Source organism: Alteribacillus sp. JSM 102045, from assembly GCF_041949975.1.
Classification (GTDB): domain Bacteria; phylum Bacillota; class Bacilli; order Bacillales; family Marinococcaceae; genus Alteribacillus.
The window spans coordinates 57672-115342 of sequence record NZ_JBHFQG010000006.1 but is presented as its reverse complement, the minus strand read 5'-3'; the positions used below and the strand labels follow the sequence as shown (position 1 = coordinate 115342).

Below are 57671 nucleotides of genomic sequence, written 5' to 3'. Positions count from 1 at the left end.
TCAAAAAATAGTATAGCTGATAGCGAGCAGCACAAAGTGAAACCCGGTGATACACTTAGGAAGTAGCAAAAGAAAATGGCACCTCTTTGAAAAGCTTAATGCAAACGAAACAAGCTTAAAAATACTGTCATTCAACCAGGCCAATTGTTAATTCTTCCTTAAAACATTTCTGTAATATAATTATGATAAAATGAATAAAGCTTAAAAAAAAGGAAGATTGAAAATGATGGATCCTCAGTTGAAGAATTCTATTCATCTTGATACCTCATTTTTACTTTGGCTTAATAAACAGAGTGGAGGACATCAAGAAGAATGGATACTTGACGGCTTTTTATTTGTGTTAAAAAAATTATCTCTGCATGAGCAAATCAGGCTGGATAGGGACAGACATCTTCACCAGCGTTTTTGGAAAGGAATGGAGCAAGTTTTTCAAAGACATTTATTAACAAAAAGTAAGAAACCTAAAGATGTGTTTTTTTATCAATTTATTGAGACGATTGCTGAGGAAGAGGGGTGGATAAAAAAAGGTCGGTATTACGCTTCCATCACACAGAGTGGACGGGAGTTTTTACATTTATCAAGAAGAGCCCAATGGAATCATATTCTAGGATACATATGGCCTGAAAAGTAATAAAAATCCCGTGCTTCAAAGTGAGGCACGGGATTCATATATTCTTACATTATAACAACCCTCTATATATTTAAAGGCTGTCAGTCGAAGAAAGTTTAAACTTCAATTTTATCTGCAAGTTTAATTTCTTCTATGGAAGTTAAATCAGCAAGTACTTCTTTATTGGCTTCTTTATCGACAGCAAGCATCATGATGGCGTCTCCGCCTTCTTCTTTCCGTCCCACTTGCATTGTCGCAATATTTACTTGGTGTTTTCCTAGTAATTGCCCCATTTTACCAATAACCCCTGGTTTATCTGTATGTTGAATATAGATTAAGTGACCGGTTGGATAAAAGTCGACATTAAAATCATTGATCCGGACAATTCTTGGACCGTATTCTTTTACATAAGTTCCGTGAATAGTGAACGTCCGGTCTTCACCTTTAACTGCAGCTTGAACTAAATTAGAATACCCAAGAGCATTAGTCTGATGTTTTTCTCCATACGTAATACCTCGTTCTTTTGCAATAAGAGAAGCATTTACATCATTTACAGGAGCATCAATACGGCTCTGTAAAAAGCCGGCAATCAAAGAGCGGGTAAGTACGGAAGTTTCTAATTCTGTTACTTCTCCGCTGTAATGCACATCAATATCCTGTACTGGTCCTTTCATGCTTTGTGATAAAATATGGCCCATCTTTTTAGAAAGTTCATAATAAGGCTGAAGTGTTTCAAACTTTTCTTTTGACATAGCAGGAAGATTGATCGAATTCAGCGCAGGCAGACCGTTTAAAAATTGCAGAACTTCCTCTGAAACTTGAGCAGCAACATTTAACTGAGCTTCTTTAGTAGATGCAGCAATATGAGGAGTGGAAATAACCTGGTTAAAGTTCAATAATTCATTGTTTTGTGCCGGTTCTTCTTCAAACACATCGAGTGCTGCTCCTGCTACATGCCCATTTTCAAGATAGTGTTTTAAAGCATCTTCATCAATAATTCCGCCGCGGGCACAATTGATAAGAAAAACACCTTTTTTGGTTTTGTTAATGTTCTCCATCCCAAGTAAACCTTTCGTATCTTTGGTCAATGGGGTATGGACCGTAATAATATCAGCTTCAGAAAGTAAATCATCGAGTTCTGCCAAGCGGACACCAGATTTTTCTGCTCGTTCTTTTGTAAGAAATGGATCAAACACAACTGTTGTCATGTCAAATCCCCGAGCTCGTTTTGCCAGTTCAGATCCAATACGGCCAAATCCTACGATACCAAGAGTTTTGCCGCGAAGTTCTGTTCCTTGAAAAGCTTTTCTGTTCCATTCTCCGCTTTTAATAGAGGCATTTGCCTGGGGCACTTTTCTTGCTAGTGAAATAATCATAGCAAATGTATGCTCTGCTGTGGAAATAGTATTACCGTCTGGAGCATTTATCACAACAATTCCACGTTTCGTAGCAGCGTCAATGTCAATATTGTCTACGCCTACTCCAGCGCGCGCAATAATTTTTAAATGGTCCATTTTGTCCATTAGTTCTGCAGTTACGGTCGTTCCGCTTCTTACGAGGAGTGCGTCATACTGGTCAAGATCACTTGTTTCATTAACATTTTGCTGTACACACTCCATATTATCATTGTTTAATAGCGGTGCAAGACCTTCTTCGCTCATGGCATCAGATACAAGAACCCGGTAAGTCCCATTTATGATTTTCTCCTCTGTTTTCTCGGCTACTGGCTGTTGAATCATCTAACTCTCCACTCCTTTTTTTATCTAATATCTAAACCGGTATAACCTGGAGTCTCCCTGGGTTAATGATAGAGAGTTCATGGTGTCCGGCTTATTTATAATGATACGAAATCTCTGTAATGTAAAAAAACTTCCACCCACACGAATAAATTCGTGAGGGGCGGAAGTTTCCGCGGTACCACCCTCATTTTTTCAGAATTTCACATTCTGGCTCAGGGAGCGCCTGCTCCAAGATAACGGGTTATCCGTCCGCCTCTACTTACAATTTGTTCAAAGCGTCAGCTCGGAAGTGCTATCAGAAATGGTTCATACCGGTTCCCAGCTGTCCCGGCTCTCTGAAATGAATATCATTTCCTCATTCTTCCTCATTGCATTTAATATAGATTTGTGCAGCCTTGAAAGAAAAATGTCTATCATTGTTTGCAATTTATCATAAGTTTATTAAATTGTCAATTCTATATAAGGCAGAAGAGCATATTCTTGGAGTGAGAATAAAAAGGAGGGTTTTAATGATATCTTATAAAATAAAAAAAGGGGACACATTAGCAAAAGTAGCTTTTTATAATAAAGTGAGAATAGAAGATCTGCTTTTTTTTAATAAAGAAATTTTTTCCCGAATCGATTATCTTACCCCAGGAAATTACCTTCAAATCCCAGATCCCGGCCTGGCCTCTAATACTATTAAAAATACTGCTTGCTTTCATGAATATGGGTGGCGGGAACTTGAACAGGACAGAGAATATTTTAATGGGAAAATATCATCAGAAAAAATCGGTACTTCTAGAATGGGCAAACCAGTATGGCTATTTAAGACTGGACATGGTCCAAAGAAACTATTTTTTTCGGGCACATGGCATGGAAATGAATGGCTGAACACTTGGCTATTAATGCAGTTCTTGAAAGTTTTACAAAACAAAATAAATCTAAAAGAAAAGTGGAATGGAATAGATATAGATAGCTTACTAGGAGAAGCAACAATTTATGTTGTTGCGTTAGTTAATCCTGATGGAGCTGAATTAGTCCAAGAAGGACTTTTCGAAGACCATTATAATTATAAAGAAATAAAAGAAATTAATGATGGGTTTACTGATTTTCGACATTGGTCGGCTAATGCTGCCGGCGTTGATCTGAATCATCAATGGCCTGCAGGCTGGAAAGAAGAAGCACTTACTAGTCCGGCGTCTCCTTTTCCACGACATTATGGCGGCGAAGCTCCACTGACTGAACCGGAGACAAGAGCTGTCTACCAACTAACAATGAAAGAAGAGTTTTCTTATGTGCTTACTTTTCACTCACAAGGAGAGGAAATATATTGGGGCTATAGAGATAAAGAACCGCCTGTCAGCAGTGAGCTCGCGAACCGACTGGCAAGAGCAAGCTCTTTTAAATCCGTGCGGACAGCCGATAGTAAAGCGGGTTATAAAGACTGGTTTATAAATGAGTTTAAGCGTCCAGGCTTTACCATTGAGACAGGAGCAGGGCAAAATCCGCTTCCCTTTGAATCTTCTGTTCGAATTTGGATAACTTCCGTTCCTCTTATTTTAGAAAGTCTTACCTTTCCGAAATTTTCATAAAAAATGGACCCTGAAGACAGGTCCATTTTTGTTTATTACTTTTTATAACGCTCAAGGCAAGCATCAGTAAGCTCAGCTGCAGCTTGGGCATCTTCCCAGCTTCCGATTTCTGTCTTTTTATTTTCCAAATCTTTATATGTTTTAAAGAAATGAGCAATTTCATCCAGCTTGTGTGAAGGAACATCATTAATAGAATGAACATCTTTAAATCTTGGATCTTCTGTAGGAACAGCAAGCAGTTTCTGATCTTCTTCTCCGTCATCTATCATATTAAGATAACCAATAACCCGAGCATCAATGACGCATCCAGGAAAAGTTGGATTGGTAACGAGAACTAAAATATCTAATGGGTCCCCGTCAAGCGCAAGCGTTTCATCAATATAACCGTATTCTGCGGGATAAAACATAGAGGAAAAAAGGACACGGTCTAATTTGTAAACCCCTTTTTCTTTATCAAACTCGTACTTATTCTGACTGCCGGTCGGAATTTCAATTACAGCTTCTACTACTTTGTTGTCTGCAGCCATACCATTCGCCTCCTTTATTATGTATAACAATACCACTAAAAATTATAGCAGGAATCAACAAATAATAAAATCAATCGTTAGAAAAAAGTATGGAGAAATAAGAAAACACCGGGTAACGTTCCGGTGTTTTCATTCTATTCAAATTTTAACGGGTCACCTTCAAACGGTTCATCCGCAATTTTAATAGAATCGGTAGGACAGCCTTCGAAACCGTCCATCATATCCTCTTCAAGTTCTTCGGGTACTTCAACGGTTCCTGTGTTATCATCTATAATTACTTCCGCTAGTCCTTCATCATCGTAATCATAAATGTCGGGTGCAGCAGCCCCACAAGCTCCGCAGGCGATGCATGTATCTTTATCTACGATAGTATATTTTGGCATGATCTAATACCTCCTGAAGAATCATTTAATATCCATAAAAGCGATGAAGCCTGTATTAAAAATGGATTATCAATGTCTATTTCATATTGTATGCTTTCATGATAAACTTTTCAACAGAAAATGAGTAAATTCGCTGCTGATTCTTATATGAAAACGCTGTTATCTCAAGGGTTTCACTTATCCCTTTTTAAAACTGGAGGCTGGAATGAATGGATAACCTCTCTTTCCGCCAATATCTTTTTCTTTATCTGCTAGGCCGGTTTAATGGTGATCGTTCATCAAAATCAATTTTTCATCTTTTAAACGGCAAACGGTCTTCCCAAACCATACAAGACAGTAAATGGTATGGTGTATCTGAGTTTTTTTCTATGCTTCCTAAATGGACAATGACTGATTTTGATGTAGAAACGAGAAAAATGGAAAATCAACTTTTTATCGTAAATAGTGAAAATAAAGCTAAGCTGACTGAGCAAGGTAAATTATTTACAGAAAGTTTTTTTAGCCGATATAGCTGGCCGTCGATATTCAATGGCTGGAAATATGGACAAGCAGCCCCGGTTTTTTGGAAAAGAATCGCATTAACCATCCAGAGTTTATCGTTTTCCTTATCAGATAACCGAAAGTTTTTACCGGTATTTGATGATATTAAAACCCAGCGCTGGTTAAAACAAAGATGGCCAAGAATGAGAGCTGAAAAAGAGGAGCTTGCTTATTATATATATAAGGATTTGTATGGTCTTTTAAACCATCTTCCTGAAAAGGATGCTTCCGTGTTTGCAGGAAAGCTTTCAGGCCATCAGTACACAGGACAGACTCTAACACAGCTTGCTGCTGCTATGAACGAAGATATCGATGAAACGTACTTCCGTTTTCAATCAACTCTACATTATTTATTAGCACATGCCCCACAGACTACTTATTTAAAAGAGGTGGCAGAGGGACTTCTTCATGAGCAAGTGTTGACGTCAACAACAAAGAAAACGAAGCGGTACTTACATCAGGGCTTAACAATTGATGAAATAGCAGAAATTAGGGGGTTAAAAAAAAGCACTATTGAAGATCACATAGTAGAACTTGTCTCAGAAGGTGCTGAATTTTCTGTTGAAAAGTATGTATCCAAGCCTTTACAAAAAAGAATTTTGACAACTGTTCAAAACTCAGGGACTTACCGTTTAAAAGTTATAAAAGAAACATTAGCAAATGAAGGAATGATAGTTGACTATTTTTCCATTCGACTTACTTTAGCTTTTTTTGGAGGAGGAAATGAAAACGCTGGATAATTATTTGTACCATTATTTTGGTTATGACTCATTTAAAGACAAGCAAAAGGAAATTATCAAGGCAGTAATGGAGAAAAGAGATGTTTTTGCTATGTTAGCTACCGGAACAGGTAAGTCCCTGTGTTATCAACTTCCAGCTCTTGTAAGTGATGCGTTGACGATTGTAATTTCTCCTTTAATCGCATTGATGCAAAATCAAGTTCAAGAGTTAAAACAAAAAGGCATTAAAAGAACAGCATCCTACAACAGTTTTTTAACCTATGATGAAAAAAGATATATTTTAAAAAACTTATCATTTTATAAAATTCTTTACATATCACCGGAGAGTATTCAGCTGCAGGAAGTATTGCAGTATCTTTGTAAACAAAAGATTTCGCTGTTAGCGGTAGATGAAGCTCACTGTATATCTCAATGGGGCCATGAATTTAGAACAGATTATATGAAGTTAAACAGCATACGATATGCGCTTGGAAACCCGCCTTGCCTGGCCTTAACTGCAACAGCTGCACCAGAAGTACAAAGAGATATTCTACAGCAATTACAGTTACAAGACCCTGTCATATTTAATGATTCAATAGACCGTAAAAATATTACAATGAGTGTTGTATCAGCTAGCAGTGAAGAGGAAAAGAAAAAAATATTGCTTGATTATTTGAAAAGACTTCCTATTCCAGGAATGGTATATGTCTCCAGCAGAAAAAAAGCTGAAGATTTGTCTATAAAGTTAAAAGAGGAAACGGCTCTTTCAGCTTTTTCATACCATGGGGGAATGACTCAAGAAGATAGAAATTTAATTCAGCAGCAGTTTTTATCGGGAGAGACCGATGTTATTTGCTGTACGAATGCGTTTGGGATGGGAATTAATAAGCCGGATATACGTTTTATTATTCACTACGATTATCCTAAAGACATAGAATCTTATGTACAGGAAATAGGAAGAGCAGGAAGAGATGGAGAGCAAAGTACTGCTATTCTTATAAGATCAAATAGAGATCAAATTTTTCCGCGCCGACTGATAGATAATGAGTTTCCTGATGACCATCACATCACCGCGGTCAGTAAGGAAATAGAGGGCATGTTGTCAGGGGAAATTATTGAGAAGACATTAGTGGACATGTTTGGAATTGAAGAAATTCATGCACGCTTTTTCAGTCATTATTGGAAAGAATGGCAGAAACAAGTTTCTAAAAATAAATCGAGTGATTTTAAAGAGTATATAGAAAGCATTTTTTATCAAAGAAAAAGATGGAAATATAAGAAACTTAACCAAATAGAAGAGTGGATGTGGGATGATAAGAAATGCAGAAGAACAAGACTGATAAAATATTTTGGGGAATATCAGACAAGTGCTCCAGAACAGTGCTGCGATATATGCGGTTTAACGCAGCCATTAATTAAAGAAAAACACCATAAGGAAGAAGAAGTGAAAAAAAATATAACATGGAAAGGTCGCCTGGCTGCTTTGCTTCACCAACACAGCTAAATATTTTTAAGCCGAAAAAGTGGTGATGTGTTAAAATGAAAGAAAAGATAAGCCTCTTAAAGTCGAAAAGGGTGATTCATAATGAACTCCAACCGACAAGGTGACCAGGCAGAAAATCTTCGCAGACGTGCTCAAAGAAAAAAATTAAATAGAAACAGTTCAATAGATGTCACTTCTCTGCCCCCACGAAAAGAAGTACATAAAAAGAAAGTTCGGATGAATTTTCCTATGGCACGTCTTCTGCTCCTATTATTTATTTTCATCGTATTAATTGCTGCGGCAGTATTTTTTTTGATTGGTTAATTACGGACTTTATTTCCTTTTATGAAGATACCTGGATAAGGTCCCGCTGGCCTATGAAAATAAAACGGGATCTTTCAAAACACTTGCCAGCTACGCAAATCAGCTGTTCAGAATATCGTTCTATCTGGCCAAATGCCATAGTTGTTTCTGTGCGTGTGCAATACACTTCAATAGGGATACCTAATCTGTAATTATAGTCGACATCATGGTCTGTTATAAGCGAGCGGCACTTCAGTTTGTTTAATAACATTGGTTCCGCCTCCTGTTTAAAAGGTACTCTTATTAGTATAACGAAATTTATTTGAATTATCAAATAATTATAACGGGAAGAGTCCTCTAAAAAGAGGAAATTAATTTTTACAGCCCCATTCTTATCACCAACTGTAAACCGTCCCCGGTAGAGAACTTTTCGAGCTGTATTGATTTTCTTCTGTTAAAGGCGAAGACAGCAGCAGCCCAATAAAACAAATAACAACTCCTATTCCCATAAGTATAAATGGAAGAGCTAAACTCTTTTTTTTAAGTAATAAGAAAAGCAACAGAAAAAATCCTCCGCCAAATAAAGCTGTTCCTATTAAAAATATGGTTAAATCCATCTTTTGCGTCTCTCCCTTTGGAACATTATCTCTTTAAGTATAAAATAGATCGGAAACGATTTTCCACATTTGACAGAATGTTTCTAAGAACGTTCTTATTCAATAAAAATTATTATGTAACAGAATTGATTAACACAGGAACTTTCAAAGAATTAATATAAAAAACCAGAAAAAATGGGCGGTAATGTTCTAAAACAAATTGACATTTTGTTAACTGTTATAATACAATGTAGAAAAGGTCGAAAGGGGAAAGTACAATGAAAAAAATTACTGAATTTTTTAGAAACCTGCCGCCAAAACATTGTTCGGATTGTGGAGAAGTGATGGAAGAACAGCATGAATCGTATATGAACCAATGTGATAAATGTTTAAGAAATACTGATATATAAAATTATCCTAAGGTTTAAAGAACGGGCTGCCGTTCTTTTTTTTTGGAAAATTATTTAAATTTCAGGTGCCTTCCGCTGGTATTCTACCTGCTGTATAATATGGTGGAGCGTGGAAAAAGGTTGGAAAGGTCGATTGTAAATGAGATTAAAAAGGGTGATTGTTTATCTTTTATTCTTTTGGATTATTTTTATGGGAATAGAAGCGAAAAGAAACAGGTTAAGGAATGAAGAGCTTTATTTGAAAAAATTACCAAAAAGCTTCTGTAATAAATGCATTTATTTTATATCTGATATTCATTTCCGCTGCATTCCTGACAAACTAGTAAAGAAAGTAAAAAATAAAGCCGAACTGGTTATTATTGGTGGAGACATTATGGAGGCAGGGGTTCCTTTAGCCAGAGTGCGGGATAACATTAGAAAACTTAAGGAAATTGGCACAGTAATATTTGTATGGGGAAACAATGATGCAGAAGTGCGAGAAGATTTACTGGTTTTACTTGAGGAAGAAGAGGTTATTATTTTAGAAAACAGTATTTTCCAATGGCGTCTTAACAATGAAGTTTTAAATATAGCAGGCTTGATGGACAGGCATCAAGTATTAAATGAAACAGAATTTAAAGAGAAAAGACAAAAAAGCATACCAATATTAACCATACATGACCCAGCCGTGTTAGATCAGTTAACTGCACCGTTTGTTTTTGAGGCTGCATTAAGCGGCCACACACATGGAGGGCAGATACGTTTAGGTCTATTGGGAATTCGGGAAAAAGGCGGTTGGAAGACACGTCGGGGAATACAGCTGCTTATAAGTAATGGTTATGGCACTACAACCTTACCGCTGAGATGGGGGGCCCCCGCCGAATCACATCTTATCACTCTTAAACGAAGAGCCTAATTATGTCTTCACCCCTCCGTGCCGCAATGAATATAGTATAGCAGGTTAACAACAGCATAGGCACGACAACGGCAGAATCAGGAGGACTTGAAATGGAGATATACACCTGGCCGGGAGACCGTTTAAAAGTTCATCTCACAAGACAAGAGCTTTTAGATAACGGAATTGATCCACATAATGGATGTATAAATAATGAACGTGCAGAATTATTTTTCACCTCGCTTCTAAAAATGATATCCGACCATTTTAACGTTCAGCAAAATGCACAGCTGGATGCGGAAATTAATGAAGCGGAAAAAGATACCATCCATCTAGTTATAAGTTTTTTTGATGAAGAGGGGGATAAAATCAGTTTGTTAAGCGCAGAGAAAAAGCCCAAAAATACTTTGTTATTTCGTTTTAACCGTAAAGATGACTTGCTTGCTTTAGCAGAACGAGCAGCACATCACAAAATAAAAGGCGGCATGTTAATAGAATGGAATCCATATTACTATCTTTATTTTACTTTTCATAAAGCAAAGGTGCCTGCACTTCTCTCACCACTTCTCGAAGAATACGGAGAAAAAGCATATGTAGACCCGGTTATAACAAGAAAAAAAGGGAAAATATTAAAAACGAAATCTGCTCTTCAATCCTTAGCATCGAGGCAAATATAAACTTTTCTTTTTACAAGGTTGTAGTGGAAATAAAAACATTTATTCTTTATAGTAGTAATTGATTAGGCAGTGTATAGATTAGTCAACAAGCAAATGCTTCAGGGGTGAAAAGTATGGAGGAACATGAAAAACACAATCAAGAAAATGCAATGGATGAGCAGCTTGAAAACATGAATGTTCTTGATTCTACTCAGACAGTAATTAAAAATGCTTTAGATAAATTAGGCTATCCAGAAGAAGTTTTTGAACTTATGAAAGAGCCCATGCGCTTATTAACCGTTCGCATACCTGTAAAAATGGATGATGGTACAACAAAAGTTTTTACAGGTTACAGAGCGCAGCACAATGATGCAGTTGGCCCTACAAAAGGCGGCGTCCGTTTTCACCCTGATGTGACAGAACAGGAAGTGAAAGCTTTATCGATTTGGATGTCCTTAAAGGCCGGGATTGTGGATCTTCCTTACGGAGGTGGAAAAGGCGGAATAATATGTGACCCAAGAAAAATGTCATTTCATGAATTAGAAAGACTTAGCCGCGGGTATGTTCGTGCTATTAGTCAGATTGTAGGCCCAACCAAAGATATTCCTGCGCCTGATGTTTTTACTAATTCTCAAATCATGGCTTGGATGCTTGACGAATACAGCAGAATTCGTGAATTTGACTCGCCTGGCTTTATAACCGGCAAACCAATTGTGCTTGGAGGTTCCCATGGAAGAGAATCTGCAACAGCAAAAGGTGTTACAATTTGCATTAGAGAAGCTGCGAAGAAAAAGGGGTTAAATTTGCAGGAAGCCAGGATTGTTATTCAAGGTTTTGGAAATGCGGGCAGTTTTCTTGCGAAGTTCATGCATGACGCTGGCGCCAAAGTTGTTGGAATAGCAGATGCACACGGAGCTTTATATGATCCTGATGGTCTTGATATTGATTATTTACTTGATCGTAGAGATTCTTTTGGAACGGTAACAAACCTTTTTAAGGATCGTCTTTCCAATCAGGAGCTTCTGGAAGTTGATTGTGATATTTTGGTGCCTGCTGCCATTGAAAATCAAATTACCGAGAAGAATGCCCACCATATCAAAGCTGGGATTGTGGTAGAAGCAGCAAATGGTCCGACAACTTTAAAAGCAACAAAAATATTATCTGAAAGAGGTATCTTGTTAGTACCAGATGTGCTTGCCAGCTCAGGAGGCGTAACAGTTTCCTATTTTGAATGGGTGCAGAATAATCAAGGGTATTATTGGACGGAAGAGGAAGTAGAGACAAAACTTGAACAAGTAATGGTTCATGCCTTTGAAAACATATATAAATTAGCTTATGGAAGAAAAGTCGATATGCGATTAGCAGCTTATATGATTGGTGTCCGTAAAATGGCAGAAGCTTCCCGTTTTCGCGGATGGATATAATACCAAGCTATTTGTTAACATATCTTTCAGACTCGCCATTTTCGGCGGGTTTTCTTTCATTAAAAAGAAAAAGTTTGAAGGAGCGACCTGATATGCCAGAAGAAGAAATTGTCATAATTGGAGCCGGGCCTTGCGGATTAGCCGCCGGTCTTGCATTGCAAAATAAAGGATACAATCCTCTTATCATTGAAAAGGAGAATGTTGTCCATTCTATATATTGGTATCCTTCTCATCAGACCTTTTTCAGCTCCAGTGACAAGCTGGAAATAGGGAACATTCCTTTTTCGTCTATTGAAAGAAAACCAAAACGACATGAAGCACTTGTTTACTACCGGCAAGTAGCAGAAAGAAGCCAATTGAGGATTAATTCTTATGAAAAAGTGAAAAATGTGCTTAAGAATACAGACGGTTTTAGAGTGAAAACTGTAACGAAAAACGGCCAAGAACATATGTATAAAAGCCAATATGTCATTGTGGCGACTGGCTACTATGATAGTCCTAACATTATGGGGGTGGAAGGAGAAGAATTGCCTCATGTTTTTCATTATTTTAAAGAGGCCCATCCCTATTTTCAAAAAAAAGTAACGGTTATCGGGGGAAAAAACTCAGCAGTAGATGCGGCACTCGCTTTGGAGCAAGCAGGTGCAGAGGTGACTGTATTATATCGGGGGAAAGAACTTACGGAAGCCGTTAAGCCATGGATTCTCCCGGATTTCTATTCTCTTGTCAGACGAAATAAAATTACTATGGTTTATGAAGCTGATATAAAAAGAATAACCCCCGATTATGTTTTCTACGATAAAAAAGGAAAAGAATACACCCTTGAGACCGAATTTGTATTTGCAATGACAGGTTATCATCCCGATCATTCATTTCTTCATCAAATGGGAGTCAGGACTGATTCCGAAACAGGACGTCCGGTTTTTAATGAAAACACGATGGAATCCAATATAAAAGGGCTTTATATTGCAGGAGTATTAGCCGCTGGAAACAATGCAAATGAAATATTCATTGAGAACGGCCGGTTTCATGGCAAACTTATTGCAGAATCAATTGTTAAAGACAATAAATAATGGAAATATAAATTGAAGATGCTGATTAATTAAAAGAGGTGAGTGTATGAAAAAAGTTGTCTTAATTGCAACAGGCGGCACTATTGCAAGTAAAACAAAAGAAGATTCAGGATTATTAGCTGCTGGAGAGCTGACGGGAGAAGAACTGACTTCTATGTTTGATCTGCCTACTCACGTAAACCTGGTAATCGACTCATTTACTCAAAAACCGAGTATCCATTTAACTTTTCAAGATTGGGTTCAATTAAACCAAAGAATCCAAGAATATCTCAATGATAGTACAGTGGACGGAATTGTTGTTACTCATGGAACTGATACTTTAGAAGAAACTGCATATTTTCTTGATTTAACAGTGAATAGCACTAAACCAATTATCATTACAGGATCTCAGAGAGCACCAGAGGCTTTAGGCAGTGATGCTTATATAAATATTCGCTATGCTATTTTGACAGCCTGTGAAAAAAATTTAAGTGACTTTGGCACGGTAGTGGTTTTTAATGAAAGAATTTTCTCGGCAAGGTATGTGAAAAAAGAACATGCTTCGAATATACAAGGGTTTAATTCATTTGGTTTCGGATATTTAGGTATTATTGATAACGATGAAGTTATTCTATACCAAAAACCTATCAAAAGAGAATATTTAGAATTAGGAGACCAAATACCGAGAGTAGACATTATAAAAACTTATTTAAACGCGGATGGCGTTCATATTGATGCCTCGGTTAACAGCGGAGCAGCAGGAATAGTATTAGAAGGAGTTGGAAGAGGACAGGTTACTCCTGAGATGGTGAGCAGTATAAAAAATGCAATGGATAAAAATGTTAGAGTTGTCCTAACGACTAGTGCTGAAGAAGGACATGTGTACACAACATATGATTATCATGGGAGTGCCTATGAATTATCCACAATAGGGGTGGAACTAGGGGAAGATCTAGATTCTAAAAAAGCAAGAATAAAATTAGCAGTTGCTTTGTCAACAAATAAAACGTAGGCGAAATTTTACCTTGAGCCCTTATTTTCATCATTAATATAGCGTGTTACGATAAGAAAATAAGAGGGGACGGGATAAAAGTGATTGCGCTCATCATCGCAGCCCTGGCACCTGCCATCTCACTGTTAAGTTATTTTTATTTAAGAAATGAATATGAATCCAATACTGTATTACAAGTAGCTAGAACTTTTGTTATTGGCGCATTGCTTGTGTTCCCTATTATGGTTTTGCAATATGCTTTAGAAGCAGAAGGTATTTTTCAATCTGACTGGTTATATTCCTTTGTTGGAGCCGCAGGTTTAGAAGAATTTTTTAAATGGTTTTTATTATATTTTACTATCTATAAATTTGTTGCTTTTCAAACACGCTATGATGGTATCGTTTACGGTGCAGCTCTTTCTCTAGGTTTTGCTTCTGCAGAGAATGTAATGTATTTAATGGCTGCTGGCATTGATTACGCGATAGGCCGAGCGTTCCTTCCTGTTTCGAGCCATGCTTTATTTGGAGTGGTAATGGGGTATTATATAGGATGTGCCCAAATTGCTGTACAAGAAAGAAAAACATTGTGGACTATGATGGCTCTGGCTGTCCCGCTTATTTTACATGGAATTTATGATCTGATATTATTGACCATCCATGAAAATGTACTAGTTATCATCGTTCCGTTTATGTTTTTCTTATGGTGGTTCGCCTTATCAAGAACAAAAAAAGCGAATGAAAAAATGGCATAAGAAAGGATGGGAGTTATGGCTGTTCAAACTCGTTATCGTGTGATTGTCCGCTGTCCAAAATGCGGTGAAAAATATATTCTTCGCGGAAGAAATAACGAAAAAGGAGAGCTTGAAACAGGATTTAAACGCTGTGTATGCGGTAATGAAACGAATCTTCACATCGATGCCACCCCGGAATAATTTGTTATTGCAATTATGCGGTTTATCGTGTACGGTTTTACTAACAACAAAATCAATTTGATATTCTTATCAAGAGAGATGGAGGGACTGGCCCTGCGAAATCTCAGCAACCAGCCACGATGTGGTCAGGTGCTAAATCCGGCAGACGATATATAAATAAATCGTCTGATAGATAAGATGAAGCGTACATGTCTTTATAAAGCAGGCCTTCTTCTTATCAAGAAGAAGGCTTTCTTAATAGGGCATAAAGAATTCAAAAGCAAAATTACATAAAAATGAGGTGCAGACGAATGAGCAGGAATCATCATATAGAAACAAACCTGGTGCAAATAGGTAATAAACAAGATGAAAAAACAGGAGCGGTCAGTGCTCCCGTATATTTTTCAACTGCTTACCGTCATTCTGGAATTGGACAGTCGACCGGGTATGACTACTCCCGAACAGGAAATCCCACAAGAGAAATACTCGAAAATGCGATTGCTACACTTGAAAACGGAAAAAAGGGATTTGCATTAAGTTCTGGTATGGCAGCTATACAAACGTTATTTGCTATTTTTGATAAAGGAGATGAAATACTGGCCTCCCAAGATTTGTATGGAGGAACATACAGGCTTTTTGAAGAAGGATGGAAAAACTGGGGAGTAAGTGTTCAATACGGCGACCCGCGTAAATTGGAAGGTTTTAAAGAACTGGTAAATGAAAAAACACGAGCTCTGTTTATAGAAACACCTACTAATCCATTAATGCAAGAGGCAGACATTGAAGCCCTTGCTGCATTAGCTAAAGAACAAGATTTACTCCTTATCGTGGATAACACGTTTTATACTCCCGTACTGCAGCAGCCTCTGAACATGGGAGCAGATATTGTGATTCACAGTGCTTCTAAGTATTTAGGAGGCCACAATGATGTAATTGCTGGACTGATTGTTGCTAATGATGAAAAAATTTGTGAACGCATTGGAGCTTTTCACAACGGGATGGGCACTATTTTATCCCCAATGGATTCTTGGCTGCTTATGAGAGGGATGAAGACCTTATCCGTTCGCATGGAAAAACATACAAAAAATGCTCAGGAAGTTACAGCATTTCTAAATAACCACGAAAAAATAACAGATGTAATGTATCCAGGTAAAGGCGGTATGTTGTCATTTCGCTTACAAAGTGAAGAATGGGTGAATACTCTTCTTCAGGAACTGCAATTAATAACATTTGCTGAGAGTCTTGGGGGAGTGGAAAGTTTTATGACATATCCTGCAACACAGACACATGCGGATGTGCCGGAAGAAGTAAGGCTGGCTATCGGCGTATGCAATCGACTGCTCCGCTTCTCGGTTGGTATAGAAAACTCAGAAGATTTAATAGCAGATTTAAATCAAGCTTTAACTAAATTATAAGGAGCTGTTTTAAAAGACAGAAAGGATGACATAGTAGTGAATTTTCTTGAAAGATTACAGCAGGACATGCTTGTCGGTGACGGGGCTATGGGGACTTATTTATACGATAAAGGATTTACGGGCTCGTTTGAAATGTTAAACCTGAGTGAACCAGATACGATAAAAGCAGTTCATAAAGAATATGTGAGAGCAGGCGCTAATATTATACAATCTAATACATATGCGGCAAATAAGATAAAATTGCAGAAATATCAACTGGAAAAAGAAACAGCAGAAATTAACAGGGCAGGCGTCCGGCTTGCAAAAGAAAGTGCTGGTTGGGATACCTTTGTCTTTGGAACGATTGGAGGTATTAAAGGGGTTCAACAGCTTGACGTCAGCAGTGAAGAAATTGAGGAGGCCTTTAAAGAACAGGCAGAGGCTTTACTTTCAGAAAACCCAGACGGTTTAATGCTCGAAACGTTTTATGACTTATCAGAAATAATCAACACCTTAAAATTAATAAGAAAGATGACGGATCTGCCTGTTGTTGCCCAGGTTGCATTAGGAGAAGTCGGTGTGATGCATGGAGGTACACCGGTCAGTGAAGTTTTTCAAAAGCTTAAAGCTGCTGGTGCGGACGTTGTAGGGTTAAATTGCAGAATGGGCCCTTATCACATTTTACGCTCCCTTGAGACAGTCCCTTTAATGAAAGATGTATATCTTTCAGCCTATCCAAATGCTAGTTTACCTGATTTAGATGACGGCAGGTTTGTTTATCAGTCGAATCCCGATTATTTTTATGAAAGAGCTCAAGATCTTAAACAGCAGGGAGTAAGTTTGATCGGCGGGTGCTGTGGAACTACGCCTGAACATATTGCAGAAGTAGCTCGAGCTGTAAAGGGGACAGTACCTGTAAAAGAAAAAGCAATAGTTGAAATAACGGAGCATGATCAGCCAGTGTCATCTGAAGTACCTTCAAATATTGTCCGGCTAAACGAAAAGTATCAAAAGCCATCTGTTATTGTAGAGTTAGATACTCCTAAAAAATTAGCAACGGAAAAATTTATAAAGGGAGCAGAAAAATTATATCAAGCTGGTGCAGATGCTGTGACGATGGCTGATAATTCCCTTGCTTCTCCTCGTATCGATAACTTAGCGATGGGAGCTATGGTAAAAAATAAAACAAGTGCCAGACCTCTTCTGCACGTTGCCTGCCGAGACAGAAACCTGATCGGTCTTCAATCTCATTTGCTTGGTATACATGCCCTTGGCATTCATGATGTATTAGCGGTCACCGGGGACCCGACAAAAGTGGGAGACTTTCCTGGGGCAACTTCTGTATATGATGTTAACTCATTCGATTTAATTTCATTAATGAAAGAAATGAATGAAGGGCGTTCTTTTTCAGGTAAATCATTAGGCGAAAAAACTTCTTTTACAGTAGCAGCTGCTTTTAACCCAAATGTCAGAAATCTAGAGCGTGCTGTCAAACGGCTGGAAAAGAAAATCGATGCTGGTGCAGATTATTTTATGAGTCAACCGGTTTATGGAATAGAGCAATTTAAAGAGATTTATGAAGCAACAAAGCATTTGCCGGTTCCAATATATATAGGTATTATGCCGCTTGTTAGCAGCAGAAATGCGGAATTTCTTCATAACGAAGTCCCTGGAATTAAATTAACAGATGAGACAAGACAGAAAATGGCAGCTTGCGGAGAAGATAGAGAAAAAGCTCAGCAGGAAGGAATAGCCATTGCAAAAACTCTTATAGACAAGGCATTAAATTATTTCCATGGAGTCTATTTAATTACGCCGTTTTTGCGGTACGATATAACTGCAGAATTAACAGCTTATATACGTGAATCTGCATTGCAGCGTTAAGAGAGCAGCATATGAAGGAGTGGGACGATGACGACAACGGTTCAATTTAAAGATAGATTAAAACAATCGATATTATTATTAGACGGTGCAATGGGTACGATGCTTCAAAACGCCGATCTGAAACCGGAGGACTTTGGAGGCGAGCATTACGATGGTTGTAATGAATATCTTAATGTAACCTCCCCTCATGTAATTGATCAAATACATCGAGAGTATTTAGAAGCCGGTGCTGATATTATAGAGACAAATACATTTGGAGCTACAAGCATTGTGCTCGCTGATTATGATTTGGAAGATAGAGCCGAAGAACTTAACATTGCTGCTGCCAAACTTGCAAGAGAAGCAGCTGATGACTATTCAACCCCTGAATTTCCAAGATATGTAGCCGGTGCGATGGGTCCAACTACGAAATCTCTCTCAGTTACGGGAGGAACGACATTCGAAGAATTAGCAGAAGCTTACGAAGAACAGGCTAAAGGATTAATAAATGGTGGAATTGATGTATTTTTGTTAGAAACAAGTCAAGATATGAGAAATGTGAAAGCCGCTTATATTGGTATAAAACGAGCGGAAGCAAGGACGAATACAGAATTACCGCTTATTGTATCAGGCACTATAGAACCGATGGGGACCACTCTTGCAGGACAGAATATTGAATCCTTTTATATTTCTTTAGAACATATGAAACCTACGGTTGTAGGTTTAAATTGTGCCACAGGCCCGGAATTTATGAGGGACCATCTGCGTTCCCTTTCGGATTTGGCTACTACTTATGTTCATTGTTATCCAAACGCAGGACTGCCTGACGAAGAGGGCCATTATCATGAATCGCCGGAGTCCCTTGCCTCTAAACTTAAAACATTTGGCGAAAAAGGGTGGCTTAATATTGTAGGAGGCTGCTGCGGAACCACACCTGAACATATTAAAGTAATGAGAGAAACATTGAAAGATTATGCCCCCAGGCTGCCTGTAGAATCTCATCCGCACAGCGTATCTGGTATTGAGCCGCTAATCTATGAAGAAGATATGAGGCCGCTATTTGTTGGAGAACGGACCAATGTTATTGGGTCAAGAAAATTCAAAAGACTTATTAATGAAGATAAGTTTGAAGAAGCATCTGAAATTGCTAGAGCACAGGTGAAAAGAGGGGCTCATGTTATTGATGTATGTCTCGCTGATCCCGACCGCGAAGAATTAGAAGACATGGAAAAATTCCTAAGTTATGTAATAAATAAAGTAAAAGTTCCATTAATGATTGATTCTACGGATGCAGAAGTAATTGAAAAAGCATTAACTTATTCTCAAGGAAAATCAATTATTAATTCGATTAACTTAGAAGACGGAGAAGAACGATTTAATGATATTATTCCAATTGTTAAACGTTTTGGAGCAACTGTGGTAGTTGGTACTATCGATGAAGAAGGAATGGCTGTTACTGCGGAAAGAAAGCTCGAAATTGCTAAGCGCTCACATGATCTGCTTGTTCATAAGCATGGGTTAAATCCAAAAGACATTATTTTTGATCCGCTTGTTTTTCCGGTAGGAACTGGGGATGAACAATATATTGGTTCGGCTGAAGCAACCGTAGAAGGAATTCGTCTAATTAAAGAAGAACTTCCCGACTGTTTAACAATTTTAGGTATCAGTAACGTATCATTTGGGCTTCCACCTGTTGGAAGAGAGGTTTTAAATGCAGCGTTTATGTATTACTGTACTAATGCCGGTTTGGATTATGCTATTGTTAATACCGAAAAATTAGAACGGTTTGCAAGTATTCCTGATAATGAAAAGGAAATGGCAAGAAAATTGTTGTTTGAAACCTCTGATGAAACCTTGGCAGAATTTACAGCTCATTACCGAGGAAAAAAAGCAGAGAAAAAGAAAGTGGAAAAAAATCTTTCTTTAGAAGAGAGATTGGCTGAATATATAATCGAAGGAACAAAAGAAGGCTTGTTTGAAGATTTGAACGAAGCACTTAAAAAATTTGAAGATGCACTTGATATTATTAATGGACCGTTAATGAACGGAATGGACAAAGTTGGTAAATTATTTAATAACAATGAGCTTATCGTAGCGGAAGTGCTTCAGAGTGCAGAAGCCATGAAGGCAGCTGTTGCTCACCTTGAACCATACATGGAAAAGAAAGAAGATGATGATTCGGGGAAAGGAAAGATACTGCTTGCTACGGTTAAAGGTGATGTTCATGACATTGGGAAAAATTTAGTTGACATTATATTATCGAATAATGGCTTTAAAATCGTTAATTTAGGAATTAAAGTCACTTCCAATGAACTAATTGAAGCGATTGGTAAAGAAAAACCTGATGCGGTAGGTTTAAGCGGTCTGCTTGTTAAATCAGCACAGCAAATGGTGCTAACAGCGCAAGATTTAAAAAATCAGGAAATATCTATCCCTGTCCTTGTAGGTGGAGCTGCGCTTACTCGTAAATTTACAGAAGAAAAAATAAGCGCAGAATATGATGGGATGGTCTTGTATGCAAAAGACGCCATGAACGGCTTAGATATAGCAAATAAACTAGCTGTACCAGATGAACGTACAAAGTTGCAGCAAGAATTGATAGAGAAATGTAAAAAACGATTAGATCAAGGACAAAAGAAGGAAGTTGTAAATACTGTATCTGAGGAAACTCCAGCACGGTCCGCGGTGTCTACAGAAGTACCTGTGCATATTCCGCCAGATTTAAAAGAACACCTGTTGAAAAATTTTAGTATTGCTCATTTAGAGCCATATGTAAATTTGCAAATGCTTATGGGGAAACATTTAGGACTTCAGGGAAAGGTTAGCAGGCTTTTAAATGAAAAAAATGAAAAAGCTGTAGCTTTAAAAGAAAAAGTAGACCATCTGATGGACAGGGCCAAAAAAGAAAATTTGCTGAAAGCTCACGGAATGTATAGATTTTATCCGGCCCAGTCAGATGGGAACGAAATATTTATCTACAATCATCCAGAAGAAAAGAAAATTCTTGAACGTTTTTCTTTTCCAAGACAGCCTCGTGCTCCTCATTTATGCCTTGCTGACTTTATTCGTCCAGTTAATAGCGGTGAAATGGATTATGTCGGCTTCTTGACTGTTACTGCTGGAGAAGGAGTAAGAGAAATGTCTGCGGCAGCCAAAGAAAATGGAGATTACCTATTCAGTCATTTAGTTCAGGCTGCTGCATTAGAACTGGCTGAAGGTTTTGCAGAGAGAATTCATCAGATGATGAGAGACCAATGGGGTATACCAGATTCTCCTGAGATGACAATGGAAGAAAGATTTGCAGCCAAGTATCAAGGAATTCGAGTATCTTTTGGTTATCCTGCTTGCCCGGAATTAGAAGATCAAGCAAAATTATTCCGTTTGCTCAGACCAGAAAAAATTGGCGTACAGTTAACAGATGAATTTATGATGGAACCTGAAGCGTCTGTTTCTGCGATGGTCTTTGCTCACCCTGAAGCGAGATATTTTAGTGTATTATAATTAAAAAGCTCTATTCGACCTGGTGTCGAAAAGAGCTTTTTATTATGAAAATAGAAAACAAACCAGTTACGATCTTCACCATGAAAACTCGGCGCAAGCCGAGTTATTTTATTTGAAAAAACCAATGGAATAAATAACTCTTTATGAATAAAAAAGCCAGCCTGGAAGAAAATAAGATCAACCAAGAATTGGTGAGTAAAAGGAGGGACAATAGTAAATGAAATTATATAAGAAATTTCTATGTAAAATAATTTTCATTTCTTTATGTTTTTTCATTTTTAGTTACACATTTCCTATCACAACCGCTGAAGCATTTACAGATCAAGTCATACAAAAGGGTGCTACAGGCGATGATGTTGTAGAGCTTCAGGCAAGACTTCAATATAACGGTTTTTACAATGGTGACATTGATGGAGTGTATGGCTGGGGCACCTTTTGGGCGGTAAAGAATTTTCAAGAAGAATTCGGATTAGAAACTGACGGACTTGTTGGTAAAGAAATGAAAAGTATGCTTGAAAAATCTACAGATTATGACGAAGCTTTTGTGAAAGAAGCATTAGAAAATGGCAGGGAATTCACGCATTTTGGCGGTACACCAAAAGACATTCAAAAAGGTAAAAAAGGAAGCAGGGACAAAAAAGGAGGGGAAGAACAGCAGCCTCAAAAAGAGCAGCAGCAGGGAGGCCAGCAGCGCAATGGACAGCGCAGACAAGAAGGCGGCAGGGGAGCAGAGACAGAGCAGCCGCAAACGGATCAAGAACAAGCAAATGAAGATCAGTCAAATGAGTCTAATATTCAAAAAGCTATGAATGTGCCGGATGGATATTCGGAAAATGATATTCAAATTATGTCGAATGCTGTGTATGGAGAAGCAAGAGGGGAGCCATATGTAGGCCAGGTAGCAGTTGCAGCCGTGATCATTAACCGAATTAACAGTCCAACTTTTCCAAATACCGCAAGTGGTGTGATTTTTGAACCGCGGGCATTTACAGCAGTAGCTGACGGACAAATTTATATGACTCCTAATGAGCAAGCACGTAAGGCTGTTCTTGATGCAATTAACGGTCAGGACCCTTCTGATGGAGCTCTTTATTATTACAATCCAGCAACAGCTACCTCAGGATGGGTAGCACAGCGGCCGCAAATAAAAACTATAGGTAAGCATGTATTTGCTAAATAACGGAGGTGAGCATTAATATGATTCGTAACGTGTTAATAGGTTTGCTTGTAGCTGCTTTAGTTGGAACAGGCTGGTGGGGAGCGAATCAAGCAAACCAAAAAGAAGCTCTTCTTATTAATAACGAAAACAATTATCAGCGGGCTTTTCATGATTTAACGTTTCATCTGGATCAGTTAGAGGATGAAGTAGGTTCAACTCTGGCCATGAATTCGAGAAAACAATTATCTAGTTCATTGGCACAGGTTTGGCGTATTACCTCGATGGCACAAAGTGAGCTGGGGCAGCTGCCGCTTGGGATGATGGCGCTTAACGAAACGGAAGAATTACTTCATAGAATTGGTAATTTCAGTTATAAAACAACGATTCGCGATTTAGGGAACGAACCTTTATCAGAAAGAGAATATGAGCAGCTGAGTAATTTTTATAAAGAGGCCGGTGAAATTAAACATGATTTAAGAAGATTGCAAGCATCTACTTTAAAAGAAAACTATAAATGGACAGAAGCAGAAGACGCAATGGCAAATAACGATGAGCCAATGGATAATTCCATTGTAAATGGATTCCATATGATAGACGATAAAGTAAAAGGGTTCACCGAGACAGAATTCGGACCTGAAATGGAAGAAGGGTTTGCACCGGATATAGATAAAAAAATTGCGGAAAATGTAAAAGGAAAGGAGATTAGTAAAGAAGAAGCTGCAAATAAAGCAAAAGCATTTTTAGGCCTTCCGGATTCCATGGAAGTTCATATAGACGAACTAAATAAAAAAGGCGTCGAGTTCGAAGGTTATACACTTACAATTGAGGAACCTGAAGGTGAAGATGAAATATATATGGACATGACGAAAAAAGGCGGACATCCTCTCTGGTTTTTACAATCGAGACCTATTGATGATCCAGAAATCAGTTTAAACGAAGCTTCAAAAAAAGGGTTGGAGTTTCTGGGGAATAATGGTTTTGAAAATATGGAGATGGTAGACGGCAAACAATATGACACGGTAGGGGTGTTTCAATATGTATCTGTGGAGGATGAAGTTAAAATGTACCCCGATACCGTTTATTTAGAGGTAGCTCTTGATGATGGAGAAGTAGTTGGTTATAAAGGTGCAGATTATATAACCAATCATAAAGAAAGAAAGAACCTGGAGCCTTCTCTCAGTCTTGAAGAAGCAAGAGAGGAGATTAATCCAAAAGTAGAAGTAAGAGAAGAAGGCCTGGCATTAATTCAAAATGAAGATGAAGAAGAAATTCTTTGTTATGAATTCTACGGTACCATTGATAAAGATACCTACAGAATTTATATTAATGCTGAAAATGGAGATGAAGAAAGCGTGAAAAAAATGGAGCAAGCAGAGCCAGTTTATGACACAATGTAACCTCCAATTACAGTAATGATTAAAAGGAGCTGTCTCAAAAGCCCCTTAAATGCAAAAAGCCGGTCGTGAAATAATCGTTTTACGACCGGCTTTTTCGCGTATTTTTTCTGTGGTACTGAAACAGGCGGTTCCATTGCGCCTGTTTCAGAAAGTTGTGGACGATGGCAATCAACCCGAATTCGATATGAACCTTTCCTTCCTTTGTTTCCGCCTCGTGCCAAGCCACGACGATCTTCTAAACCAGAAAATCTTTCTTTTTCATATTTTCGCACCCATTCATTTACTAATTTTTTATTATAAATGTTTGACTCTTTTGCGATATCTGTACGTCCAAAGCCCTTATAATACAAATCAATAGCTTGTTTTTTAAGCTTAACCGGATAAACAGATCCTTTCTTTCGTTTTTCAGACACACAAAAAACCCCCTAAAGGCACTCGAATAGAAACTGTCGTGAATGTAGAATACCGGCAGTTTCTTTTTCGTGTCTACTTTAGGGGTACAATATCACTTATGGGACAGCCCCTTTTTTACTTTCAGAAAATACCAGTCTGTTAAGGATGTTAATATAAGAGAAAAAGCCTATGAGAAAGGAGGAGAAGTTATTTGATACAGATTGGAGACACCATATATTTAGAACTTATCTTTCAAGATGAAACCTTACAAGAAATGACCAGGAAAAAATACCGGGGTAAGTTGATTGATAAAAAAGAACGTTGTTTTCTTATTGATCCTCCTGTTAATGAAGAGACGAGGAAAACAAGCCTTTTTAGAGGGAACACAGCTTTCTGCTTGGTTTATTGGAACAGATCAAGCTGTTTATTCTTTTGAAACAGAAGGGAAAGGAAGACAGAAGGATAAAATAAAAGTAATTTTAATATCTGATCCCGGTAGAATCCAAAGGCGAAATTATGTAAGAATAGATGCTTCTATAGATGTTGCCGTCCACCCTTTGAATAATGATTTTTCTCCATTTTTAACATCAACGTTAGATATAAGGCGGAGGAATGGCTATTTTGTTGCCAGTAAATCATTCCTTGAAAGAAAAAGAACACATAAAAACATAGGTTGTACTGCATTTCATGGATGGCTCCATCTATTATGCTGAACTTATTTGGGAAATAGTTCGGGTTATATTGGGAGGCGGCACTAAAAATGACCGATGTTCTCTGCAATTTTATAAAATATCCGATAAAGACAGACAAAAAATCAAAAAAAATTGTTTTGAACAACAGCTTCAAATGAGAAAAAATACCAAAAGTCGGAATCGTTAGATTTGTTGATTGCTTTATGGTATGATACTCTGTGAATATAACATTTTTAGGGAATAAATCGCCCTTATTCAACGCAGTAATACATATTGTTACGATGGGGTGCACTATGAAAAAAATCAATATTGCTATTGACGGACCGGCGGGTGCTGGTAAAAGTACGGTTGCAAAAAAAGTAGCTTCTGCTCTGGGATATATATATATAGACACAGGGGCAATGTATCGTGCTTTAGCATGGAAAGCCCTTCACTCGAACGTAGATATTCAAGATGGCAAAGCTTTATCTTCGCTATTAGAATCAACAAACGTTGAGCTCGTTTATTCTATTGAAGGAAATAGAATATTTGTAGACAACCAAGAAGTTACAGATGACATTCGCTCAAGTGAAGTGACAGCTTCCGTTTCTGCTGTGTCTGCGCATGCAGGAGTTAGAGAACAAATGGTGAAAAAACAGCAAAATCTAGCTAGTAATAAAGGCTCAGTTTTGGATGGAAGAGATATAGGAACGACTGTACTTCCGCATGCAGAACTAAAAATATTTTTGACAGCTTCTGTTGAAGAGAGAGCAAAACGCAGACATTATGAAAATGTAGAAAAAGGGAGAAGCTCTGATTTACAAATGATCATGGAAGATATCCAATTAAGAGACAGCAAAGATTCTTCTAGAAAAATTTCACCTTTAGTGAAAGCAGCTGATGCTGTGGAGATTGATTCAACCAGTAATTCTGCTGAAGATGTAGCAGAGCGTATATGTACATTAGCCGAAGAAAGGATTCGGATGAAATGAGCGTATATGCTGTAGGAAAAACCATTTGCAAAATATTTTTATCATCTATTATTCGAGCAGAAGCGATTGGACAGGAGAATATTCCAAAAGAGGGACCTGTACTCCTCTGTTCTAACCACATAAGCAATTATGATCCTCCCCTGGTAGGCTCATTTATGAAAAGAAAGATTCATTTTATGGCAAAAGAAGAACTTTTCAGTAAAAAGATTCTTGGATCCCTTTTACCTTCTCTTGGAGCTTTTCCCGTAAAAAGAGGAGCAGGTGACCGCCAGGCTTTAAGAAAGGGTCTGGGTTTATTAGAGGAAGGAAAGGTTTTATGCCTTTTCCCGGAGGGTACAAGAAGTAAAACGGGTGAGGTTGGAAAAGGGCTGTCAGGTTCAGGTTTTTTCGCTCTGCGATCAGAAGCGGCTGTCGTACCGGTTGCTATATTTGGAGAGTATAAGCCGTTTCGTAAGGTGACAGTTGTTTATGGTAAGCCAATTAACTTTCAAGAATTACGAAATGAGAAAGTAAGTGCTGCTCATGCAACGGAAGTCATCATGGAAAATATCCGTGCTTTACTAGCTGATCACCGTAATCCTGACAATAAAAAAAAGTAATACAAAATTGAAGAAATTTGTTTAGGTGTCGGAAATGAGGTAAATTCTTTTGTATAAAGAATTTATTATATTTAAGTTCAATGTTCCCTTAAGGACTGTGAAGGAGGCAAATGTCAATGGTTGATGAAATGAACAATGAATTAGTCGGTATGCAAGATTTAAATGTAGGAGATCTTGTGACCGGAAAAGTCACTAAGGTTGAGGACAAGCAGGCGTATGCGGACGCTGGTTATAAAGTGGACGCTGTTATTCCTATTAGTGAACTTTCCAGCCTTCATGTAGAAAAAGTGAGTGATGTGCTGCAAGAGGGCGATGAATTAGAATTGAAAGTAATCAAACTAGATGACGATGAACTTGTTTTATCACGTCGAGCAGCGCTAGCTGATAGAGCTTGGGGAGAACTCCAGGAAAAATACGAGTCAGGTGAGATAATAGAAGCTGAAGTCGCCGAAGTAGTGAAAGGTGGACTCGTAGTTGATCTTGGAGTCAGAGGGTTTATCCCCGCTTCCTTGGTAGAACGTCATTTTGTTGAAGATTTCAGCGATTATAAAGGGAAGACGCTGCGTTTAAAAGTAGCTGAAATCGATCCTGATTTGAATAAACTTATTCTTTCTCAGCGGGCCGTGCTTGATGAAGAAGCCGATCAGCATAAGAAAGAATTACTAGAAAGTCTTCAAGTTGGGGATGTTGTAAAAGGAACCGTCCAGCGCTTAACAGATTTTGGAGCGTTTGTAGATATTGGAGGAGTTGACGGCCTTGTTCATATCTCGCAGATGGCGCATCATCGCGTTGAATCACCAGGGGAGATCGTAAATGAAGGTGATGAAATCGATGTAAAAATTCTTGCAGTTGACTCTGAAAGTGAAAGAGTGTCCCTCTCCATCAAAGAAACACTGCCCGGACCATGGACTACGATTGAAGGCCAGATCGAACCAGGAGACATTATTGAAGGGCAGGTAAAACGACTGGTTTCTTTCGGAGCATTTGTAGAAGTAGCGCCAGGTGTAGAGGGCCTTGTGCATATTTCTCAAATTGCCAACCGCCATATTGGCACTCCAGGAGAAGTGCTCGAGGAAGGGCAGTCTGTAAAAGCAAAAGTACTCGATATCAACCCTTCCGATCAAAGGATTTCTCTAAGCATTCGTGAGCTTGAAAAAGAAGAAACTCCTGATGAAAAAGTTCAAGAAGAGTATGAAGCTCCTGAAGAAGACCATTCCGGTTTTTCGTTAGGGGATATGATTGGAGACCAATTAAAAAAGTATAAAAAATAAGGAGTCTGGTTTGCAGGTGTCTCGTGCAGAACGAAAGAAGGACCACATAAATTATGCATTAACATCTAGTTTTGAAAAGAGAAATAGTTTTGATGACGTTCATTTCGTTCATAATAGCCTGCCGGAAACTTCTGTCTTTCAAGTGGATCCATCCGTATCAATCGGCGAACTTTCATTAAGTTCGCCGATTATTATTAATGCGATGACGGGCGGCGGCGGCAAAGAAACGGAAAGAATAAACGAAAATTTAGCAGCAGCAGCTAGAGATACAGGAGCTGCTATGGCTGTCGGTTCTCAAATGGCTGCAATAAAAGACCCGGAAGAAAAACGGACGTATAAAGCAGTCAGAAAAGCAAATAAAAAAGGAATTATATTTGCTAACTTAGGAAGCGAATTAACTTTAAACCAGGCTCAGCAAGCAGTAGATATGATTGAAGCAGATGCGCTTCAAATACATTTAAACGTCATTCAAGAATTAGTAATGCCAGAAGGCGACAGAGAATTCAAAGGTGCTTTAGAGAAGATTGCAGACATTGCTTCTTTTTTGCATGTTCCTGTGATTGTAAAAGAAGTAGGGTTTGGATTGTCATATGAAACCGTTGAACAATTAAAACAAACAGAAGTGAAAATTGTAGATACAGGAGGGAATGGCGGTACAAACTTTGCTGCTATTGAAAATAAGAGAAGAAGTGAGCCTTATGAGTTTTTTAATTCATGGGGACTCGCAACAGTACCTTCTATCGTAGAAGCAATTAATGCTGCTTCACAATCCATGTCCGTTTTTGGCTCAGGGGGCATAAGAAATGGGTATGATATTGCAAAGGCTATTTCTTTAGGAGCTGATGCAGCAGCAATGGCAGGAAAAATTCTAGCTGCTGCAGACAAAGACGGCAAAGAAGGAGCCCAGCACTTTATTACCAGGTGTCAGGAAGAATTAAAGATGATTATGACTGCGGTTGGTGCAGAACATATTGAAACTTTAAAAAAAGCCCCTCTAGTTCTTACTGGAGAATCTAAAGATTGGTTAGAGGCGAGAGGCTTTTCTGCTTCTATTTACAGCCGGCGTAAGATAAGGGATTAAAACTGGTTTATCTACTGATAAACCAGTTTTTTCTGTGGAATAAAAAATAATCATTTTGGCAAAGATAAGAATAAAAAAGGAAAAAAATGGAGAATTATTTATTTGTTCTTATAAGCTGGTATCTATGGATAATACAGACTTTTTTATCAGGTAAAAAAGATAGTTTTCGTTTTATTTCTTCTTTGTTCTTACTATTAACTATTAGTCTATATCCTTATGAATGGACTTATAATCAAGTAGAAGTAAAACCTGTGTTCCTGCTGTTTTTGTTAGGAGGATTTCTTTGTTTACATGAACAAAGGACTCTGAGTAAATGGAAAGTATTTTTTTTGGCAATAAGTTTTGCTTATTTGTTTGCAGCTTTTCGCTTAACAGAGTGGTATGAGCCGGTCATTTACCTTTTTGGTCACTTATTGACTTACGTGATTTGTTTTTCTTTTATTTTTTTTCTCTTTTTACAATCATTCAAAGAGCGTTTAACATGTGCTATTATAGCTTCTTGCAGCGGTGAAGTTATTTATCAGCTTCACATGTTTCCATTCACATCTTTAATTACTATTGGAGAGAGCTTTTTTCTGAATTACCTCGTTGTTTTAATCACAGTATTATACAGTTTAGAGATACTTCTAAAGATTTTTTCAATAATTAATAATGCAGCATCTCTGTCCCGTTCCAACTTGCCTGGATAGAGAAATATCTGCTAAAATATATAAGTTGTTGTACTAAAACACTGTGACAGGAACTCGGCGCGAAGCCGGGTTTTTTCTGAAATAAACGAAACTTTTTATCCAAATATGTCTATACAGGTACAGTTTAGGACATTTAAAACAAATTAGAGAATTGGTTAAGGGAGAAAGGAAAGGGAATTTATGCCAAAACCAGTAGTAGCTATAGTTGGCCGCCCTAATGTTGGGAAGTCTACTATATTTAATCGGATTGTAGGAGAGCGTCAGGCAATTGTAGAAGATATACCTGGCGTTACACGTGATCGTATTTACAGCAAAGCAGAATGGTTAAATCGTGAGTTTTACGTTATTGATACAGGCGGAATAGAAATAGGCAATGAACCATTATTAGATCAAATGAGAGAGCAGGCCCAAATTGCAATTGATGAAGCTGATGTTATTATCTTTTTAGTAAACGGCAGAGATGGAATGACGGGAGCCGATGAAGAAGTCGCGTCTATTCTACATCGATCTAAAAAGCCGGTTATATTAGGTGTTAATAAAATAGATAATTTTGAGATGCGAGACAGAATTTATGAATTTTATGCGCTTGGCACAGGAGAAGTGTTTGGTATTTCAGGTGCTCATGGGCTGGGTCTTGGTGACCTGCTGGATGAAGTTATTCACCATTTTCCAACTGAACAGGAAGAAGAGTATGAAGAAGATACGATTAGAATGGCAGTCATTGGCAGGCCTAATGTAGGAAAATCATCGCTGGTCAATGCTGTCCTTGGTGAAGAAAGAGTAATTGTAAGTGATATTCCAGGTACAACGAGAGACGCTATAGATACAATTTTTGAAAAAGATGATCAAGAATATGTATTAATAGACACAGCTGGAATGCGAAAACGCGGGAAAGTTTACGAAACCACAGAAAAGTATAGTGTTCTCCGTGCTTTAAGAGCCATGGAACGTTCTGACGTAGTTTTGGTGGTCATAAATGGGGAAGAAGGAATAAGAGAACAAGATAAGAAAATTGCAGGCTATGCCCATGAGGCCGGCCGAGCTATACTAATTATAGTTAATAAATGGGATGCAATAGAAAAAGATGACAAAACGATGGCTCGTTTCACTGAAAAAATTCGTGAAGAATTTCAATTCTTATCTTATGCGCCGGTTCTTTTCTTATCAGCGAAAACGAAACAACGATTGCAGCATTTATTACCCACTGTAAAACAAGCTGCTGATAATCATAACTTGCGAGTCCCTACGAATGTATTGAATGACGTCATTATGGATGCGGTTATAATGAATCCTACCCCTACAGAAAATAATAGAAGACTACGTATAAATTACGCAACTCAAGTAGCCGTTGCACCGCCGACTATCGTGTTGTTTGTAAATGATCCAGAGCTTCTGCATTTTTCTTACGAAAGATATTTAGAAAATAAGCTGAGAGAAGCATTTCACTTTGAAGGCACTCCGCTTAAAATCATAGCTAGAAAAAAGAACGAATAACAACAAGAAAAAAATTATTCTTAGTTAATCGGGGGATAGGGAGAAATGGAATTAATAGTATCTGTTATTGCTGCGTATTTACTAGGCTCTATAAGCTTTAGTTATGTAATTGCACAGAAAATGATGAAAATTGATATACGTCAGCATGGCAGCGGAAATGCAGGGGCTACTAATATTTTAAGGGTGCTGGGGAAAGGACCTGCTATTTTGGTGTTGAGTCTAGATATATTAAAAGGAATCACAGCTGTTTGGATTGCAAAATGGCTTGAAATAGCAGAAGTATTTCCGCCTTTAACTCCAATAGGAGAAGTTGAAGGTTTGGCCCCTGCGTTAGCTGGATTAGCCGCTATACTCGGGCATAATTGGCCGGTATATTATGGTTTCAAAGGCGGAAAAGGGGTAGCCACAGCAATTGGTGTGGTAAGCAGTCTCGTCTTTTTTCCAGCAATATATGTTGGGATCGCTGCTATCGCTGCGATAGCTGTTACAAGATATGTATCTTTAGGTTCGTTAATTTTTGCCGTTGCTACCCCGTTATTAATTTGGTTCACTCAAGATTATTACGGACATCCTGATCCATATTTTTATTTAACAGCTTCATTAGGACTAATATCTGTTTGGAAACATAGAACAAATGTGGAAAGATTGTTAAAAGGAACAGAAAACAAAATCGGTGAAAAGAAAATGTAATAAGCGAGGGTGAAAATGATGAAAAAAAATGTGGCGGTTTTAGGTGCAGGCAGCTGGGGAACAGCACTTGCTACAGTATTAGCAGACAATGAACACAACGTTAAAATATGGACCAGACGAAAAGAGCAAGCAAAAGAAATAAACCAAGACCACACAAATACAAAATATTTACCCGGTTTCACCCTTCCGCACTTAATTAGTGCATCAAGTGATTTAGCCTGGTGTACAGAAAATGTTGAATATATTCTCCTCGTAGTACCTACTAAAGCTGTTAGGGATACTATGACTCTTTTAAAACCTTATATAAAAGAATACAGCATTCTTATACATGCCTCAAAAGGAATAGAACCAGGAACGTCAAAACGGATTTCTGAAATGATGGAAGAAGAATTAGCTAATCAAAAAGGAAGGGCCACCGTTGTACTTTCCGGACCAAGTCATGCAGAGGAAGTGTGTAAAAGACAACCAACCACCGTTACTGTTTCCTCCCACGTTGCAGAGGCTGCGGAAGAGGTGCAGGAATTGTTTATGAATAATAATTTCAGGGTGTATACCAATCATGATTTAATAGGGGTAGAAATCGGCGGAGCTCTTAAAAACATTATTGCTCTTGGTATTGGCTTAACCGATGGTCTGGGCTATGGAGATAATGCTAAAGCTGCTCTTATGACAAGAGGCCTTGCCGAGATTGCTCGATTGGGAATTAAACTTGGAGCTAATCCGCTGACATTTACCGGCTTGTCTGGCCTAGGTGATTTAATAGTGACTTGTACCAGTGAACACAGCCGGAATTGGCGGGCCGGATATAAACTGGGACAAGGAAAAAATCTTGATGACGTATTAAAAGAAATGGGTATGGTCGTAGAAGGAGTTAGAACGACAAAGGCTGTTTATGAGCTTTCATACCAAATTCAAGTAGAAATGCCTATTACAGAAGCGCTTTTTGAGGTTCTTTTTGAAGAGAAAAGCCCAAAAGAAGCGGCACAGCAGTTAATGGGAAGGGTTAGAAAGCATGAAGTGGAGAATGTCTCTCTTTTGCTTGGACCAGATTTTCAGGAAAAATGGCAGGAAATGACATGGAGCAAGGATAATGACTAACAATTGGAACGCCTTCTTTAATCATGCATAGGATAATTTGAATAGTGATTAAGGGAGGCAGTTACATGCGACACCGCCAAAATGATTCATTTTTTGATCAGATTGAGAAAAAAACAAATGTAAAACAAGAAGATTTATTGAAACTGGTACAATCTTTAAATGGTGCTGACTTTCAAGATGAACAAACCGTACGCAGAGTCATCTCGGATGTCGGGAAACTTGCTGGAAAAAAAGTGTCTAAAAAACAAGAAGATGAATTAGTTAAGGCAATTGTTAACAACAATATCCCGTTTGATTTGGCTTCCTTAAGCAAGTGGTTCCAGTCAAAATAATTTTAAATTTATTTATGATTCAAAGGCATATGCTCATTCCAATGGATACCTTTATGAATACAGTAAAAAGAATAGAATAAAGGCTGTTTATAAAAAGGGAAAGAATATAGCAAAAGCTAGCTGGATCAGCCCCGGTTCAGCTGGCTTTTGATGGAAAAACAAAGTAGTACGAGAGTCAGCTGTCTAAATTATTTCTACAAAACATTGAAAACCAATGGGACATGCAGTCACAGCCCTGGCCGTGTGTTATAATATGGACGGAATTAAAGGAGGGTAGGTTGATGTCAGCGCTGCAAAACATGTGGTTTTCATTTTTTGGTTTATTTTTAATGTTTGCATCAGCCGGGCTTAGCGTTTTATCACAGAAGTTGCCTGGGTTTTGGCGTGTTTTATTACTTATATTGTCTTTCCTCTGCCTTATGGTTGCTGGTCTGATTGTCTTTGCCGTTGTAGTGCGAGGACCATTAGCTGAATAATGAATTTTCCGTCGATCACATATACAGAACAAACCTTTTGCCCTGGAGGTGAAACAGTGAAAATTAAATTGACTATATCGGGTGTCATGATTCTTTTTTTACTATCGGGGTGTATGTTTCCACAGGAAAAAAGAGCAGAAAACCAGGTTCCTTATGAAAATCAGCTTGCTTCCGTGCAGCAAGCAGTTGATCAATACAAAAAAGATAATAACGTACTCCCAATTAAAACAAAAGACGAAAATACACCTATCTATCAAAAATATGTTATCGAATTTAATAAACTAATGCCGCGGTATATGCAGGAACCTCCAGGGAATTCTTTCGAAAATGGCGGTTTCTATCAATATGTCATTATAAATCCGGAAGAAGAAGCCGAGGTAAAAGTTATTGATTTACGTATTATGAGAGAAATACAAGAACTTCAGCGGGAGATTAATAAGTATATTAACAAAAACGAATATGCTCCCATAGAAGAACCAATTGGACCTGGAGTATACTCTATCGATATGGAAAAGCTCGATTATCATCGCGATGCAAAAGTCCAAAGCCCTTACAATGATACATACTTACCATTAATCATTAATGAACATGGCAATGTTTTAATTGATTATTCTATAGATTTAAATATTGCTTTACGTGAGTATGATCATGATTATAATCAAGGAGACGATATTAGAAAACTGTTGACAGATAATTCCCCGATTGTTCCTGCTTTTTCTATCCCGTATACAATTGATGAAAATGGGGAACCAACATTTAAGGAAGAGTAACAGTGTGAAAGAAGAAGACTTTTTCCTGCTGATGCAGGAAAAAGTCTTTTTTAATGTTACATGGCCAGGCAGTCATTCTTTCTCTATACTCGCGTTCAATTTTTTCAAAAAGATTTAAATAAAAGATGTTATCCCTCATAAAGTGAATAAAAAAAACATAAGTAGAAGTGAGAAAGTCATATCCCTCGGACATTATCATAAATATATAATGTCATACATGCAAGACCGGTATCGGAATTCACATTGAACAGGAGGGGATCTAGTGGAAAAGGTTGATATCTTCAAAGATATCGCGGAGCGGACCGGTGGAGACATCTATCTAGGAGTAGTCGGAGCAGTCCGTACCGGTAAATCCACTTTTATTAAAAAGTTCATGGAGCTTGTCGTTCTTCCAAATATGGATAGTGAAGCAGATAGGGCACGTACAAAGGATGAACTGCCTCAAAGCGCGGCAGGAAAAACGATAATGACCACTGAACCGAAATTTGTTCCTAATAACGCTGTGTCATTAGAAGTGGATGAAGGGCTTGAAGTTAACGTAAGGCTGGTAGATTGTGTCGGCTATGCTGTGGAAGGCGCTAAAGGGTATGAAGATGAAAATGGACCGCGAATGATTAATACTCCATGGTATGAAGAACCTATCCCATTTCAAGAAGCTGCAGAAATTGGTACTCGTAAAGTTATTCAAGAGCATTCCACACTGGGAGTAGTCGTTACCTCAGATGGGACTATCGGTGAAATTCCACGGATGGATTATGTCGAAGCAGAAGAGCGTGTAGTAGAAGAATTAAAAGAGGTTGGAAAACCTTTCATAATGATCGTTAACACAGTCCGTCCTCATCATCCAGAAACAGAAGTTCTTCGTCAAGAATTATCGGAAGAGCATGATATACCAGTTCTTGCATTAAGTATTGAAAGCATGACCGAACACGATATTCATAATGTATTAAGAGAAGTTCTTTTTGAGTTTCCAGTCCATGAAGTAAATGTTAATCTGCCAAGCTGGGTAATGGTTTTAAGGGAAAGCCACTGGTTGAGACAGGAGTATGAACAGTCTGTAAGAAACACGGTGAAGGATATTAAAAGACTGCGGGATGTGGACAGAGTCGTACATCAATTTGCAAATGACTTTGAGTTTATAGAAGAAGCAGGTCTTGCTGGAATTGAAATGGGGCAGGGAATTGCTGAAATTGATCTGTTTGCCCCTGATCATTTATACGATCAGGTATTAAAAGAAGTGGTAGGAGTTGAAATACGCGGAAAAGATCACTTGCTTCAGCTTATGCAAGATTTTGCTTATGCAAAAAGCGAATATGATCAAGTAAGTGATGCTTTGAAAATGGTTAAACAGACCGGATATGGGATCGCTGCTCCAGCAATTACGGATATGAGTTTAGACGAACCGGAAATCATACGCCAAGGTTCACGTTTTGGAGTCAGACTTAAAGCAGTGGCGCCCTCCATTCACATGATAAAAGTAGATGTTGAATCAGAATTTGCCCCCATTATTGGAACGGAGAAACAAAGTGAAGAACTAGTTAGGTATTTAATGCAGGATTTTGAAGAAAATCCTCTTTCCATCTGGAATTCTGATATATTTGGCAGGTCATTAAATTCTATTGTCCGCGAAGGAATACAGGCGAAACTTTCTCTCATGCCAGAAAATGCAAGGTATAAATTAAAAGAAACCTTAGAAAGAATAATAAATGAAGGGTCAGGCGGATTAATCGCTATCATTCTTTAATAAAAATGGAAGGGAAGCGGCAGTGTGAATTGCCTGCTTCTTTTTTTATTTTATTACAGTTAACATAATAATATTATAAATAATAAAACTGCTCTTTTTTTTTGCTTTATACCTACCCTTATGCTAAAATTTTTCAAAGGTTAGATAAACTTCGAATGGAGGAAATACAGATTGCCAACCGTTGATCATGATAAAATAAAACAAGCTGTCCGCTTAATATTAGAGGGCGTGGGGGAAGATCCAGATAGAGAAGGCTTAATAGATACACCAAAGCGTGTTGCGAAAATGTATGAAGAGGTGTTTCAAGGAATTCATGAAGACCCTGCTGAGCATTTACAAACTGTGTTTGGCGAAGACCATGAAGAATTGGTTTTAGTTCGTGATATTCCCTTCTATTCCATGTGCGAACATCATCTTGTTCCCTTTTATGGAAAAGCTCATGTTGGGTATATCCCTAAAGGAGGGAAAGTAACCGGGTTAAGCAAACTTGCTCGTACGGTCGAGACGGTTGCTAAAAAACCTCAGCTGCAGGAAAGAATTACATCGACAATTGCCAATACTATTGTGGATACTTTAGAGCCTCATGGTGTTATTGTCGTTGTGGAAGCAGAGCATATGTGTATGACAATGAGAGGTGTCAAGAAGCCCGGTGCGGAAACGATTACATCTGCAGTAAGAGGAACCTTTGAGAAAGATGATGCTTCAAGAGCAGAAGTATTAGCGTTAATAAATCGATCTTAAAATTTAATAAAGCGGGTGATTATAGTGAGCAATAAAGATGATTTCTTCGTTATTAAAGCTGAAGAAGATGGTGTTAACGTTATTGGGTTGACAAGAGGGACAGATACAAGATTTCATCATTCGGAAAAACTTGATAAAGGTGAAGTGATGATTGCTCAGTTTACCGAACATACCTCCGCTGTAAAAGTGAGAGGGAAAGCTGTTATTCAGACGAGCCATGGGGAATTAAAAACAGAGGATTAGCTGCAAACGGCATGCCGATCGCTTTTAGGTTTATAACAGCTGTAATATTTTTGACTTGAGTTAAAACGCCGCTATTAAAGGTTTCGGCTCTTTTCTTTTCTATGCTATAATAACATCGGTGAATTTCAATTAAGTACATAGCTACCACGGTACCAATTGGGGGGGACGTCATACATGATAGAATCACAACAGCAGGCTACAGAAATCAAAAGTATTGAAAAACAGTTTTTAAAGATGACGACCCACCCTTATTTAAAAAAACATATTGATGATGCGGAAATCGAGTATGACATTATAATGTTTTTATTAGAAATAATGGATCAATCCAAACTGTCATTAGAAGAAAAACGAGAGCAGATATTGTCTGCTCTATTGGTGCAGGCCGCTTTTCTTACGCATGAAAAAGTTTTGAATACAGAAGTAACCGATAATATTGAAAAAAAACCAAGACAGCTGACGGTTTTAGCTGGGGATTTTTTCAGCAGCCTTTACTATTATATGCTGGTCAAAAAAGCCCATAATGATATACTTCCTGTTTTTAGCAGCTCCATTCAAAAAATTAATGAAGAAAAAATGAGCCTTCATTTTTCTGAAAATCAATCTGAACAAGAATTAATGAAACGATTAGAAATTGTCGAAGGAGGATTTGTTTCTGACATAGCTTGTTTTTATAAAAGAAAGGAGCTTGGCGCTCTTGCAGAAACTTTCTTTTTATTGAAAAGGTTATTAAAAGAAAAGCAAAAATCCAGATCAAAATTATTATCTGCATTCGCAACAGCCATCCATACTTTTACAGAAGGATATGAAACGGATATAGTTACAGAATGGCCGCCTGCCCAAACAAAAGCTTTCCTGAATGAAAAGATTGATGAATTGCAGAAGAAGTTAAAGAAACAGTTGGAAGCTTATCCTTCTATTCTAAGTATTCCTCTTTATAATAGGTTGAAAAAATGGATAACAATGGAATACGAAGCAGAGATAAAGTAACGGGAGAAGGGATAAGATGCAAAGATCGAAGGAAGAAAAAGTACATGAGGTCTTTGAAACCATTCATGACAAATATGATAAGATGAACTCTATTATAAGTTTCCAGCTTCATAAATTATGGCGAAAAGATACTATGAAAAGAATGAAGGTTTTTCGAGGAGCTAAATCCCTTGATGTTTGCTGTGGTACAGCAGACTGGGCTATAAATCTTGCGGAAGCGGCAGGGGAGAGCGGCCATGTCACGGGCCTGGATTTTAGTAAGAGCATGCTTAAAGTCGGAGAGCAAAAGTTGAAAAAAAGACAGCTTAATAATGTGGAATTAATAGAAGGAAATGCTATGAATCTGCCGTTTGAAGACAATACATTTGATTTTGTTACGATTGGATTCGGTTTGCGTAATGTTCCCAACTATCAAACTGTTTTAAAGGAAATGTATCGTGTCTTAAAGCCGGGAGGATTAGCTGTATGTCTCGAAACTTCCCAGCCCGAGCTGAAAAAAATAAAGGGAGTCTACTCTTTTTATTTTAAGCGGATAATGCCGCTTCTAGGAAAATACTTGGCTGGAAGTTATGAAGAATACTCCTGGCTGCAAGAGTCTACGATGAATTTCCCAAATAAAAGTTTACTCGCTTTTTTGTTTTCAGAATCAGGATTCCAGCAAGTCAGCGTTGTCCCATATTCTATGGGAACAGCTGCTGCACATTTTGCTAGGAAAGGAACTTTCCTTAAAAGCGAGGAAAAGGTGAAATGAAAAAGTTAAAAATAATATTAGAAATGATTAAATTTGAACATACAGTTTTTGCCCTTCCTTTTGCATTTTTAGGGGCCGTATTAGGCAGTTTAATGGTAGAAGGAACCTGGCCGACTATATCAGAGTGGGTCTGGATTACGCTTGCTATGGTTGGGGCAAGGAGTGCGGCAATGACCTTAAATAGAGTAATTGATGCAAGAATTGACAAAAAAAATCCCCGAACAGCTGAGAGGGCTATCCCTGCGGGGTTAATAACTATAAACCAGAGTATTTTATTTATTACTGCTTCCTTTGTCTTATTATTTATATCTGCCTATCAGTTGAACATGCTATCTGTATATTTGCTGCCTATAGCTGTCTTTTTTCTAACTGCTTATTCTTATACAAAACGATTTACCTGGCTTTGTCATATTTTTCTTGGTGTAACCATTGCGATAGCGCCTCTTGGCGGATGGGTTGGTGCTACAGGCACCCTTCAAAGTGAAGCGTTTTTGTTGTTTTCAGCTGTTGCATTTTGGATTGCAGGCTTCGATGTCATTTATGCAACCCAGGATGCAGATTACGATAGAAAAGTTGGTCTCTTTTCTATTCCAGCAAAATTTGGTGTGAAAAAAGCTTTATATATGGCGCGGTTTTTTCATCTTATTAGCTTTATTTCTTTATTGACGCTTCATTTTTTATCACCGTTATCTTTTGTATATTTGGCAGGTGTTTTAATAGCAGGAGTTATTATGGCTTACGAGCATTCTATTGTAAAACCAGACGATCTATCTAAAGTAAAGGTTGCTTTTTTTCCGATGAATGGGGTTATCAGCATCGTTATGCTTCTCTTTACGATAGGGGATATTATGTTATGAACCAGAACGAAAAAATATTTACAGTAGCTATAACTGGGGCAAGCGGGGCAATTTATGGAATAAGGCTTACGCAGGAGCTGCTTAAAAATAATTATCGGGTACATCTATTAATCAGTGAAGCAGGATGGCAGGTATTTCGCGAAGAATTAAAGCTAGATACCTCTGACAGGCAAGCTTGTTTAGAGGAACTGTTTCCTGAATCAGTTGAAACTTCATTAGAAATTCATGGGCTTCGTGATTTTAAAGCACCAGTGGCAAGCGGGTCATATCGGACGGATGGCATGGTAGTCATTCCTTGTTCTATGGGTACTCTTTCTAAAATTGCAAACGGTAATTCTGGTAACTTATTAGAAAGAGCTGCCGATGTAGTCTTGAAGGAAAAGCGCAAATTAATTCTTGTTCCCAGGGAAACCCCTCTTAATGGAATTCATCTGGAAAATATGCTTAAAGCTGAAAAAAATGGAAGTCATATCATTCCTGCAATGCCGGGATTTTATCATCTTCCGGAAACGAAAGATGATCTTATTAATTTTGTAGTAGGAAAGGTATTGGATGCATTAAACGTCCATCATTCCCTATTTACGAGGTGGGGGAGCTAAAAATGAGCTTAACCATTGGAGAAATTTCATATACTAATATTTTACCGATGTTTTATTATATAAATCGAGAATATTTAAAATTTAAAGGTTGTACTTTCATTCCAAAAGTTCCCGCTGGTTTAAATGAGGGAATGAAACAAGGAACAATTGATGTTGGAGGAATTTCTTCTTTTGCTTTTGGAGAAGCTGCTGGTCAATACACGCTTATGCCTGGTTTGTCCGTATCCTCTTATGGAAATGTTGGTTCTATTTTTTTATTTTCACATAAGCCTTTAGAAAAGTTAGAAGGAATGAGAATCGCATTAACCTCATCTAGTGCTACTTCGGTACACTTGTGGAAAGTTATTGCAGCAGAATTTTATAATATGAAAAATATAAAATATACAACAATGGCTCCAGATCCAGAAGAAATGGAAAAAAACTATGATGCTTTTTTATTAATTGGTGATGATGCAATTAGAACCTTTTGGAAAAATAACGGCCGTTTATACTGTTATGACCTTGGTGGGCTGTGGCATGATCATACTGGTCTTCCTATGACTTACGCTGTTTTTGCTGTCAGAAAAGAAGCGGTAAAGAAAAAAGGCGATGTTTTGAAGACACTGTACAAAGAGTTTTTATACAGCAAAAAGATTGCTCTAACTTCTCATCTTAAAGAAATGACAGCAGCCATTCAGCAAAAACACGGGGGAAACCAGGAATTTTGGATAAATTATTTTCAAAGTCTGCATTACGGGTTTCAAGAGAAGGAAAAAGAGAGCCTTTTATATTATTACAGACTTATGTATAAACATGGCTACTTTAAAAAAACAGTACAAGATATTGACATGTGGCTTGCCGGAAACGAGGTGCAATACTTATTTTGAAGGTGAATATCATGAAGTTGGCGGACTTATATTTGTTTCTTAAATCTGATATATATAAAATTGAAAAAGAGCTGGAAAGGTCCGTGGAAGCGGAGCATCCTGTCTTAAGGGATGCTTCTCTTCATTTGCTTCAAGCAGGTGGGAAGCGGATACGCCCTGTGTTTGTATTACTGAGCGCTAAATTTGGCAGCTACGATATTGAAAGGTTAAAACATATAGCAGTAGCTTTGGAGCTCATTCACATGGCCTCTCTTGTTCACGATGACGTCATTGATGATGCGGAACTTAGGCGAGGAAAGAAAACGATTAAAGCACAATGGGATAATCGTGTTGCTATGTACACTGGTGATTATATTTTTGCAAAAGCCATTGAAAAAGCTGCTTATTTTAAAAATGAAGACATTCACCGCATTATTTCACGTGCTATGTTTGAAATGTGCCTTGGAGAAATTGAGCAAATCAGAGATCAATATAATTGGGATCAGACGTTAAAAATATATTTAAGAAGAATAAAACGAAAAACGGCGCTATTAATTGCTGTGAGTTGTCAATTAGGGGCTGTTAGTGCTGGTGCGTCCCCGAAAGACCAGTCAAGATTATTTCATTACGGTTATAATGTAGGGATGTCGTATCAAATCATTGATGATATATTAGATTTTACAGGAACAGAAAAAGAGCTGGGGAAACCTGCAGGCAGTGACCTTCTTCAGGGCAATATAACGCTGCCAGCATTATATGCAATGTGCAGCGACTCACAGATTCGGTCAGACATTTCTGCTTTTTGCCGGAAAAAAGACTATTTCGATACAGACATCAGCCCTTTCTTAGAAATGGTAAAGGCTTCCGGAGGTATTGAGTATTCCAAAGAATTAAGTAAAAAATATTTACAAAAAGCTTTCCTGGCTCTGGAAGGCCTGTCTGACATATCTGCAAAAAAATCTCTAAGCGATATTGCAAAATACATAGGCGGAAGAAATCATTAATATATCCAGCTTTTCTCCTCTTCTTTACAGAGGAGGTTTCTTTTTATGCCGTTGCGAACGCTTTCATAGTTTGTTATAATCATATAGGTTTAACTGGAATACATAGGAAGAAAGAGGGGTAGGAATGGAAAAAACATTTATTATGGTAAAGCCGGATGGTGTACAGCGAAACCTTATAGGAGAAATCGTTAATCGATTTGAGAAAAAAGGATTTAATTTGGCTGCTGGAAAATTAATGACAATACCAAAAGAGCTTGCTGAAGAACATTATGGAGAACATAAAGACAAGCCATTTTTTGGGGAGTTAGTCTCTTTTATTACGTCCGGCCCTGTTTTTGCAATGGTATGGGAAGGGGAAGGTGTTATTACCACAGCACGAAAAATGATGGGAGCGACAAACCCTGCTGATGCAGATCCAGGCACGATTCGCGGTGATTTTGGAGTGCAGGTAAGCATGAATGTGATTCACGGTTCAGATTCTCCGGAAAGTGCTGAAAGAGAAATTGGCTTATTTTTTAACGAAGATGATTTAATTCAATACAACAAAACTATTTCTGAGTGGGTTTAATCATTTTTTATTACGTCTTTTGCTGCTACCGCAAAAGGCGTTTTTAATTAAATAGAATGCTTATGTTTTCAATACTGTCCGTAATAGGAGGGAATGGTATAATAAAACAAGTTATAAAGAGAGAGGAAATGAACACATGAAAATCCAGTCAAAAAACCACTATGATAATTCAGATGATTATTTACAGTTTGTACATAAGGTAAAAAAGAAAACAAGCATCGATTTGTCGATGTACAAAGAAGCCCAGATGAAACGACGCCTGCGTTCTTTTTTCGAGAAAAAAAACTTCTCAAGTTTTCAGGAATTCTATGACAGGGGACTTGATAAGGATGAAGCAATACTAACTGAGTTTTTAGAAAAAATGACGATAAATGTTTCAGAATTTTTTAGAAACCAAAAGCGGTGGGAGGTTTTAACAAAAAAAATTTTTCCAAGGCTTCTTAAAGATAATTCAGAGCTGAAAATTTGGTCTGCAGCATGTTCTACCGGGGAAGAGCCATACACGCTTTCTATTATTCTTGATCAGTATAGAGGCTGTAAATCTCATTCAATATTGGCAACAGATATAGATGAAGCTATTCTGTTACGCGCGGCAAAAGGTCTTTTTACTGAAAGGGCTTTAAAAAAATTACCAAAAGAAGAAATACAAAAGCATTTTGTTAAGGAAACGGCTGGATATCGTGTGAGAGACTCCTTGAAAAAATGTATCACTTTTAAAAAGCATAATTTATTAAGAGATGTGTATGAACCGGAACATGACCTCATCGTATGCCGCAATGTATTAATATATTTTACGGAAGAAGCAAAGCATTCGATCTACAGAAGGTTTAATAAAGCATTAAAAATGGGCGGTGTATTGTTTGTGGGGAGCACTGAACAAATATTTAATCCAATCCGATATGGTTTTGAAACAGAAGATACTTTTTTTTACAAAAAAATAAAAGATATAGAATAACGTCATATTATTTATTTTTATTGGTCTTTTTCGTAAATTCTAAAAAAATTTTAATCGACACACACATAAAAAAATAAATATGTTATCATTTAATGCATAAAAGCACTAAAGAGAGATTACGGCAGTATGTAAAGAGGAGTGGAAATAGATGAGATATTTAACCGCAGGTGAATCACATGGTCCGCAGCAGACCACTATCATAGAAGGCCTTCCAGCTAATATGGAGCTGCTTCAGGAGGATATTAATACGGAACTTGCCCGCAGACAGGGAGGATACGGGCGCGGCCGCCGTATGCAAATAGAAAAAGATAAAGTTCAAATCGTCAGTGGAGTAAGGCACGGCAGAACTACCGGTGCCCCTGTTACGCTTGTTGTAGAAAATGATGATTTTAAACATTGGCGAAAAATAATGGGTTCAGAACCGTTAACACCTGAAGAAGAAGAGGAAGTGAAGCGGAAAATTACTCGGCCCCGCCCGGGTCATGCGGACTTAAACGGAGCATTAAAATACGGGCATAGGGATATGCGGAATGTATTAGAACGCTCTTCTGCCCGTGAAACAACCGCACGTGTATGTGCAGGAGCTGTCGCTAAAAAAGTTTTAAAAACGTTCGGAATAGAAGTTGGCGGGCAGGTTCTTGAAATAGGCGGCATTAAAGCAGAAAACACGAACTATGAAAGTATTAATGATTTAAAAGAAAGAACCGAAGCGTCCCCTGTTCGCTGCTTGGACAAGGACGCAGAAAGCAAAATGATACAAGCGATTGATGATGCTAAAAAAGAAGGGGATTCAATAGGCGGTGTAGTACAGACAGTAATCAGCGGTGTGCCTGTTGGTCTTGGGAGTCATGTTCATTATGACCGTAAACTGGATGCAAAAATCGCAGGTTCCGTTATGAGTATTAACGCCTTTAAAGGAGTAGAAGTCGGCATTGGCTTTGAAGCAGCCAGGCGGCCGGGGAGCAAAGTGCACGATGAAATTACTTGGGATAAAGAAAATGGATATCAGCGAAAAACTAATAATTTAGGCGGATTTGAAGGCGGAATGACAACCGGAATGCCAATTATCATTCAAGGAGTTATGAAGCCTATTCCTACTTTATATAAGCCATTAGAAAGCGTTGATATTGATTCGAAGGAAGCTTTTAAGGCAAGTATTGAACGTTCTGACAGCTGTGCCGTACCGGCTGCTTCGGTAGTTATGGAAAATGTTATTGCATTTGAAGTAGCTAGTGCTTTGCTTGATATGTTTGGTTCTGACCGGGTGGATGCTATAAAGAGAAATTTGCAAGAACATTATGAGTGGTCGAGGGATTTTTAATGGAACAATTGACTGTTAAGACTGCTGACACTTCTTACCCCGTATATATTGGAAAAGGCGTTCTGAACAAGGCACCAGAGCTTCTTCATACACTGTTAGAGGATAAGAGCAGGGCGCTGATTATAACGGATACAAATGTAGGAGAGCTATATGGAACGAAATTGAAAAATATCCTTGGACGGGTCCTTCCAGTCAGTATTACTGCGGTTCCGGATGGAGAAGCTTCTAAATCGATGTCCAGTTACGAGAAACTTTTGAGTGTTTGCATAGAAGAAGGACTTGATCGCCAATCCGTTATATTTGCCCTTGGCGGAGGAGTTATTGGAGATTTAGCCGGCTTTACTGCAGCGACTTATATGAGAGGTATTCCATTTGTGCAAGTTCCTACAACTCTTCTTGCCCATGACAGCAGTGTCGGAGGAAAAACTGGTATCAATCATTCCTTAGGAAAAAACTTAATAGGTGCCTTTCACCAGCCTTCAGCTGTGCTTTATGATACGGATACCTTATCAACCCTGCCTGATAAAGAATGGCGATCAGGCTTTGCTGAAATGATTAAACATGCCTATATTCAGGATCCAGAATTCTTAATGTGGTTAAAAAAAAATGTTCGTACGACAGAAGATATAAAAAAAGACACTATACGCCAATTTTTAAAAAGGTCAATAGCTATTAAAGCAGACATAGTAAAAGAAGATGAAAAAGAATCAGGAATACGAGCGTTTTTGAATTTTGGACATACTTTAGGACATTCCATAGAGAAGAGTTCTGGATATGGCCAGATAACACATGGAGAAGCAGTAGCAGCGGGAATGTTATTTGCAATGCGTTTAAGTAATGAAATATGGATTTCCTCATGGGATATCAACCAAGAAAGAGATTGGTTTAAATCGCTTGGGTATCCAATAGAGGCACCATCTCATTATTCGGCACAATTATTAATAGATGCAATGAAAAAAGATAAAAAAGCAAGTGCCGGTAAAATAAAATTCGTATTAGTAAAAGAACCCGGCAGGCCCCTTTTAAATACAATAGACGAAAAGCTGCTGTTTGATCTGCTGGCAAAGGAACAAAGGGGGAATACGGTGTATGATTAGAGGGGTACGCGGAGCAATAACAATCGACAAAAATCAACAAGATGATATAGTGACCAGCACAAAAAAACTACTGGAGGAAATGATCGCGGCAAATAAATTGGTACCGGAAAACGTTTCGCAGATATGGTTTACAGTAACTTCTGACATTAATGCAGCATTTCCGGCAAAAGCCATACGTTTATTAGAAGGATGGGAGTTCGTACCAGTAATGTGTGCACAAGAGATTCCTGTTCCAGGCAGTTTGCCATTATGTATTAGAATTATGCTGTCGGCAGAAATAAATACAAAGCAAGAAGACGTACAGCACATTTACTTGCGAAACGCAAAAGAGCTCCGTCCTGACCTGGAGTTGACAAAAAAGAAGTAAAGTGTGTAGTATGGAATTAGATAAGATAAGATAAGATGAGTAAAAAATAATATATTAATAGTCGAGCAGAGTGCAGATAGAAGAGAAGAGCAGAGATGAGAAGAGCGGAGTAATTGTAGTCAACCGCCTGAAACTGCTTGTTTCAGGCTTTATATATTTAGGGGGCGGATTTTGACAGAGAGTAAAAGTACTTCATTGTCTTTCGTCCTTTCCAGGTAATCTATATCAACCCTTTCTTTATCTCTCCTTCCTTCATGCTCTCTTCTTGTCATAAAACAGAGGTGAGCCCATGTCCGAAACTTCTTTTCACACATTTAAAAATCAATCGATAAATAACAAATTGGTTCCATATGTCAGACGTTTTTTTTCTGATACTTTGACCCCAATTGAAGTCTTCCGAAAGCTTGAAGAAGATGCGGTATTTCTGTTGGAGAGTAAAGATGAAGCGTCTCCATGGGCAAGATATTCATTCATTGGATTGGCCCCGCAATATAAAATTTTAAGCCGCTGCGATAAATATCTTTTTGTCGATAAACAAGAACAAATCCTTTTAGAAAATAATGACCTTGCTGTATTGTTTGAAGAGTCTATTAAATGGCTAAAGCCAGGTTCTCCTGATGTGGAAGTTCCTTTTAAAGGAGGCGCTGTTGGTGTTATTCCATATGACACGGTGGAAAACTTTGAGCCTGATTTGCATTCAACCGAGGATCCTGTTTGCGAGGATGAAGTTGTATTACTCTTTTGCCAAACTCTAATTGTATTGGATCATGATACAAAAGAGCTGACGTTTATCCATTACGATGCAGAAAGCCAAGCTGATATTTCCGATCGTTATAATCATTCCAAATCAGTTGTATCTGCATTAATGGAACAGCTCGCTTCCGGTTCAAAAGATGAAGCATTTTTATCACCAATCACAAAAGCAGCAAGTGTAAATTTTAAAGAAGTTGTTTCCAATTATCCAAAGGAAAAATTTCTAAACGACGTTGAAAAAATTAAAGAATATATAAAAGCCGGCGATATTTTTCAAGCCGTTCTTTCACAGCGGTTTGAAAAAGAGATTACAATTTCCGCTTTTGATATATACCGGGCTCTTCGAATGATAAACCCGTCGCCGTATTTATTTTATTTAAAACTTGACGGTCAGGAAGTAGTGGGAAGCTCACCGGAAAGGTTAATCCAGGTACAGGATAGCCACGTAGAAATTCATCCGATTGCCGGGACGAGAAAGCGCGGTCGTACCAAGAAAGAGGACAATGAACTTGAACATGATCTTTTAGAAGATGAAAAAGAAAAAGCAGAACATTACATGCTGGTCGACCTGGCAAGAAATGATGTTGGAAGAGTTGCAGAATACGGGTCTGTCGACACCCCTGTTCTCCTTGAGATTGGTAAATTCTCTCACGTAATGCATATCATTTCAAAAGTAACGGGAAGACTTGCAGCCGATACAAAGTCGATTGAAGCGCTTCAATCCTCATTCCCAGCCGGCACAGTATCAGGCGCTCCTAAATTTCGAGCTATGCAGATTTTAAAGGAATTAGAACCTGAACGTCGAGGTATATACGCAGGTGCCGTCTGTTATTTAGGGTTTGACGGCAACATCGATTCTTGTATTGCAATAAGAACGATGATAGTTAAAAACAATAAAGCAAGAATACAAGCTGGGGCAGGGATTGTAGCAGATTCTATACCAGAAAAAGAATATGAGGAAACACAAAATAAAGCAGCGGCTCTATTAAAAGCAGTGGAATCCGCAGAAAAAATGTTTGGTCAAAAAAGGGAGGAGAGACAACATGCTGAAAAACATATTGAACGCATGTATTGAAGGAAAGACATTAGCGGAAGAAGAAGCGAAGGCTGCCATGGATGAGATTATGGAAGGAAGAGCCACAGAGAGTCAAATTGCAAGCTTGTTAACTGTGCTGCGCTTTAGAGGAGAAACAGTCGATGAGATGACGGGGTTTGCAAGGTCGATGAAAAATCATGTAATAAAGATTCCTCATAAGGAAGATGCTGTAATTGACACGTGCGGAACGGGCGGAGATAAAAGTTCAACGTATAATATTTCTACTGCTTCAGCAATAGCATTATCTTCTCTTGGGGTAAAAGTTGCAAAACACGGCAACCGTTCTGTTTCCTCAAAAAGCGGAAGTGCTGATGTGTTGGAAGAATTAGGGCTGGCGGTTCAAACTTCCCCAGAAGAAGCAGCTTCTTCTCTTGAACATCAAGACATGGCATTTTTGTTTGCTCCGTTATACCATGTAGCTATGAAACATGCTGTTACTCCCAGAAAAGAAATAGGCTTCCGTACTATTTTTAACTTGTTAGGTCCTCTTACAAATCCTGCAAATGCCAGAGCTCAAGTGATTGGGGTGTTTAACAAAGAATACGGATTGAAAATGGCTCAAACCCTTCAGCGAATGGGAGCTGAACGAGCTATGTTTGTGACCGGTGAAGACGGACTTGATGAAATAACCATTACAGGAAAAACGTATGTAACTGAATTAATAAATAATGAAGTTAAACAATACACCATTACCCCAGAGCAATTTGGATTAAAAAGGGCACCAATCGCCCCTGTGCAAGTCAATAATTCGAAAGAAAGTGCGGACCTTATAGAAGACATTTTTCAAGGTAATGTAAGTGGAGCAGCTAAAGATATATTGATTTTAAATATTGCAGCAGGCCTGTATGTTTCTAATAATACTGCTTCAGTAGAAGAAGGAGCAGAAGAGGCAAAAGCTGCATTAGAAAACGGTAAGGTTCTAAAGCAGCTGCAGCGTTTACGAAAAGAAAAGGTGGAAGAACAGCATGCTTAATAAAATTATCGAAACCAAAAAAGAAGAGGTACAGAGTTTACAGCTGCCTCAACGTGTGGATGTTTCTAGGTATTCTCTTAAAAAAGCGCTTATTCAAAACAATAACGTACAGGTGATTGCAGAGGTGAAAAAAGCTTCCCCGTCAAAAGGGTTAATCAGATCTGATTTTCATCCTGAATCCATTGCCGAAAGTTACCAAAGAGGAGGAGCGGCAGCTCTTTCTGTGTTGACTGATGAGCCTTATTTTCAAGGAAAGCGCGCATATTTAACAGCGGTTAAGAATAAAGTATCTATTCCTGTCCTGCGAAAAGATTTTATTATTGACCGCTTGCAATTAGAAGAAAGTGAACGAATTGGTGCAGATGCTGTTCTTTTAATAGCAGCAGCTTTAGAGCCGCAGCATTTACATGAGTTATACTTGGAAGCTGATGAAAAAGGTCTTGAAGTACTCGTTGAATTTCATTCTAAAGAAGAACTAGAAAGCGTGATGAAAATCTTTAAACCTGCTATAATTGGCGTTAACAATCGTGACTTGAAGACGTTTAATACAACTTTAACGGTAACTGAGGAATTGAGTAAATGTATACCTGCTGATAGTGTGTTTGTAAGCGAAAGCGGCATATATACACATGAAGACCTACAGTTTGTTCAAAACTATGGGGCAGATGCTGTATTAGTGGGCGAGTCATTAATGAGGCAGACAAACGTAGAGCTTGCTTTACGTCAGTTAAAAGGAGAAAAGTTTCATGATCAGTCCTTATCTTAAGCTTTGCGGCTTGCATTCAGAACACGATGTTAAAGTTGCGTCTCTTTCCCGTGCAGATTATGTAGGCTTTGTAATGGCGGAAAGTAAAAGAAAAGTAACGCCTCACGAGGCTGCTTCCTGGCTTGAAAGGCATAAATTGCCTGAAAAGAAGGTGGCAGCTCTCTTTGTTAATGCCCCGTTAAAAGAAATACGAGAAGCGGTAGAAGTTCTTTCACCTGATGTTATTCAGCTGCATGGAGCAGAATCTCCTGAAAAAGCAGCAGAGGTAAAAAAAACATTTAATCTTGAAGTGTGGAAGGCCCTTCCCCATGATGAAGACACGATTTTTCAAATGAACGAATATTTATCTAGCGTCGATGGTTTTGTGATTGATGCCAAAGTAAAAGGGGCATGGGGCGGTACAGGACAAAGTTTTGACTGGTCACATGTACCTGAATATGTTGAATTCGGTAAAAACTACAGCCTTCCAGTTTTAATTGCAGGCGGCATTACCCCTGACAACGTGGAGGCATTAATGCCTTTTAAGCCATGGGGAATTGATCTATCAAGCGGTTTGGAAACAGAAGGCTTAAAAGATGAAAATAAATTGATTTGTTTGGAAAAGAGGTTGGAGAAAAATGAGTAGTGTCTATCCAGATATAAATGGGCGTTTTGGCGGTTTCGGCGGACAATTTGTACCTGAAACATTAATGTATGCACTCGAAGAATTAGAATCATCACTGACAGAGGCATGGGAAGATACTTCATTTGTGGAAGAGTATAAAAATACTCTGATAGAATATGCTGGCCGTCCGACCCCGTTAACGTATGCGGAAAGACTTACGCATAAATTGGGTGGGGCTAAAATTTACTTAAAAAGAGAAGATCTGCTCCATACGGGTGCACATAAATTAAACAATGCTGTGGGACAAGCTCTGCTTGCCAAACGAATGGGGAAAAGAAAAATTGTTGCTGAAACAGGTGCCGGCCAGCATGGCGTTGCAACGGCTACTGTTTGTGCCCGTCTCGGCCTTGAATGCAAGGTATTTATGGGAGAAGAAGACATGAGGCGTCAGGAACTTAATGTGTTTAGAATGGAGCTGCTTGGAGCTGAAGTTGTACCGGCGGTGTCAGGAAGCAGAACATTAAAAGATGCTACAAATGAAGCCATACGTTATTGGGTGGCTAATGTAGAAGATACCTTTTACCTTATCGGGTCTGTTGTAGGTCCTCATCCATATCCAAAAATGGTTAGAGATTTTCAGAGGATCATAGGGGATGAAACAAAAGCACAGCTGCAAGAAAAAGAAGGAACTTTTCCTGATGCGGCAGCTGCTTGTGTAGGGGGAGGAAGCAATGCAATTGGAATGTTTTCCGCTTTTTTAGAAGACGAAGTGAAATTATTTGGGGCTGAAGCAGCGGGAAAAGGTCTTTCATCTGATAGGCATGCTGCTACTATTACTAAAGGAACCAAAGGAGTAATACATGGTTCTCTTACGTATCTCATTCAGGATGAAAACGGTCAGATTATTGAACCTTACTCTATTTCAGCAGGCCTGGACTATCCGGGGATCGGGCCCGAGCATGCACATCTTGCAGAAAGCGGGCGTGTGTCTTATGAAGGAGTGACGGATAAGGAGGCTCTTAACGCACTTTCTGTATTAACACGAACGGAAGGCATTCTCCCTGCAATTGAATCTGCTCATGCTCTGCATCTGGCATTTGAAAAAGCAAAAAAGATGGGGAAAGATCAAATCATGGTAATTTGTCTATCTGGAAGAGGAGACAAGGATGTAAATTCCATAAAAGAGGCAATGGAAAAGGAGTCTGAAGCATGACTAGAATGAGTGTTAGTGAGGCGGCAAAACAAGCAGAATACCCATTGTTTATTCCATTTATTATGGCAGGAGATCCGGATTCAGCTGCAACAATAGACCTTGCTTTAACCTTGCAAGAAGCAGGGGCTCATATTTTAGAGCTTGGAATTCCTTATTCAGATCCACTAGCAGATGGACCGGTATTACAGCGTTCGGCAAAAAGGGCACTTGAGCAAGGAATGAGCCTTGACCGGGCAATCCGTCTTGTACCGGAAATGAGAAAAAAAGGTGTAACTATTCCAGTTATCATATTTACGTATTTTAATCCCGTTCTCCAAATGGGAGAAAAGACTTTTCTTAATAGGGTGAAAGAAAATGAAGCAGACGGTGTTTTAATTCCAGACCTTCCATATGAAGAAAGCCAGGAACTTAGTAATAATGCTAAAGAAAAGGGTCTTGCTAATATTTCCCTTGTAGCTCCAACCTCGACAACACGAATAGAAAAAATAGCAAAAAAAGCAGAAGGCTTCTTATATTGTGTATCCAGCCTGGGTGTAACTGGAACCAGGGAGTCATTTTCAGAGGAAGCTTATACGTTTATTAAGAACGTGAACTCTGCCAGTACTGTCCCAGTAGCAGTTGGTTTTGGTATTTCAAAACCCGAGCATGTCGAAAGCCTGAATGGCGTATGTAATGGGGTTATTGTCGGAAGCGCTATAATGAAAAAAGTGGAAGAATATTTAAGTGATTTGTCACATGAGGAAAAGAATAAACAAATTGCTCTCCAAAACATAAAAACATTTGTTTCTTCTCTCATTTCATCGTAACATAGAAAAAGAGAAAAGAATTTATTGATGTGAGGTGCTAAAGCATGAAAGTCAAATCTCAATTATTGGGGATGGAACCATATAAACCGGGGAAACCAATGGAAGAAGTGAAAAAAGAACTCGGTTTAAAAGAAGTCCATAAATTAGCCTCAAATGAAAATCCTTACGGTGCCTCTCCGAAAGTACATGAAGCGGTTAAACAAGCAGCATTGCATCCTGAAATATATCCTGACGGTTATGCTGCAAGCATTCGTGAAGCAGTTGCCCAGGATTTTAACATAAAAAAGAGTCAGTTAATATTTGGTGCTGGCTCTGATGAAGTCATTCTAATGCTCTGCCGTGCTTTTTTAACATCGGAAACCAATACTGTTATGGCTGCACCGACTTTCTCTCAATATAAACACAATGCCGTCATTGAAGGAGCTGAGATTAGAGAAGTACCATTAAAGGACGGTGTTCATGATCTGCCACGTATGCTTGATCAAATTGATGACAAGACAAGAATTGTATGGGTATGCAATCCAAACAATCCTTCAGGCACTTATGTTGGTAAAGAGGCGTTTGAAAAGTTTTTAAAGCAAGTTCCTGATCATGTCCTTGTAGTATCAGATGAAGCTTATATTGAATATGTAACGGCTGATGATTATCCAAATACGCTTTCCTATTTAAGTGAGTTTTCTAATTTAATGGTGCTTCGTACATTTTCCAAGGCATACGGTTTAGCTTCTATGCGCATAGGTTATGGAGTAGCTTCAGAAGAATTAATCAGCATTCTGGACCCTGTTCGACCGCCATTTAATACAACGACTATAGCCCAGCATGCAGCTATCGCAGCACTGGATGATAAAGCTTATATTGAAGACTGCCGTATTAAAAACAGGGAAGCACTGGATCAATTCGAAGCTTTTTGTGATGATAGGCAGCTTTCTTATTTACCATCACAAACGAATTTTATGTTAATTCATACAGGGGTTCCAGGAGATAAAATGTTTACCTCCCTATTAAAGAAAGGGATTATTGTCCGTTCAGGAGAAGCCCTCGGTTTCTCAGATTGGATAAGGGTTACGGCAGGTACAAGTGAACAAAACAAGCTTTTCTTGCAGGCATTTGATGAATGTTTAAACGAATTTAAACATTCTGTTAAAGGATGATTAAAAGCAGCAGCCTGTTTCTAGTATGGTAAGTAGAAGCGTCTGCTGCCTTTTGAATGGAGAGAAACGTTATATTGCCTCGAAAAGGAAAGAGAGAAGGAGGGGGTAGGCTTGGATAAACGAAAGATATGTATTATTGGTATGGGTTTAATTGGAGGCTCTATCGCCTTATCTATAAAGAAAGAACATAACGTACATATAACTGGTGTTGATATTGATAAGAATCAATTAAAACTAGCTCAGTCACTTCAAGTGATTGATGATACTGCCTCAGGGGTTGCGGCAGGAGTGGAAGGTGCAGATTTAATCATTATTGCCGTTCCAGTTACAAAAACAGAATGCATTATTGAAGAATTAGAGACCCTTCCTTTAAAAGAAGGCTCGATTATAACAGATGTAGGGAGTACAAAGGAAAGAATTTTTCAAAAAGCAAAGCATTTATACAAAAAAGGTGTTACTTTTATTGGTGGTCACCCAATGGCGGGTTCGCATAAAAGCGGTGTTCAGGCGGCTAAATCACATTTATTTGAAAATGCATTTTATATCTTGACTCCCTGCGTTAATACCAATACTAATAAAATTATTCAGCTTCAAAACTGGCTGAAAGGTACCAAAGCACGTTTTATTGAATTAACACCAAAGCAGCATGATAAACTTGCTGGTTTAATCAGTCATTTTCCTCATATCATCGCTGCAGGGCTCGTACACCAAGTTAAAAATACTAAGAAAGAAGACCAACTTGTTTCTCGGCTGGCCGCTGGTGGATTTCGTGATATTACGCGTATTGCCTCTGCAAGCCCGGTAATGTGGAGAGATATTCTTTTACACAATAAAGACACTATTTTAACGCTGCTTTATAATTGGAAAGATGAAATGAAAAAAGTCGAGCAATTACTGCATGAGGAAAACGGGGATGAAATTTTAGAGTATTTCAATTCGGCTAAAACGTTCAGGGACGGCCTTCCAGTGAAGGAAAAGGGCGCCTTACCATCGTTTTACGATTTGTTTGTTGATGTACCTGACCATCCAGGTGTCATATCAGATGTTACTGGAATTCTCGGAAAAGCAGGTATCAGTATTACTAATATTCGTATCATCGAAACAAGAGAGGATATTATGGGAGTACTGCAGCTTACCTTCCGTTCTGACAAAGACAGAGAAGACGGTCGTCAAAACTTAGAGAATGCATTATATGAAACATATATTATCGAATAAGCGAGTACAGTAAACTATCAGGGCGGTGTGCCAGGGTAGTTTGCTGTATGAAGTACAAAAAGTTTTATAAATTTTATTGACATTTATCTGCACTTCGTTATAATAAAAGTAGCGTATGGTTTCTCTCCACTCCTATCCATACTCTTAATTGAATAGCATTTTTGCTAACCCGATTTGTAAGCGTTTACTTATCGGGTCTTTTTTTGTTGCTCATGTATGCATAAGCACTATCAAGCAGTTCATATTTTTTTCCCCTTACTCATATCTTCGTTTAAAAGAGTAGAAGGGAGAGGAAATGATGAAATATTGGCTTGTTAGTGCTGTGAATAAAGGCGGAGGGATAATTAATATAAAAATTGAAAATCAATCTATATTATATAGAGGGCGCCATCAGTACGAAAAAGTATTGAGAGTTAACGCAGCTGGTTTTTCTATCGAACCGGCAAAAGTAGCAATAGGAGGAAAGGTTGAAGAGTTCTGCCGAGAGGGAAGTAATAGAAAGTGGACAAGAATGATCTGCAAAGGTATCACTACCTCTCTATTAATGATGCCCATCTTAAAAAGAGAAGAGCTGGAAGAAAATACGAAGGAAATTTTATCAAGTTTAAAAGATGCTCCTATCGATTATATACTTGTTCCTTCCATTCATAGCAAAGAATTCACACCTCGCGTAGTGCGTGATTTAAAAAAACAAAATTATCCGGTTTTAGAAGTTTACTTCACTTCTTTAGAGGAATGTAAATATGTTCCTTGGGATTGGATTAAACAAGCTGTAGGACCGTCATCATTAAGTTTTGTTTTTCGTTTCCCGCCTCCGGATTCCAAAATTGACTTAGAAAACAAACTGAAATGGGAAGAAGCTCTGTCTGAACATTTTAATGTGGTCACGTTTGAAAGTGGAGCAGTTCTAAGCAAGAATGAAATGCAGATTACCGGAGTTTATCCGCGCAAAGGAACAATTGCTCGAGGAGATGCGGATTATTTGTTATACTATGACAACGAAAGAACAGTGACAGAAAAAGATAGCGAAGCGTCTTCGATTTGGGGACAAGAACCAGAAATTGTAGTATTAAGGGGAGAAATATTAAAAGCAGGCCAGCAAATTTACCCAACAAAAGGATTTGGCCGGTGCTGTAATGATCTTTTCCCAGGACGCCTTCGTTCTATAAATGGAGTGTAAATTGTTGGAGGGTTTTGAATGCACATTAACCTTGAGGAAATAATTAAAACAATTCAATCAGGAGAGGTAGAAAAGGGCCTGGAGAGTCTGGAGAAATTTGAAAAAAATGCAGACCACCAGGAAAAGTATGATCTAATTCAAATATATGAAGAACTTGGAAGACTCGATAAAGCAAAACCATTACTTGAAGAATTAATTAGTTATTATCCAGAAGAAGGCGAATTATTAACTATGGCCGCAGAAATTGCTATTGAAATGGACGAGGAAGATGAAGCGATTGAGTGGTTGTTGGAGGTAAATGAAGAAGATGAAGCTTACTTAAGAGCACAAATGCTTCTAGCGGATCTTTATCAGCTCCAGGGCCTTGATGAAGTAGCAGAAAACAAATTGAAAGATGCTTTGCAAAAAGCTCCGGATGAACCCGTTCTTTTAGCTGGTTTAGGAGATTATTATCTAGAACGAGGTGATTTTGCAAAAAGTATACCATATTTAAAACAAGCAGAAAGGCATGGATTTGAATTTCCTGAAGGAGGTTTAGATTTAAGACTTGCTGAGGCATATAGTGCTACCGGAGAATTTGAAACTTCTCTAAACTATTATCAAAAGGGCTTAAAAGAAAAAAAGGATCCGCATTCTATGTTTGGTTATGGTTATACAGCACTTCAATTGGAAGACTATCAGTTGGCAGCAAAAGAATTTGAAAAGCTTAAAGAAACAGATCCTGATTTTGTTACTCTGTACCCATACTTAATTCGTGCCTATGAAGGTTTAGAAAATTATGAGGCAGCACTAAAAACAGCTGAACAGGGTCTTTCTGTTGATGAGTATAACGATGTATTGTTTATGGAAGCCGGTAAATTGCAAATGGCGTTAGGGAACGAAAGAGTGGCAGAAGAAAGACTGAGAGAAGCCCTATCGATTAATCCTGGCAACCAGGAGGCTGCCAACTCTGTTTTATCCTTGTGGCTCGAACAGGAAGATTATGAATCGATAGAAGATCTTGTTAGCTATTTAAAAGATATCGGTGAAGAAGATGCCCAATTCGACTGGTATTATGGAAAGGCTTTATGGGAAAAAGAGGAATTTAAAAAAGCAAATCAAGCTTTTGAAAAAGCTTTTGCAGGTTTGAAGGATAATGAAGAATTTCTTGATCAATACGCAAAGCTTTTATTA

At 38.3% G+C, this 57671-nt stretch carries 61 protein-coding genes, 1 riboswitch and 1 other annotated feature (2 of these 63 cut by a window edge); of the genes, 55 read left to right on the top strand and 6 right to left on the bottom strand.

Annotated elements, in window-relative coordinates; all coding sequences use genetic code 11:
• Positions 1–66, top strand: partial view of a M23 family metallopeptidase gene (locus ACE1TI_RS06385; protein WP_375006754.1) — the 3' end only. The gene continues 519 nt to the left of window position 1, outside the view; only the last 66 of its 585 coding nucleotides appear in the window; its start codon lies beyond the left edge, outside the window; it ends in the stop codon at positions 64–66.
• Positions 67–223: 157 nt separating this feature from the next.
• Positions 224–631, top strand: coding sequence for a hypothetical protein (locus ACE1TI_RS06380; protein WP_375006753.1), 408 nt, complete (start codon positions 224–226; stop codon positions 629–631).
• A gap of 95 nt (positions 632–726) precedes the next feature.
• Here the strand turns inward: ACE1TI_RS06380 and serA are convergent, their stop codons facing one another.
• Positions 727–2349: a phosphoglycerate dehydrogenase gene (serA, locus tag ACE1TI_RS06375; RefSeq protein WP_375006752.1), complete on the bottom strand. Its 1623-nt coding sequence runs from the start codon at positions 2347–2349 to the stop codon at positions 727–729.
• 153 nt (positions 2350–2502) lie between these two features.
• Positions 2503–2727 (bottom strand) — a binding site (T-box leader).
• Between the two features lie 131 nt (positions 2728–2858).
• On the opposite strand from serA, the gene ACE1TI_RS06370 reads away from it, so the two are divergent.
• Positions 2859–3923: a M14 family metallopeptidase gene (locus tag ACE1TI_RS06370; RefSeq protein ID WP_375006751.1), complete on the top strand. Its 1065-nt coding sequence runs from the start codon at positions 2859–2861 to the stop codon at positions 3921–3923.
• Positions 3924–3958: 35 nt separating this feature from the next.
• On the opposite strand, the gene ACE1TI_RS06365 is transcribed toward ACE1TI_RS06370, so the two are convergent.
• Positions 3959–4450, bottom strand: a complete 492-nt coding sequence (locus ACE1TI_RS06365; protein ID WP_375006750.1) for an inorganic diphosphatase — start codon at positions 4448–4450, stop codon at positions 3959–3961.
• Positions 4451–4584: 134 nt separating this feature from the next.
• On the bottom strand, positions 4585–4833 hold the full coding sequence (locus ACE1TI_RS06360; protein ID WP_375006749.1) for a ferredoxin: 249 nt from the start codon (positions 4831–4833) through the stop codon (positions 4585–4587).
• A 209-nt stretch (positions 4834–5042) separates the two neighbouring features.
• Between ACE1TI_RS06360 and ACE1TI_RS06355 the strand changes: the two genes are divergently transcribed.
• From ACE1TI_RS06355 to ACE1TI_RS06345, 3 genes are all read left to right on the top strand, one after another.
• Complete coding sequence (locus tag ACE1TI_RS06355; RefSeq protein ID WP_375006748.1) at positions 5043–6113, top strand: YpbB family protein; 1071 nt, start codon at positions 5043–5045, stop codon at positions 6111–6113.
• Positions 6097–7596 (top strand): RecQ family ATP-dependent DNA helicase, encoded by a 1500-nt coding sequence (locus ACE1TI_RS06350; RefSeq protein WP_375006747.1) that lies wholly within the window; start codon positions 6097–6099, stop codon positions 7594–7596. Before ACE1TI_RS06355 ends, ACE1TI_RS06350 begins: the two co-directional genes overlap by 17 nt.
• An 81-nt stretch (positions 7597–7677) precedes the next feature.
• The gene (locus ACE1TI_RS06345; RefSeq protein ID WP_375006746.1) at positions 7678–7899 is read left to right on the top strand and encodes a hypothetical protein; all 222 of its coding nucleotides are present in this window, start codon (positions 7678–7680) and stop codon (positions 7897–7899) included.
• A gap of 19 nt (positions 7900–7918) precedes the next feature.
• Here the strand turns inward: ACE1TI_RS06345 and ACE1TI_RS06340 are convergent, their stop codons facing one another.
• Both ACE1TI_RS06340 and ACE1TI_RS06335 read right to left on the bottom strand, forming a co-directional pair.
• Positions 7919–8149 (bottom strand): hypothetical protein, encoded by a 231-nt coding sequence (locus ACE1TI_RS06340; protein WP_375006745.1) that lies wholly within the window; start codon positions 8147–8149, stop codon positions 7919–7921.
• A gap of 124 nt (positions 8150–8273) precedes the next feature.
• Positions 8274–8495 (bottom strand): hypothetical protein, encoded by a 222-nt coding sequence (locus ACE1TI_RS06335; RefSeq protein ID WP_375006744.1) that lies wholly within the window; start codon positions 8493–8495, stop codon positions 8274–8276.
• 257 nt (positions 8496–8752) lie between these two features.
• On the opposite strand from ACE1TI_RS06335, the gene yhfH reads away from it, so the two are divergent.
• From yhfH to ypeB, 13 genes are all read left to right on the top strand, one after another.
• On the top strand, positions 8753–8884 hold the full coding sequence (gene yhfH, locus ACE1TI_RS06330) for a protein YhfH (RefSeq protein ID WP_375006743.1): 132 nt from the start codon (positions 8753–8755) through the stop codon (positions 8882–8884).
• Positions 8885–9023: 139 nt separating this feature from the next.
• Positions 9024–9779, top strand: a complete 756-nt coding sequence (locus tag ACE1TI_RS06325) for a metallophosphoesterase (RefSeq protein ID WP_375006742.1) — start codon at positions 9024–9026, stop codon at positions 9777–9779.
• Between the two features lie 92 nt (positions 9780–9871).
• Complete coding sequence (locus ACE1TI_RS06320) at positions 9872–10435, top strand: adaptor protein MecA (protein ID WP_375006741.1); 564 nt, start codon at positions 9872–9874, stop codon at positions 10433–10435.
• A 149-nt stretch (positions 10436–10584) separates the two neighbouring features.
• The gene (locus ACE1TI_RS06315) at positions 10585–11838 is read left to right on the top strand and encodes a Glu/Leu/Phe/Val family dehydrogenase (protein ID WP_375006812.1); all 1254 of its coding nucleotides are present in this window, start codon (positions 10585–10587) and stop codon (positions 11836–11838) included.
• Positions 11839–11930: 92 nt separating this feature from the next.
• Complete coding sequence (locus ACE1TI_RS06310) at positions 11931–12911, top strand: YpdA family putative bacillithiol disulfide reductase (protein ID WP_375006740.1); 981 nt, start codon at positions 11931–11933, stop codon at positions 12909–12911.
• Positions 12912–12957: 46 nt separating this feature from the next.
• Positions 12958–13902: an asparaginase gene (locus tag ACE1TI_RS06305; protein ID WP_375006739.1), complete on the top strand. Its 945-nt coding sequence runs from the start codon at positions 12958–12960 to the stop codon at positions 13900–13902.
• 80 nt (positions 13903–13982) lie between these two features.
• Positions 13983–14633 (top strand): glutamic-type intramembrane protease PrsW, encoded by a 651-nt coding sequence (gene prsW / locus ACE1TI_RS06300; protein ID WP_375006738.1) that lies wholly within the window; start codon positions 13983–13985, stop codon positions 14631–14633.
• A gap of 15 nt (positions 14634–14648) precedes the next feature.
• Positions 14649–14813, top strand: coding sequence for a hypothetical protein (locus ACE1TI_RS06295; RefSeq protein ID WP_170031545.1), 165 nt, complete (start codon positions 14649–14651; stop codon positions 14811–14813).
• A 63-nt stretch (positions 14814–14876) separates the two neighbouring features.
• Positions 14877–14992: riboswitch (SAM riboswitch) on the top strand.
• A gap of 111 nt (positions 14993–15103) precedes the next feature.
• Complete coding sequence (locus ACE1TI_RS06290; protein WP_375006737.1) at positions 15104–16207, top strand: methionine biosynthesis PLP-dependent protein; 1104 nt, start codon at positions 15104–15106, stop codon at positions 16205–16207.
• 36 nt (positions 16208–16243) lie between these two features.
• On the top strand, positions 16244–18070 hold the full coding sequence (locus ACE1TI_RS06285) for a bifunctional homocysteine S-methyltransferase/methylenetetrahydrofolate reductase (protein WP_375006736.1): 1827 nt from the start codon (positions 16244–16246) through the stop codon (positions 18068–18070).
• A 27-nt stretch (positions 18071–18097) separates the two neighbouring features.
• Positions 18098–21550, top strand: coding sequence for a methionine synthase (gene metH / locus ACE1TI_RS06280; RefSeq protein WP_375006735.1), 3453 nt, complete (start codon positions 18098–18100; stop codon positions 21548–21550).
• A gap of 217 nt (positions 21551–21767) precedes the next feature.
• Entirely contained in the window at positions 21768–22730 is a 963-nt protein-coding gene (sleB, locus tag ACE1TI_RS06275) for a spore cortex-lytic enzyme (RefSeq protein ID WP_375006734.1), read from the top strand.
• A gap of 17 nt (positions 22731–22747) precedes the next feature.
• A complete protein-coding gene (ypeB, locus tag ACE1TI_RS06270) occupies positions 22748–24106 on the top strand; it encodes a germination protein YpeB (RefSeq protein ID WP_375006733.1) in 1359 nt (452 codons plus the stop codon).
• Here the strand turns inward: ypeB and ACE1TI_RS06265 are convergent.
• A complete protein-coding gene (locus tag ACE1TI_RS06265; RefSeq protein ID WP_375006732.1) occupies positions 24091–24519 on the bottom strand; it encodes a terminase gpP N-terminus-related DNA-binding protein in 429 nt (142 codons plus the stop codon). The two genes, ypeB and ACE1TI_RS06265, sit on opposite strands and share 16 nt — an antisense overlap.
• A gap of 285 nt (positions 24520–24804) precedes the next feature.
• Between ACE1TI_RS06265 and ACE1TI_RS06260 the strand changes: the two genes are divergently transcribed.
• The 36 genes from ACE1TI_RS06260 to ACE1TI_RS06090 form a co-directional block, all read left to right on the top strand.
• Entirely contained in the window at positions 24805–25212 is a 408-nt protein-coding gene (locus ACE1TI_RS06260) for a flagellar brake domain-containing protein (RefSeq protein WP_375006731.1), read from the top strand.
• A gap of 272 nt (positions 25213–25484) precedes the next feature.
• The gene (cmk, locus tag ACE1TI_RS06255; protein WP_375006730.1) at positions 25485–26162 is read left to right on the top strand and encodes a (d)CMP kinase; all 678 of its coding nucleotides are present in this window, start codon (positions 25485–25487) and stop codon (positions 26160–26162) included.
• A complete protein-coding gene (locus tag ACE1TI_RS06250; protein ID WP_375006729.1) occupies positions 26159–26761 on the top strand; it encodes a lysophospholipid acyltransferase family protein in 603 nt (200 codons plus the stop codon). Before cmk ends, ACE1TI_RS06250 begins: the two co-directional genes overlap by 4 nt.
• Before the next feature lie 116 nt (positions 26762–26877).
• Positions 26878–28032 (top strand): 30S ribosomal protein S1, encoded by a 1155-nt coding sequence (rpsA, locus tag ACE1TI_RS06245; RefSeq protein ID WP_375006728.1) that lies wholly within the window; start codon positions 26878–26880, stop codon positions 28030–28032.
• 16 nt (positions 28033–28048) lie between these two features.
• A complete protein-coding gene (gene fni, locus ACE1TI_RS06240) occupies positions 28049–29113 on the top strand; it encodes a type 2 isopentenyl-diphosphate Delta-isomerase (protein WP_375006727.1) in 1065 nt (354 codons plus the stop codon).
• Positions 29114–29199: 86 nt separating this feature from the next.
• Complete coding sequence (locus tag ACE1TI_RS21885; RefSeq protein WP_483860640.1) at positions 29200–29802, top strand: YphA family membrane protein; 603 nt, start codon at positions 29200–29202, stop codon at positions 29800–29802.
• Positions 29803–29982: 180 nt separating this feature from the next.
• Positions 29983–31296: a ribosome biogenesis GTPase Der gene (gene der / locus ACE1TI_RS06235; protein WP_375006726.1), complete on the top strand. Its 1314-nt coding sequence runs from the start codon at positions 29983–29985 to the stop codon at positions 31294–31296.
• A gap of 45 nt (positions 31297–31341) precedes the next feature.
• Complete coding sequence (gene plsY / locus ACE1TI_RS06230; RefSeq protein ID WP_375006725.1) at positions 31342–31986, top strand: glycerol-3-phosphate 1-O-acyltransferase PlsY; 645 nt, start codon at positions 31342–31344, stop codon at positions 31984–31986.
• Positions 31987–32004: 18 nt separating this feature from the next.
• Complete coding sequence (locus ACE1TI_RS06225) at positions 32005–33084, top strand: NAD(P)H-dependent glycerol-3-phosphate dehydrogenase (protein ID WP_375006811.1); 1080 nt, start codon at positions 32005–32007, stop codon at positions 33082–33084.
• A 65-nt stretch (positions 33085–33149) separates the two neighbouring features.
• A complete protein-coding gene (locus tag ACE1TI_RS06220) occupies positions 33150–33416 on the top strand; it encodes a stage VI sporulation protein F (protein ID WP_375006724.1) in 267 nt (88 codons plus the stop codon).
• Positions 33417–33697: 281 nt separating this feature from the next.
• Positions 33698–33892, top strand: a complete 195-nt coding sequence (locus ACE1TI_RS06215; protein WP_375006723.1) for a DUF2768 family protein — start codon at positions 33698–33700, stop codon at positions 33890–33892.
• Between the two features lie 56 nt (positions 33893–33948).
• Positions 33949–34662: a hypothetical protein gene (locus tag ACE1TI_RS06210; protein ID WP_375006722.1), complete on the top strand. Its 714-nt coding sequence runs from the start codon at positions 33949–33951 to the stop codon at positions 34660–34662.
• Positions 34663–34924: 262 nt separating this feature from the next.
• A complete protein-coding gene (spoIVA, locus tag ACE1TI_RS06205) occupies positions 34925–36406 on the top strand; it encodes a stage IV sporulation protein A (protein WP_375006721.1) in 1482 nt (493 codons plus the stop codon).
• A 171-nt stretch (positions 36407–36577) separates the two neighbouring features.
• A complete protein-coding gene (gene folE, locus ACE1TI_RS06200) occupies positions 36578–37147 on the top strand; it encodes a GTP cyclohydrolase I FolE (RefSeq protein ID WP_375006720.1) in 570 nt (189 codons plus the stop codon).
• A gap of 24 nt (positions 37148–37171) precedes the next feature.
• Positions 37172–37390 (top strand): trp RNA-binding attenuation protein MtrB, encoded by a 219-nt coding sequence (gene mtrB / locus ACE1TI_RS06195; protein WP_375006719.1) that lies wholly within the window; start codon positions 37172–37174, stop codon positions 37388–37390.
• Positions 37391–37564: 174 nt separating this feature from the next.
• Positions 37565–38377 (top strand): heptaprenyl diphosphate synthase component 1, encoded by an 813-nt coding sequence (locus ACE1TI_RS06190; protein ID WP_375006718.1) that lies wholly within the window; start codon positions 37565–37567, stop codon positions 38375–38377.
• Between the two features lie 16 nt (positions 38378–38393).
• Entirely contained in the window at positions 38394–39128 is a 735-nt protein-coding gene (locus tag ACE1TI_RS06185; protein ID WP_375006717.1) for a demethylmenaquinone methyltransferase, read from the top strand.
• Complete coding sequence (locus ACE1TI_RS06180) at positions 39125–39985, top strand: UbiA-like polyprenyltransferase (protein WP_375006716.1); 861 nt, start codon at positions 39125–39127, stop codon at positions 39983–39985. Before ACE1TI_RS06185 ends, ACE1TI_RS06180 begins: the two co-directional genes overlap by 4 nt.
• Positions 39982–40584 (top strand): UbiX family flavin prenyltransferase, encoded by a 603-nt coding sequence (locus ACE1TI_RS06175; RefSeq protein ID WP_375006715.1) that lies wholly within the window; start codon positions 39982–39984, stop codon positions 40582–40584. The genes ACE1TI_RS06180 and ACE1TI_RS06175 overlap by 4 nt, the downstream gene beginning before the upstream one ends.
• A gap of 2 nt (positions 40585–40586) precedes the next feature.
• A complete protein-coding gene (locus tag ACE1TI_RS06170) occupies positions 40587–41450 on the top strand; it encodes a menaquinone biosynthesis protein (protein WP_375006714.1) in 864 nt (287 codons plus the stop codon).
• A gap of 11 nt (positions 41451–41461) precedes the next feature.
• Entirely contained in the window at positions 41462–42433 is a 972-nt protein-coding gene (hepT, locus tag ACE1TI_RS06165) for a heptaprenyl diphosphate synthase component II (protein ID WP_375006713.1), read from the top strand.
• Positions 42434–42557: 124 nt separating this feature from the next.
• Complete coding sequence (ndk, locus tag ACE1TI_RS06160) at positions 42558–43001, top strand: nucleoside-diphosphate kinase (RefSeq protein WP_375006712.1); 444 nt, start codon at positions 42558–42560, stop codon at positions 42999–43001.
• 136 nt (positions 43002–43137) lie between these two features.
• Positions 43138–43956 (top strand): CheR family methyltransferase, encoded by an 819-nt coding sequence (locus tag ACE1TI_RS06155; protein WP_375006711.1) that lies wholly within the window; start codon positions 43138–43140, stop codon positions 43954–43956.
• 148 nt (positions 43957–44104) lie between these two features.
• Complete coding sequence (gene aroC / locus ACE1TI_RS06150) at positions 44105–45277, top strand: chorismate synthase (RefSeq protein ID WP_375006710.1); 1173 nt, start codon at positions 44105–44107, stop codon at positions 45275–45277.
• Positions 45277–46374: a 3-dehydroquinate synthase gene (aroB, locus tag ACE1TI_RS06145; protein WP_375006709.1), complete on the top strand. Its 1098-nt coding sequence runs from the start codon at positions 45277–45279 to the stop codon at positions 46372–46374. Before aroC ends, aroB begins: the two co-directional genes overlap by 1 nt.
• Positions 46367–46741 carry a chorismate mutase gene (aroH, locus tag ACE1TI_RS06140; RefSeq protein WP_375006708.1) on the top strand — a complete coding sequence of 125 codons (375 nt, stop codon included), beginning with the start codon at positions 46367–46369 and terminating at the stop codon, positions 46739–46741. Before aroB ends, aroH begins: the two co-directional genes overlap by 8 nt.
• A 289-nt stretch (positions 46742–47030) precedes the next feature.
• The gene (gene trpE, locus ACE1TI_RS06135) at positions 47031–48569 is read left to right on the top strand and encodes an anthranilate synthase component I (protein WP_375006707.1); all 1539 of its coding nucleotides are present in this window, start codon (positions 47031–47033) and stop codon (positions 48567–48569) included.
• Positions 48538–49563 (top strand): anthranilate phosphoribosyltransferase, encoded by a 1026-nt coding sequence (trpD, locus tag ACE1TI_RS06130; RefSeq protein ID WP_375006706.1) that lies wholly within the window; start codon positions 48538–48540, stop codon positions 49561–49563. The genes trpE and trpD overlap by 32 nt, the downstream gene beginning before the upstream one ends.
• Complete coding sequence (gene trpC / locus ACE1TI_RS06125; RefSeq protein WP_375006705.1) at positions 49556–50329, top strand: indole-3-glycerol phosphate synthase TrpC; 774 nt, start codon at positions 49556–49558, stop codon at positions 50327–50329. The genes trpD and trpC overlap by 8 nt, the downstream gene beginning before the upstream one ends.
• The gene (locus tag ACE1TI_RS06120; RefSeq protein WP_375006704.1) at positions 50310–50954 is read left to right on the top strand and encodes a phosphoribosylanthranilate isomerase; all 645 of its coding nucleotides are present in this window, start codon (positions 50310–50312) and stop codon (positions 50952–50954) included. The genes trpC and ACE1TI_RS06120 overlap by 20 nt, the downstream gene beginning before the upstream one ends.
• Positions 50947–52146 (top strand): tryptophan synthase subunit beta, encoded by a 1200-nt coding sequence (trpB, locus tag ACE1TI_RS06115; protein ID WP_375006703.1) that lies wholly within the window; start codon positions 50947–50949, stop codon positions 52144–52146. The genes ACE1TI_RS06120 and trpB overlap by 8 nt, the downstream gene beginning before the upstream one ends.
• Positions 52143–52952 (top strand): tryptophan synthase subunit alpha, encoded by an 810-nt coding sequence (gene trpA, locus ACE1TI_RS06110; RefSeq protein WP_375006702.1) that lies wholly within the window; start codon positions 52143–52145, stop codon positions 52950–52952. The genes trpB and trpA overlap by 4 nt, the downstream gene beginning before the upstream one ends.
• A gap of 44 nt (positions 52953–52996) precedes the next feature.
• On the top strand, positions 52997–54103 hold the full coding sequence (gene hisC / locus ACE1TI_RS06105; protein WP_375006701.1) for a histidinol-phosphate transaminase: 1107 nt from the start codon (positions 52997–52999) through the stop codon (positions 54101–54103).
• Between the two features lie 111 nt (positions 54104–54214).
• Positions 54215–55318: a prephenate dehydrogenase gene (locus tag ACE1TI_RS06100; RefSeq protein ID WP_375006700.1), complete on the top strand. Its 1104-nt coding sequence runs from the start codon at positions 54215–54217 to the stop codon at positions 55316–55318.
• 295 nt (positions 55319–55613) lie between these two features.
• Complete coding sequence (locus ACE1TI_RS06095; RefSeq protein ID WP_375006699.1) at positions 55614–56498, top strand: hypothetical protein; 885 nt, start codon at positions 55614–55616, stop codon at positions 56496–56498.
• 18 nt (positions 56499–56516) lie between these two features.
• Positions 56517–57671: the 5' portion of a tetratricopeptide repeat protein gene (locus tag ACE1TI_RS06090; RefSeq protein WP_375006698.1), read on the top strand. Its footprint extends 114 nt past the window's final position; only the first 1155 of its 1269 coding nucleotides appear in the window; the start codon lies at positions 56517–56519; the stop codon falls past the right edge of the window.

Excerpts from the sequence above, each read along its gene's own strand:
- ACE1TI_RS06155 (WP_375006711.1), top strand. The coding sequence starts at position 43,138 with ATGAAAATCCAGTCAAAAAACCACTATGATAATTCAGATGATTATTTA.
- ACE1TI_RS06335 (WP_375006744.1), bottom strand. The coding sequence starts at position 8,495 with ATGGATTTAACCATATTTTTAATAGGAACAGCTTTATTTGGCGGAGGA.
- ACE1TI_RS06360 (WP_375006749.1), bottom strand. The coding sequence starts at position 4,833 with ATGCCAAAATATACTATCGTAGATAAAGATACATGCATCGCCTGCGGA.
- trpE (WP_375006707.1), top strand. The coding sequence starts at position 47,031 with ATGTCCGAAACTTCTTTTCACACATTTAAAAATCAATCGATAAATAAC.
- trpC (WP_375006705.1), top strand. The coding sequence starts at position 49,556 with ATGCTTAATAAAATTATCGAAACCAAAAAAGAAGAGGTACAGAGTTTA.
- ACE1TI_RS06345 (WP_375006746.1), top strand. The coding sequence starts at position 7,678 with ATGAACTCCAACCGACAAGGTGACCAGGCAGAAAATCTTCGCAGACGT.
- ACE1TI_RS06295 (WP_170031545.1), top strand. The coding sequence starts at position 14,649 with ATGGCTGTTCAAACTCGTTATCGTGTGATTGTCCGCTGTCCAAAATGC.
- rpsA (WP_375006728.1), top strand. The coding sequence starts at position 26,878 with ATGGTTGATGAAATGAACAATGAATTAGTCGGTATGCAAGATTTAAAT.
- hisC (WP_375006701.1), top strand. The coding sequence starts at position 52,997 with ATGAAAGTCAAATCTCAATTATTGGGGATGGAACCATATAAACCGGGG.
- ACE1TI_RS06175 (WP_375006715.1), top strand. The coding sequence starts at position 39,982 with ATGAACCAGAACGAAAAAATATTTACAGTAGCTATAACTGGGGCAAGC.
- ACE1TI_RS06220 (WP_375006724.1), top strand. The coding sequence starts at position 33,150 with ATGCGACACCGCCAAAATGATTCATTTTTTGATCAGATTGAGAAAAAA.
- ACE1TI_RS06215 (WP_375006723.1), top strand. The coding sequence starts at position 33,698 with ATGTCAGCGCTGCAAAACATGTGGTTTTCATTTTTTGGTTTATTTTTA.
- hepT (WP_375006713.1), top strand. The coding sequence starts at position 41,462 with ATGAAGTTGGCGGACTTATATTTGTTTCTTAAATCTGATATATATAAA.
- ndk (WP_375006712.1), top strand. The coding sequence starts at position 42,558 with ATGGAAAAAACATTTATTATGGTAAAGCCGGATGGTGTACAGCGAAAC.
- ACE1TI_RS06310 (WP_375006740.1), top strand. The coding sequence starts at position 11,931 with ATGCCAGAAGAAGAAATTGTCATAATTGGAGCCGGGCCTTGCGGATTA.
- aroH (WP_375006708.1), top strand. The coding sequence starts at position 46,367 with ATGATTAGAGGGGTACGCGGAGCAATAACAATCGACAAAAATCAACAA.
- ACE1TI_RS06190 (WP_375006718.1), top strand. The coding sequence starts at position 37,565 with ATGATAGAATCACAACAGCAGGCTACAGAAATCAAAAGTATTGAAAAA.
- plsY (WP_375006725.1), top strand. The coding sequence starts at position 31,342 with ATGGAATTAATAGTATCTGTTATTGCTGCGTATTTACTAGGCTCTATA.
- ACE1TI_RS21885 (WP_483860640.1), top strand. The coding sequence starts at position 29,200 with ATGGAGAATTATTTATTTGTTCTTATAAGCTGGTATCTATGGATAATA.
- serA (WP_375006752.1), bottom strand. The coding sequence starts at position 2,349 with ATGATTCAACAGCCAGTAGCCGAGAAAACAGAGGAGAAAATCATAAAT.
- yhfH (WP_375006743.1), top strand. The coding sequence starts at position 8,753 with ATGAAAAAAATTACTGAATTTTTTAGAAACCTGCCGCCAAAACATTGT.
- ACE1TI_RS06185 (WP_375006717.1), top strand. The coding sequence starts at position 38,394 with ATGCAAAGATCGAAGGAAGAAAAAGTACATGAGGTCTTTGAAACCATT.
- ACE1TI_RS06315 (WP_375006812.1), top strand. The coding sequence starts at position 10,585 with ATGGATGAGCAGCTTGAAAACATGAATGTTCTTGATTCTACTCAGACA.
- ACE1TI_RS06370 (WP_375006751.1), top strand. The coding sequence starts at position 2,859 with ATGATATCTTATAAAATAAAAAAAGGGGACACATTAGCAAAAGTAGCT.
- ACE1TI_RS06380 (WP_375006753.1), top strand. The coding sequence starts at position 224 with ATGATGGATCCTCAGTTGAAGAATTCTATTCATCTTGATACCTCATTT.
- cmk (WP_375006730.1), top strand. The coding sequence starts at position 25,485 with ATGAAAAAAATCAATATTGCTATTGACGGACCGGCGGGTGCTGGTAAA.
- ACE1TI_RS06305 (WP_375006739.1), top strand. The coding sequence starts at position 12,958 with ATGAAAAAAGTTGTCTTAATTGCAACAGGCGGCACTATTGCAAGTAAA.
- ACE1TI_RS06120 (WP_375006704.1), top strand. The coding sequence starts at position 50,310 with ATGATCAGTCCTTATCTTAAGCTTTGCGGCTTGCATTCAGAACACGAT.
- trpD (WP_375006706.1), top strand. The coding sequence starts at position 48,538 with ATGCTGAAAAACATATTGAACGCATGTATTGAAGGAAAGACATTAGCG.
- aroC (WP_375006710.1), top strand. The coding sequence starts at position 44,105 with ATGAGATATTTAACCGCAGGTGAATCACATGGTCCGCAGCAGACCACT.
- ACE1TI_RS06095 (WP_375006699.1), top strand. The coding sequence starts at position 55,614 with ATGATGAAATATTGGCTTGTTAGTGCTGTGAATAAAGGCGGAGGGATA.
- ACE1TI_RS06250 (WP_375006729.1), top strand. The coding sequence starts at position 26,159 with ATGAGCGTATATGCTGTAGGAAAAACCATTTGCAAAATATTTTTATCA.
- ACE1TI_RS06325 (WP_375006742.1), top strand. The coding sequence starts at position 9,024 with ATGAGATTAAAAAGGGTGATTGTTTATCTTTTATTCTTTTGGATTATT.
- ACE1TI_RS06320 (WP_375006741.1), top strand. The coding sequence starts at position 9,872 with ATGGAGATATACACCTGGCCGGGAGACCGTTTAAAAGTTCATCTCACA.
- trpA (WP_375006702.1), top strand. The coding sequence starts at position 52,143 with ATGACTAGAATGAGTGTTAGTGAGGCGGCAAAACAAGCAGAATACCCA.
- aroB (WP_375006709.1), top strand. The coding sequence starts at position 45,277 with ATGGAACAATTGACTGTTAAGACTGCTGACACTTCTTACCCCGTATAT.
- ACE1TI_RS06350 (WP_375006747.1), top strand. The coding sequence starts at position 6,097 with ATGAAAACGCTGGATAATTATTTGTACCATTATTTTGGTTATGACTCA.
- ACE1TI_RS06365 (WP_375006750.1), bottom strand. The coding sequence starts at position 4,450 with ATGGCTGCAGACAACAAAGTAGTAGAAGCTGTAATTGAAATTCCGACC.
- ACE1TI_RS06170 (WP_375006714.1), top strand. The coding sequence starts at position 40,587 with ATGAGCTTAACCATTGGAGAAATTTCATATACTAATATTTTACCGATG.
- ACE1TI_RS06340 (WP_375006745.1), bottom strand. The coding sequence starts at position 8,149 with ATGTTATTAAACAAACTGAAGTGCCGCTCGCTTATAACAGACCATGAT.
- ACE1TI_RS06180 (WP_375006716.1), top strand. The coding sequence starts at position 39,125 with ATGAAAAAGTTAAAAATAATATTAGAAATGATTAAATTTGAACATACA.
- metH (WP_375006735.1), top strand. The coding sequence starts at position 18,098 with ATGACGACAACGGTTCAATTTAAAGATAGATTAAAACAATCGATATTA.
- trpB (WP_375006703.1), top strand. The coding sequence starts at position 50,947 with ATGAGTAGTGTCTATCCAGATATAAATGGGCGTTTTGGCGGTTTCGGC.
- sleB (WP_375006734.1), top strand. The coding sequence starts at position 21,768 with ATGAAATTATATAAGAAATTTCTATGTAAAATAATTTTCATTTCTTTA.
- ACE1TI_RS06225 (WP_375006811.1), top strand. The coding sequence starts at position 32,005 with ATGAAAAAAAATGTGGCGGTTTTAGGTGCAGGCAGCTGGGGAACAGCA.
- der (WP_375006726.1), top strand. The coding sequence starts at position 29,983 with ATGCCAAAACCAGTAGTAGCTATAGTTGGCCGCCCTAATGTTGGGAAG.
- ypeB (WP_375006733.1), top strand. The coding sequence starts at position 22,748 with ATGATTCGTAACGTGTTAATAGGTTTGCTTGTAGCTGCTTTAGTTGGA.
- ACE1TI_RS06355 (WP_375006748.1), top strand. The coding sequence starts at position 5,043 with ATGGATAACCTCTCTTTCCGCCAATATCTTTTTCTTTATCTGCTAGGC.
- ACE1TI_RS06290 (WP_375006737.1), top strand. The coding sequence starts at position 15,104 with ATGAGCAGGAATCATCATATAGAAACAAACCTGGTGCAAATAGGTAAT.